35 protein-coding genes, 3 rRNA genes and 1 pseudogene (2 of these 39 only partly in view) are annotated in these 57,671 nt (G+C 58.8%); 10 read left to right on the top strand and 29 right to left on the bottom strand.

The window, feature by feature from the left end; all coding sequences use genetic code 11:
- The 11 genes from AC3ISI_RS00755 to AC3ISI_RS00705 form a co-directional block, all read right to left on the bottom strand.
- A protein-coding gene (locus AC3ISI_RS00755; RefSeq protein WP_489335031.1) for a YdgA family protein crosses the window boundary here: on the bottom strand, nt 1-954 show its 5' portion. The gene continues 555 nt to the left of window position 1, outside the view; 954 of the gene's 1,509 nt are visible here — the first part of the coding sequence; it begins with the start codon at nt 952-954; its stop codon lies beyond the left edge, outside the window.
- 244 nt (nt 955-1,198) lie between these two features.
- Nucleotides 1,199-1,834: an NADH:ubiquinone oxidoreductase subunit N gene (locus AC3ISI_RS00750; RefSeq protein ID WP_489335030.1), complete on the bottom strand. Its 636-nt coding sequence runs from the start codon at nt 1,832-1,834 to the stop codon at nt 1,199-1,201.
- 82 nt (nt 1,835-1,916) lie between these two features.
- Nucleotides 1,917-3,365: an efflux transporter outer membrane subunit gene (locus AC3ISI_RS00745; RefSeq protein ID WP_489335029.1), complete on the bottom strand. Its 1,449-nt coding sequence runs from the start codon at nt 3,363-3,365 to the stop codon at nt 1,917-1,919.
- Nucleotides 3,362-4,249 (bottom strand): efflux RND transporter periplasmic adaptor subunit, encoded by an 888-nt coding sequence (locus tag AC3ISI_RS00740; protein WP_489335028.1) that lies wholly within the window; start codon nt 4,247-4,249, stop codon nt 3,362-3,364. The genes AC3ISI_RS00745 and AC3ISI_RS00740 overlap by 4 nt, the downstream gene beginning before the upstream one ends.
- Entirely contained in the window at nt 4,246-4,455 is a 210-nt protein-coding gene (locus tag AC3ISI_RS00735; protein WP_007946223.1) for a DUF1656 domain-containing protein, read from the bottom strand. Before AC3ISI_RS00735 ends, AC3ISI_RS00740 begins: the two co-directional genes overlap by 4 nt.
- A complete protein-coding gene (locus AC3ISI_RS00730; protein ID WP_489335027.1) occupies nt 4,452-6,524 on the bottom strand; it encodes an FUSC family protein in 2,073 nt (690 codons plus the stop codon). The genes AC3ISI_RS00735 and AC3ISI_RS00730 overlap by 4 nt, the downstream gene beginning before the upstream one ends.
- The gene (locus AC3ISI_RS00725) at nt 6,521-6,949 is read right to left on the bottom strand and encodes a MarR family winged helix-turn-helix transcriptional regulator (RefSeq protein ID WP_477791342.1); all 429 of its coding nucleotides are present in this window, start codon (nt 6,947-6,949) and stop codon (nt 6,521-6,523) included. The genes AC3ISI_RS00730 and AC3ISI_RS00725 overlap by 4 nt, the downstream gene beginning before the upstream one ends.
- 201 nt (nt 6,950-7,150) lie before the next feature.
- On the bottom strand, nt 7,151-7,432 hold the full coding sequence (locus tag AC3ISI_RS00720; RefSeq protein ID WP_489335026.1) for a type II toxin-antitoxin system RelE family toxin: 282 nt from the start codon (nt 7,430-7,432) through the stop codon (nt 7,151-7,153).
- On the bottom strand, nt 7,422-7,667 hold the full coding sequence (locus AC3ISI_RS00715; protein ID WP_150782726.1) for a type II toxin-antitoxin system Phd/YefM family antitoxin: 246 nt from the start codon (nt 7,665-7,667) through the stop codon (nt 7,422-7,424). Before AC3ISI_RS00715 ends, AC3ISI_RS00720 begins: the two co-directional genes overlap by 11 nt.
- Before the next feature lie 84 nt (nt 7,668-7,751).
- Nucleotides 7,752-7,997: a DUF2789 domain-containing protein gene (locus tag AC3ISI_RS00710; protein WP_489335025.1), complete on the bottom strand. Its 246-nt coding sequence runs from the start codon at nt 7,995-7,997 to the stop codon at nt 7,752-7,754.
- Nucleotides 7,998-8,113: 116 nt separating this feature from the next.
- A complete protein-coding gene (locus AC3ISI_RS00705; protein ID WP_310272054.1) occupies nt 8,114-8,575 on the bottom strand; it encodes an aminoacyl-tRNA deacylase in 462 nt (153 codons plus the stop codon).
- Nucleotides 8,576-8,773: 198 nt separating this feature from the next.
- On the opposite strand from AC3ISI_RS00705, the gene AC3ISI_RS00700 reads away from it, so the two are divergent.
- Entirely contained in the window at nt 8,774-9,307 is a 534-nt protein-coding gene (locus AC3ISI_RS00700; RefSeq protein WP_489335024.1) for an NfeD family protein, read from the top strand.
- Nucleotides 9,308-9,309: 2 nt separating this feature from the next.
- On the top strand, nt 9,310-10,068 hold the full coding sequence (locus tag AC3ISI_RS00695) for a slipin family protein (protein WP_489335023.1): 759 nt from the start codon (nt 9,310-9,312) through the stop codon (nt 10,066-10,068).
- Between the two features lie 29 nt (nt 10,069-10,097).
- On the opposite strand, the gene AC3ISI_RS00690 is transcribed toward AC3ISI_RS00695, so the two are convergent.
- On the bottom strand, nt 10,098-11,669 hold the full coding sequence (locus AC3ISI_RS00690; RefSeq protein WP_489335022.1) for a glycosyltransferase family 39 protein: 1,572 nt from the start codon (nt 11,667-11,669) through the stop codon (nt 10,098-10,100).
- A gap of 336 nt (nt 11,670-12,005) precedes the next feature.
- On the opposite strand from AC3ISI_RS00690, the gene AC3ISI_RS00685 reads away from it, so the two are divergent.
- Complete coding sequence (locus tag AC3ISI_RS00685; RefSeq protein WP_489335021.1) at nt 12,006-12,662, top strand: NYN domain-containing protein; 657 nt, start codon at nt 12,006-12,008, stop codon at nt 12,660-12,662.
- On the opposite strand, the gene AC3ISI_RS00680 is transcribed toward AC3ISI_RS00685, so the two are convergent.
- The 11 genes and pseudogenes from AC3ISI_RS00680 to AC3ISI_RS00630 form a co-directional block, all read right to left on the bottom strand.
- A complete protein-coding gene (locus AC3ISI_RS00680; protein WP_489335020.1) occupies nt 12,643-14,229 on the bottom strand; it encodes an efflux transporter outer membrane subunit in 1,587 nt (528 codons plus the stop codon). The two genes, AC3ISI_RS00685 and AC3ISI_RS00680, sit on opposite strands and share 20 nt — an antisense overlap.
- Nucleotides 14,226-15,290, bottom strand: coding sequence for an HlyD family secretion protein (locus tag AC3ISI_RS00675; protein ID WP_489335019.1), 1,065 nt, complete (start codon nt 15,288-15,290; stop codon nt 14,226-14,228). The genes AC3ISI_RS00680 and AC3ISI_RS00675 overlap by 4 nt, the downstream gene beginning before the upstream one ends.
- Before the next feature lie 26 nt (nt 15,291-15,316).
- Complete coding sequence (locus AC3ISI_RS00670) at nt 15,317-16,852, bottom strand: MFS transporter (protein WP_489335018.1); 1,536 nt, start codon at nt 16,850-16,852, stop codon at nt 15,317-15,319.
- Nucleotides 16,853-17,068: 216 nt separating this feature from the next.
- Nucleotides 17,069-17,989, bottom strand: a complete 921-nt coding sequence (locus tag AC3ISI_RS00665) for a LysR family transcriptional regulator (RefSeq protein WP_489335016.1) — start codon at nt 17,987-17,989, stop codon at nt 17,069-17,071.
- 205 nt (nt 17,990-18,194) lie between these two features.
- Nucleotides 18,195-19,061, bottom strand: coding sequence for an ABC transporter permease (locus tag AC3ISI_RS00660; RefSeq protein WP_489335015.1), 867 nt, complete (start codon nt 19,059-19,061; stop codon nt 18,195-18,197).
- Nucleotides 19,062-19,081: 20 nt separating this feature from the next.
- Nucleotides 19,082-19,942, bottom strand: coding sequence for an ABC transporter ATP-binding protein (locus AC3ISI_RS00655; RefSeq protein WP_489335014.1), 861 nt, complete (start codon nt 19,940-19,942; stop codon nt 19,082-19,084).
- A 5-nt stretch (nt 19,943-19,947) separates the two neighbouring features.
- Nucleotides 19,948-20,973, bottom strand: a complete 1,026-nt coding sequence (locus AC3ISI_RS00650; RefSeq protein WP_489337603.1) for an ABC transporter substrate-binding protein — start codon at nt 20,971-20,973, stop codon at nt 19,948-19,950.
- Between the two features lie 17 nt (nt 20,974-20,990).
- Nucleotides 20,991-21,893 carry a TauD/TfdA dioxygenase family protein gene (locus tag AC3ISI_RS00645; RefSeq protein WP_489335013.1) on the bottom strand — a complete coding sequence of 301 codons (903 nt, stop codon included), beginning with the start codon at nt 21,891-21,893 and terminating at the stop codon, nt 20,991-20,993.
- Between the two features lie 305 nt (nt 21,894-22,198).
- Nucleotides 22,199-23,566, bottom strand: a complete 1,368-nt coding sequence (locus AC3ISI_RS00640; protein WP_489335012.1) for an HlyD family type I secretion periplasmic adaptor subunit — start codon at nt 23,564-23,566, stop codon at nt 22,199-22,201.
- Nucleotides 23,556-25,712, bottom strand: coding sequence for a type I secretion system permease/ATPase (locus tag AC3ISI_RS00635; RefSeq protein WP_489335011.1), 2,157 nt, complete (start codon nt 25,710-25,712; stop codon nt 23,556-23,558). Before AC3ISI_RS00635 ends, AC3ISI_RS00640 begins: the two co-directional genes overlap by 11 nt.
- Nucleotides 25,713-25,750: 38 nt before the next feature.
- Nucleotides 25,751-26,011 (bottom strand): annotated as a pseudogene (locus tag AC3ISI_RS00630) (TolC family outer membrane protein); the annotation flags it as partial.
- Nucleotides 26,012-26,591: 580 nt separating this feature from the next.
- Here AC3ISI_RS00630 and AC3ISI_RS00625 point away from each other — a divergent pair.
- Nucleotides 26,592-44,261, top strand: coding sequence for a retention module-containing protein (locus tag AC3ISI_RS00625; RefSeq protein WP_489335010.1), 17,670 nt, complete (start codon nt 26,592-26,594; stop codon nt 44,259-44,261).
- Nucleotides 44,262-44,409: 148 nt separating this feature from the next.
- The gene (locus AC3ISI_RS00620) at nt 44,410-44,748 is read left to right on the top strand and encodes a tryptophan synthase subunit beta (protein WP_489335009.1); all 339 of its coding nucleotides are present in this window, start codon (nt 44,410-44,412) and stop codon (nt 44,746-44,748) included.
- A 164-nt stretch (nt 44,749-44,912) separates the two neighbouring features.
- Here the strand turns inward: AC3ISI_RS00620 and AC3ISI_RS00615 are convergent, their stop codons facing one another.
- From AC3ISI_RS00615 to lapG, 3 genes are all read right to left on the bottom strand, one after another.
- Nucleotides 44,913-45,188, bottom strand: a complete 276-nt coding sequence (locus AC3ISI_RS00615) for a DUF6124 family protein (RefSeq protein ID WP_489335008.1) — start codon at nt 45,186-45,188, stop codon at nt 44,913-44,915.
- Between the two features lie 464 nt (nt 45,189-45,652).
- The gene (gene lapD, locus AC3ISI_RS00610; protein WP_489335007.1) at nt 45,653-47,599 is read right to left on the bottom strand and encodes a cyclic di-GMP receptor LapD; all 1,947 of its coding nucleotides are present in this window, start codon (nt 47,597-47,599) and stop codon (nt 45,653-45,655) included.
- Between the two features lie 14 nt (nt 47,600-47,613).
- Nucleotides 47,614-48,306, bottom strand: a complete 693-nt coding sequence (lapG, locus tag AC3ISI_RS00605; protein ID WP_489335006.1) for a cysteine protease LapG — start codon at nt 48,304-48,306, stop codon at nt 47,614-47,616.
- Between the two features lie 218 nt (nt 48,307-48,524).
- Here lapG and AC3ISI_RS00600 point away from each other — a divergent pair, with 218 nt between their 5' ends.
- The 5 genes from AC3ISI_RS00600 (at nt 48,525) to AC3ISI_RS00580 (ending at nt 55,537) form a co-directional block, all read left to right on the top strand.
- A complete protein-coding gene (locus tag AC3ISI_RS00600) occupies nt 48,525-49,235 on the top strand; it encodes a GntR family transcriptional regulator (RefSeq protein WP_489335005.1) in 711 nt (236 codons plus the stop codon).
- Nucleotides 49,236-49,918: 683 nt separating this feature from the next.
- Nucleotides 49,919-50,695 (top strand): DUF3050 domain-containing protein, encoded by a 777-nt coding sequence (locus AC3ISI_RS00595; protein WP_489335004.1) that lies wholly within the window; start codon nt 49,919-49,921, stop codon nt 50,693-50,695.
- On the top strand, nt 50,692-51,621 hold the full coding sequence (locus AC3ISI_RS00590) for a diiron oxygenase (RefSeq protein WP_489335003.1): 930 nt from the start codon (nt 50,692-50,694) through the stop codon (nt 51,619-51,621). The genes AC3ISI_RS00595 and AC3ISI_RS00590 overlap by 4 nt, the downstream gene beginning before the upstream one ends.
- Before the next feature lie 14 nt (nt 51,622-51,635).
- Nucleotides 51,636-55,046: an amino acid adenylation domain-containing protein gene (locus AC3ISI_RS00585; RefSeq protein WP_489335002.1), complete on the top strand. Its 3,411-nt coding sequence runs from the start codon at nt 51,636-51,638 to the stop codon at nt 55,044-55,046.
- 23 nt (nt 55,047-55,069) lie between these two features.
- On the top strand, nt 55,070-55,537 hold the full coding sequence (locus tag AC3ISI_RS00580) for an SRPBCC family protein (RefSeq protein ID WP_489335000.1): 468 nt from the start codon (nt 55,070-55,072) through the stop codon (nt 55,535-55,537).
- A 70-nt stretch (nt 55,538-55,607) separates the two neighbouring features.
- Here the strand turns inward: AC3ISI_RS00580 and rrf (AC3ISI_RS00575) are convergent.
- From rrf (AC3ISI_RS00575) to AC3ISI_RS00565, 3 genes are all read right to left on the bottom strand, one after another.
- Nucleotides 55,608-55,723, bottom strand: a 5S ribosomal RNA gene (gene rrf, locus AC3ISI_RS00575).
- 108 nt (nt 55,724-55,831) lie between these two features.
- Nucleotides 55,832-55,947, bottom strand: a 5S ribosomal RNA gene (gene rrf, locus AC3ISI_RS00570).
- Between the two features lie 148 nt (nt 55,948-56,095).
- Nucleotides 56,096-57,671, bottom strand: a 23S ribosomal RNA gene (locus tag AC3ISI_RS00565); it runs 1,316 nt beyond the window's last position.

The following is a 57,671-nucleotide window of genomic DNA, read 5'->3' as shown; positions in this document are numbered from 1 at the left end:
CAGTTTGGTCTGGTAAATCTGCATCAGCGACATGGTCGCCGGGATGTCGAGGTTTTTCAGGCTCACGGCCATTTGCGCAGCGCCGACAGCTTTGCCGTTCATCGACACTTCACCCACCTTGTAATCGGCACGCCCCGAAGCGCTGGTGCCCGATTCCTGGGTCAGGTTCTTCATTTCAAATTTCTTGAGGCCCAGCACCGATTGCTTGGCACCAAAGGTAGTTTTGCTGTCCGTCAGCTCAAGGGTGTTCTCGCCGGTATAGTAGCCGTAGGTACTTTTTACCAGGTTGCTGGCCAGGGTCAGGCCATTGATCTCAAGTTTCACCGGGGTTTGATCTTCAGCCACGGTGCTCAGCGTCAGGCTGTTCATGTAGCCGTTGGCTTTGACTTTCTGGGCTTGAGCGCTGGCGGCGACGTCGAGGTTCAAACCAGAGAAATTCAGGGTGGATTTTTCATCCAGCACGACGTCCAGCGGTTGCAATTCGAGGGTGCCGCTGGTGGAGTTGTCGTAACCAATATTGACCACGCCGGTGAGCGGGGATTTGCCTTTGGCGGCGGTAAACCACTTTTCGGTGAGCGAGGTGCGTTCCAGTTCGTAGTGACTGGTGGCCATGACCGGCAACCACTTGAAAGAGACCAGGCGCGAGAACGGCAGCGGACCGTGTTCGATGTGGTCGGCGAACAGCAATTCAACCGGGGTTTCACCAAACATCTCGCCTTCGCCTTTGAGGCGGTAGTGCGCAGTGCTGCTGAACACATGACGCTCAAGCGACACCAACTCCAGCGATGCCGTGCCATTGGAACCGACCAGCGCGGCATTCAGCTCTTTGTTGGCGTCGGCGATCGAGGTGTTCAACACACCTTCGATTTTGGTCCCGGTGTACCAGGCACCACCCGCACTGATTGCACCGATGGCTACGACGATTCCAAGAAGCACGCCTGCTGATTTATTCATGAATGACCCAGTCAATGTCCGTTGGTTGAAGGTGTCGTCTTCCCTGACCCCGTGACGGGTTACGGCTCGACTCCGCTGAAAGTGAGGTGGAGATTAGCATTGAGCGCCATCATAGCGCCCTATTGATGTGTCCAATTTCATTAGGCCAGATCAGGCTCGCTCCCACATGGGTCTGTGATCTACACATAACCATAGATGTGGGAGCGAGCCTGCTCGCGATGGCGTCAGTCCAACCAACACACATTCAGGAGTACTGAACTTCCATCTCATCCAATTGATGATCAAAGCTCTTGAGCCGCGCAGTCCACGTATACACCAGCACCTCAAAATCCCGGTTGATCACCGCACCGCCTGTCACTTCCGAACTCGGGTCACAGACGTCCAGTTGATAGCGTTCCCGCGCCATCTTGGTGGCGACATCCGAGAGTTCGCGGGCATTGTTGAGCCAATGCCAGCCCTCCTCGAATACCTGCTTATCCAGGGCCAGACATTGTTTCTTCAAGGTATCGAGGCTTTTTTCCAGCGGTGTGCCGGTGAGCTCGCCCATGACTTCCTGAAACGTCCGTCCCGGCTGCCAGTAGCTGCCCCAGAAATATTGGTCAAACACCGTTTCGACACGACGCAACGCCACCTTGGTGTCCCAAATCAGCACCAGGGTCTTGCCTTGTTCGAGTTGTCTTTTTTTGATGCGCTGGCCCTGGACTGAAGACCAGGCCACCACCACGATTGCCATTGCTGCAATCAGCGCACTGGCGCTGTCGAGAAACACCAGCGCCTTATCGATCTGGTGGGCCAGCATGATGCCGTAGAAATAGGTGGCCGACAGCAAAACCAATGCCGCAATAGCGCACCAAAAGCCAGGAGCATAAGGGTTTTTCATTATTTTTAATCCCCATGACCAACGCGAACTTGATCGATGAAGTCGACTCGCGACTCCATCAAATCAAAGCATAGCAACGGCCTCAGGGTTTGCTGGTGTTCGTGCCTTGCGTTCGTCCGCTTTCCCAGCCGCCGCCCAGTGCGAGGAACAAATCGATCTGGCTGGCGGCAACCTGGGTGTTGGCGGCGGCCAGTTGCGCCGTGACATCAGTGTAGGTGCGGGTTGCTTGCAGGTCCGCCAGGAATGATTCGCGCCCGGCCTGGAAGAAACGATGCGTCTGGTCCGCTGCCAGTTTTGCCGATTGCTCGGCGTCTGCCAGGGCGTCACGGCGTTGCAACAACGCGGCGTACTGGGCCAGGCTGGTCTGGGTTTCGCGAATGGCGTTGAGCACCACCCCATCGAAATGCGCCAGCGTCGCCTGGGTCACCGCTTCGGCTTCGCGGATGCGTGCCCGGGCGCCGTTGGTCGGCACGTTCCAGGTCAGCGACGGACCGAAGCCCCAACGGTTGGTGGACGGGTCGCCGAGATCGTCGAGGATACCGACGGTGCCGATGGTCGCGCCGATGCTGATGTTCGGGTACAGCTCACCCGTGGCGACGCCAATCCCGGCCGTCGCCGTTGCCAGCCGGCGCTCGGCCTGCCGCACATCGGGACGACGCTTGAGCAATGCGGCGCCATCGCCCACCGGAATCAATTGCGCGATTTTCGGCAGCTCGTCGCAGGTGGCGGTGCCGGCCGGCAGTTGATCCACTGGCTTGGCCAGCAACATCGACAGGCGATACAGCCCGGCCTGACGCGAGGCCTCATAGCGCGGCATGTCGGCGCGCAGGGATTTGAACTGGGTTTGCGAACGGGTGACCTGGGTCTCATCGCCACGCCCCGCATCGCGCAGGCGCTGGATCAGTGTGGTGCTCTGGGCCTGCAGGTCGAGGGAGTGCAGGGCAATCTCCCGCTCCTCATTGGCCGCGCACACTTGGGTGTAGGCTCGGACCACGTCGGCCACCACGGTGATGCGAGCCGTATCGGCAGCTGCCTGCGTCGCATCGGCGTTGGCCTTGGCCGCTTCGATGCCGCGCTGCAACGTGCCGAACAGATCGAACTGGTACGACGCGCTGACGCCGATATCACCGACATTGGCCACCGGCACTTTTTCCGGAATCAGGAACGCTTGGCCAGACTCCTGCAATCGCTGGGCGCCCATCTTCACACCGCCGCTCCAGCCACCCGCCGCTTCTGCCTCATCGACCTGAGCGCGGGACCGCGAAAGACTGGCCGCCGCAACCCGCAAATCGGTATTGGACGCCATGGCCTGTTGCACCAACTGGTCGAGTCGCGGGTCCTTGTACAGGCGCCACCAATCGGCCGGCACCGGTGCGGACACCACCGTTTTGCCGTCGACCGCCAGATCGCCCTGCAAATCGGGTCGATGGACAGCCGCTTCGTCGGGCAAATGGTAATCCGGGCCAACGACCTGACAGGCCGACAGCAGCAAACCTAATCCGGCAACCGCCAAACCCGACGCCTTGCTCATTTCGCCGGCTCCTGCAGTTGATCGTCGAGGATCGACACAGTCGCGGTGCGCCCGGCGATCATGCGGAAGTCCGCCGGCACATCGTCAAAGACGATCCGCACCGGAATCCGCTGTGCCAGGCGCACCCAGCTGAATGCCGGATTGACGTTGGGCAGCAGGTTGTTGCCGATGGTGCGGTCGCGGTCTTCGATGCCGGCGACGATGCTTTCCACATGACCACGTAGCCGCGCGCGGTCGCCGATCACGCGGATGTCGACGCTTTGGCCGACATGAATGCCGTTCAGTTTGGTTTCTTCGAAATAGCCGTCGATGTGGAATGAATTGCTGTCGACCACCGACAACACCGGCCGCCCGGCGGTGACGAACTCCTGCGCCCGCGGTGCACGGTCGTTGACGTAGCCGTCGACCGGGCTGCGGATGGTCGAACGATCAAGGTTCAGTTGAGCGCTGTCCACCGCCACTTGGGCTTCCATCAACGCCACTTCGGCGCGAGCCACCCGGGACTGACTTTCTTCCAGTTGCTCGCCTGGCACCAGATTGCCGAGCCCACGGTTACGCTTGGCTTCGCGTTGTGCCTGAGCCAGGGTTTCCTGACGGTCGGCCACCGCCGCCTTGGCCTGGCGCAGGGCCAGTTTGAAACGGTCCTGATCGATGCTGAACAACACCTGGCCGCGTTTCACCCACTGGTTGTCACGCACGTCCACTTGCTGAATCAAGCCAGAGACGTCAGGGGCGATTTGCACGATGTCGGCACGGATGTGCCCGTCGCGGGTCCACGGCGCAAACATGTAGTACATCACCATGCGCCAGACCACGACGATGGCGAAGGTCACGATCAACAGGGTCAGTACCACGCGCCCCAGGGTCAAAAAAGGTTTTTTCATGTCATCAGGTATCGACTGAGTGAGTCCACGGCGCCGAGCAGCAAAGCGTAGAGAGCCACGTTGAACAATGCCCGGTGCCAGACCAGACGGTAAAAGTGCAGGCGCATCAGCAACCCATGCACCAGCAGGTACAACACATACGTAATACCCATTAGTACCAACAGCGTGGGCAGAAACACCCCGCTCAGATCCACATCACCGATCATAAAGGCGCTCCATCGATTCCATGGGGCAGCGGTTCTTCGAGTTCGCCCGAGCTGACGAATTCCACGCCGGGCAATAGCGCCAGACGCAGGCCACTCAGGGCATGCAGTAAATTCAGACGTGCGTCCTCTTCGCACTCCATATCCAGCGCACGCCGGGTGCGGTCGAGGGTCATCAGCAACGGACCCGGTGCTGGCAGTCGCTCACCCACCTTCAGGCAGTCCTTGAAATACTCACCGACCTCCGCCACCACTTGCTGCAGCAACGCTTGCGGTGCGCCGACTACGCGCGGGGTGTAAGCCAGCAGGTCGAGCAGGTTCAGCGCCACACGCACTTCTCGTAGCGCGATGCCGGTGTCCTGGCCGGTCATGGCCAGGCGCGGCAAGTGCTGCATCAAACGATCAAGCACTTGTATGCCCAACTGCCGGTGTTCGGCCAAGGTGGCCGGTTCGGTGAGGCTGACAATGTCGCGCCAACTGAAACGGGTCAGCCGCTTGGCCGCCAGTTCCGCACCAAACGGTCGGGCGATCAGGGTCCAGACGAAGGCAAACAACAACCCGATGGGGCCGGCCAGGTTGGAATTGGCAAAACTGAGGAAATCCGCGTCGTAGGCTCCCTGAATACTGATAAAGGACGAGGTGTTGACGAGGGTCAGCAGCATGCCCAGGTAAAACTGCGGCTTGACTGTCAGGGTGCCGATGCAGATAAAAGGCACGGCAAACGCCAGCACCAGCATCGGGAAGTCATGCAGATTGGGCAGCACTAGAAACAGGTACAGGCTGGCGAGCAGCACAGACATCGCGGTCCAGAAAAAGAACCGGTAAATCTGCGGTGCCGGGTCATCCATCGAGGCAAAAAAGCTGCACGCTACGGCGGCCAGAATCACTGCGGAGCCGCCGTCGGTCCAGCCGAGCAGAATCCACAGGACCGAGGCGACGATGATCGCGGTGACCGTCGAAGCCGCCGAGTAAAGCATCAGCCCACGGTCGAGAAACGGCGATAGGCGACCGAGGCGCCAGTGGCGATACACGGCGCGCCAACTATCCCGACTTTCGCACTGGATGGCGTATTGCAGGCTGCGGCAGTCTTGCCACACGTCGACCCACTCACTGAGGCGATACAACGCATTGGAGAACAGCAGCTGTTTGCGATCGTTCAGTGCTTCGGCGGACGGTTGCAGGGCTTTAAGCTGGTCTTTCAGTGCCTGCCAGCGAGCGAGGTCGGCGTCTTTGTGTTGGAGCCATTCGGTGGTGGCCGCCAGCAACGGTGCAAACTTCTCTACCAGCTCGGGCGTGCGCCGCTCAAGGGCATACAGCGCATCGTCGAGGGCGTCGATCACCGGCAACAGATGAATCATCCGCCCACGCAGTTCTTTGGTGTTGCGCACGGTTTGCCGATGCGCGCCCTCGTGCGGCAACTGGCCGATCATTAACTCCAGAGTATTGAAGGTCGCCACCATGGCGGAACGCAGCGCGCTGACTTCATCAGGTTGCACCTGCCGGCTGAGGAAACGCAGGCTGTAAGTCGAGGCATCGGTAAACCATTTGCTCACCGCGTCGTTAAACACCGGCGCCAGACGTCGAGGCCAGAACATGGCGCCGACCACGGCAGCCACGGCGATACCGAGGAAAATTTCCTCAGTCCGCGCTTCCGCGACATCCCATACCCCCAACGGGTTGTTCACCACCGGCAGGGCGATCAGCGGCAAAGTGTAACCGGCCAGCATCAAGGCGTAGTTGTTGGCTGTGCGCAGGTGCAAGGACAGGAACAGCAAAATCCCGGTCCATAGCGCGATGACCACCACCAATACGTAAGGACTCTGGACAAACATGGGCACGAACAGAACTGCAGCCGCCGCCCCGATAAAGGTGCCGACTGCGCGGTAGAGCGCCTTGGAACTGGTAGGCCCGACAAAGGGACTGGAAACTATGTAGACCGTGGCCATCGCCCAATACGGACGCGGCATTTGCATGAGCAGGGCGATGTACAACGCGATCATCGAGGCAGCAAAGGTGCGCACACCGTAGAACCAGTCCCGAGCCGCGGGCATTCCGGTGAAAAATCCTTTCAAGGGTTGACCACCGACGGCGCATTTGCCGCTTCAAAGGCTCTCAATACCCGTAGCGTAGCTTCCAGATCGCTTTGGTCGATGCCTTCGAGCACTTCATGACGCAATCGCACCAGCTCGATTTCGACCGCCTGCACCAGTTCGCGACCGGTTTCGGTCAGGCTCAGGCACTTGGCGCGCCGGTCATGGGCATCTTCGGTGCGGCAAACATAACCCGAATGACACAGCTGATCGAGTAAACGCACCAAGGACGGACTCTCCATGCCCGCAGCCTGCGCCACCGTCACCTGCCGCACGCCCTCACCCAGGCGCCCGATCATCAACAACGGGACGGCGCAGGCTTCGGAGATTCCATAGTTGACCAGCGTGGTCTGGCAGATCTTCCGCCAATGCCGGGCGGCCACCACCATGGAGCTGCTGATGTTCATCTGGAGAGCGTCGAGGGTTTTCGGCACGAGGGACAACACACACTGTTAGTTTGCTAACTAACAATATGGCATTTGGAGGGACAGGTGGTCAAGTTTTGAAACAAATTGGCGAGATTGCCGACCCATCCATTCGATTAGGAGATCGCAGTGATATGCCGCCGTGTGAGCGCATGCGGCAGAAATCAAAAAATTGTCCGGTCGTTAGCGTTGTTTGGCTCGGTCGTAAACTTCACTACGCTCTCGCTTTCCGACTGCCACAACAGATACAACTACACGCTCTTCTATAACCTGATACACCAGCCTGTACCCTGCTGACTTCAACTTGATTTTGTAGCAGTCAGGCATTCCGTGCAGCGAATCGGAAGGGATCCGGGGCAATTCAAGTCTCTGCGCCAGTTTCTTTTTGAATTGCTCGCGCAACGTATGCCCCAGTTTGTCCCACTCCTTGCGTGCGGACGGCAGGAATTCAAGCTTAAAGGTCATCCAGGTTTACCGGGACCGGCGTTTCATGACGGCGAGAGCGAACAATTTCGGCCAATTCAAGATCATCGAGCCGTTCCATCATGGCCTCGAAAACATCTGCAGGAACCATGTATCCCATCACTCGATTGTGATTGAGCACGGCAACGGGTCCACCATGGGCACCGCTCAAAACCGCAGATGGATTTTTCTTCAATTCAGACACACTGACAGCCATGTCGGCCAGAACATTTTGCATATATAAGACCTCAATTTAGGTCTTTATTCTGGTCTACTATTTCGCCTTGAGCAACTTGGAAAAATCATAATATTTGCTTCCCTCTTATACTCCCCGCCCTTTCCTCAACAACACATCCAACTGATCCACCACCTCCGCCCAATCCGCATCATCGAGAATATCGTCACGCAAAAACTGCGCCTGGCTTTTACTCCAGAAAAAAGCATCCGCAAGGTGCAATTCGGGCTTGAGCGGTGAGTGGGTGGCGATGAATTTATCGATGCTTTCGGCGTCATCCTCCAGACCGAGTTGCTTGAACAGGTTGGGCAGGGTGTGGGTTGGGGATTCCATGTCGGGCTCCTTGAGAAATGAAAAATCAATCTCGAGCAGGCTCACTCCCACATGAACACTTGAGTACCTGTGGGCGCGAGCCTGCTCGCGATGGCGGCAACATGACAACACAAAACTCACTGACTCAATTCCCGCACCTCGGCATGCGGCACCATTTTCAAAAACTGCGGCATGTCCATGTGCAGCAGATTGGTATGGTTACCAGCTTCCAGATAGATGTCTTTCTGCCGGGTAACCAGCGGGTCGATGACCACGTCCAGCCCATAGGCTTCGCCCAAGGCCGGCACGGCCCCGCGCTCGCAATCATCGAACAGGTGCGGCAGATTGCTTTCCCGCGAGACCTGCCATTCGCCACTGCTGCGGACTTTGCTCAGGTCCAGGTGACGGCTGGCAGGGAGCACGGCCATCAAGTAATGACCGTGGTGATCGTCGAGGATGACCGACTTGGCCACCCGTTCGGCAGGGACACCCGCGAGCCGCGCCGTTTCAAGGCTGCTGGCCGAATGGGGGTGGGTGACGATGTCATATTCGCAGTGAGCCGTTTCCAGGCTTCTCTGCACGGTTCTTGCCATACGCATGATGCACCTCGGTGTCCGCACCCGTGACGTGGGGACGATGGTTAACACTTTTCTTCGTACTGAAAGTCTAGGTCTGCCGGCACATTCCGGCGGGAAATCCGCCCATCGGATGCCGTCGAAAAGTGAGCAGAATTCAGATACGCCGTGGCTCAACTAAACTGTATACAGAGCCACCTAATGACTCTCGCGGAGGGTCAAGTGAATACTCGTTGCTGTGTCGTAGCGCTGCTGTTGGCGTTGAGCGGATCGGTGTTTGCAGCCGATACCGTTGTGCTGCTGATGCCAAACCCTATCGGGATCTGGTTGATCACATTCGGCATCGCCTTTCTGATCGCCGAGGCCGCGCTGCCCAATTACGGCGTGATCGGTTTGGGTGGCATTGTGATGTTCGTGATCGGCGCGGTGATTCTGACCAACACCGAGATGCCTGTTCCCTTGATGATCGGCCTCGGGCTGGTGAGTGCCCTGCTGCTGGTTTTCCTGCTGATCCGCGCCCTGAAAACCCGACCGCGCCGCACTGTCAGCGGCGATGCCGGATTGCTGGGCAGCGTGACACCTGTCTTGTCGTTACTGCCTGGCAATGCCTGTAACGGCTGGGTGCATTTGCAAGGAGAGCGCTGGCAAGTTTCAAGCTCGACACCGCTGCAGCCGGGGCAACATGTCCGGGTGGTGGCGCGAAATGGGTTACTGTTGCAAGTGGCCGCGGCTGACGCGGCGCCGGTGGGAGAATAGTCATGGGCCTGCAAGTAGGTTTCGCCGCGCTGCTGCTGTTACTGATTGCACTGGCGGGGTCGACCTTTCGCATCCTGCGCGAATACGAGCGCGGCGTGGTGTTCCAACTGGGACGCTTCTGGCAGGTCAAGGGCCCCGGTTTGATCCTGCTGATCCCGGTGGTCCAGCAAATGGTTCGCGTCGATCTGCGAACCATCGTCCTCGATGTGCCACCGCAAGACGTCATCACCCGCGACAACGTCTCGGTCAAAGTCAATGCGGTGCTGTACTTCCGTGTGCTTGATCCGCAGAAGGCGATCATCCAGGTTGAAGACTTTCTCGCGGCCACCAGCCAGTTGGCCCAGACCACGCTGCGAGCGGTGCTTGGTAAACATGAACTCGACGAACTGCTGGCCGAACGCGAGCGGTTAAACATCGACATCCAGCAAGTGCTCGACGCCCAGACCGACGCCTGGGGCATCAAGGTGGCCAACGTCGAGATCAAACATGTGGACCTCAATGAATCGATGGTCCGCGCCATCGCCAAACAAGCTGAAGCCGAACGGGAGCGCCGGGCCAAGGTGATCCACGCCGAAGGTGAATTGCAGGCCTCGGAAAAACTCATGCAGGCTGCGGAAATGCTCGGTCGCCAGCCGGGGGCCATGCAGCTGCGTTACATGCAGACGCTGAGTTCGATCGCCGGCGACAAGAGTTCGACCATCGTCTTCCCGCTGCCGATTGAATTGCTCAAGGGGATGGCGGATTTGTCGTCGAAGTCGTGAACATTCGCAACAGCATCACGCCGACCCTTTTAATGCCGCACAAACAAGCGCGCGTTAACCCATCCTGCCCGCGATTCGTCAACGTTCTGCCAGCCCGAAGGTAGCGGCGTGAACTCGTCCGGCCCACCGACGGTGCCGATCAGCCACACCCGGCCAGTGCCTTTGGGCAAGCTGTCGAGGCGGTCCAGATAAATGTCCTGGGTGACCAGCGTACCGAAACCATAGTCGTTTGGCCGGCTCGACCCGCCATTGGCTAGCGGCGGGGTGTACAGCAGCGGCTCGGTAGCAGCGCGGTTGTAATAGATGTAAGGAAGGTACCAAAGCATGTCGCTGGTGACGATCCGGTCGCCAGCAACAAAATGCCGGTTAACGTAGTCGACCATCACATTGATTTGATTGCCGGGATCGACCGAGGCGTTGTTCTTCAATCCGACCAGTTCGACGCCGACAAACAGCACCAGCACGGTCAGCGCCAGCACTCGCAAGCCTGAATACAGGCGATCGACGGCCAGTGCGACAATCATCGGCAACCCTAGTGCATAGGCCGTCAGATAGCGCTCGATGAACACCGGCGAGATAAAAGACACGCCGAACACCAACAGTATCGGCAACGCCGTGTAGATTATCAGCAGCACACTGCCGCGAATGACGCTGCGGTCCCGCGCCAGCGCCACGCCAGTAATACCCAGCAACGCCAGCGGCAGCGCGATAAAAATCAGCGTCGGCAGGTTTTCACCATCGTCCTGTGTCAGCAACGACCAGATCATCGACGGCAACGAGCTAATCGTGACCGGTAACTCCCACCCCACATCGCCATTGGCTTTGAGCTGATCCATGTGCTGGATTAAATCGATCAGGTTCGGCACCCACGGCAGGTACAGCAACACGATTGCCACGTTCGCCAGCCACCAGCCGGGGCGCTGAATACTACGTAAACGATAGCCTGGAAGCACACGAATCAGCCCCAGATACAGCCAGTGGCACAGCACGCACAGGGCAGTGAAGTAATGCGTGTAGAACGCCGCGCTCATCAGCAGTACATAGGCCACCAAATAGTGCGTGCGACGGGGATGCCTGACCCAGTAAACCAGCGCAATCGTGGCACCGATCAGCCACAGGCCCAGTAGCGAATACATCCGCACTTCCTGGCTGTAACGCACCGCCGTCGGTAGCAACGCCAGCAAAAAACCGGCCAATAACGCGGCACGCCGAGTGGCGATCAGGTCCATCAACCAGACGCCGAGCCACACCGTGGCGATTCCGGGCAGAGCGCTGAGGCAGCGGATCGAGAAAATACCGTCGCCGAATAGCTCGATCCAGCCGTGCAGCAGCACGAAATACAGTGGAGGGTGTACATCACGGGCGGCATGCACCCATATTTCAGCCACCGAGTAGTGGCTCATCAGCAGGCTCGACCCTTCGTCGCCCCAGACGGCCGCGGCCGTCAGATCGTAGAAACGCACCAAAGCCGCCAACGCCAGAATCGGCAACAGCCAGTGTTCCTGCGCCCACCGCAGCCAACGCTGCACCACCGCCCAACCACCGGGCACTGCGTGCGGATCCTGGGTGCCCCCAAGTGATGTTTCTCTGCGCGCTTCCATTGCCTCCCCCCGCAACTGGCTCAAGATCACGAAGCTTATGGATCACTGTAAGGCGGTGCAGGTTCGTCGTCGATGCTGGCTTTACGACCAGCGACATCGGCGACCGTATCCCCTGACGGTCGAGTGGGGGCTAAAACGCGTGGGAATGCATGAGTAGAGCGTTAATCAATCTACGGATTGACGCCCGTGCCGCACCCGACTTACGGTCCCTCCACTGAACCCCGTACGCAGAGATTAAATTCACTGGCAGTTGGGGTGAAGAAACCGACCTATGCCGGTTTTTTCGTTTCTGAGGTATGAGTTTTTGCGAACTGCTTTTTTGTTGATGGCTACAACGTGTTCTATGGATTACTCGCGGGTAGACCGTATAAATGGCTTAATCTCCAAGGCTTGCTGGCCCAGATCGCGTACATCGAGAATCCGCAGAACTCGATCATCTCCGTTGATTACTTCACCTCATCCGTCAAACCAGAACTTGCTACTCGCGGCAGAGCCTCCAAAGAAGCTCAAGACACCTATGTGCGCGCGTTAAAGACGACCAATGTTGCCGTTCACTATGGTCGCCATAAACTTGAGCCCGCTAAAGCCCCTCGTTTTATTGACAGAAAAATCGGCGCATCTCGCCAGGACAAAGTGGACATCTGGAAGCTTGAAGAGAAAGAAACAGATGTCCACATTGCAATTAGCATGTATCGCACGGCAGCAAGGCAGACCAAACTCCATATCCATGACCAAATCGAACAGCTGGTGCTGGTATCCAGTGATACAGACATGACTCCAGCCCTGAGAGCAATCCGAGAAGATTTCCCTGATATGAAAGTCGGGGTCATTCTTCCCCACCGGGCTGAGTTAAACCGTCCTTCGCCAGGTTCTTTAAAAGAACACTCACACTGGATGCGACGAGTCGTTACGGAAGAAGAGCTGCAAAAGCATCAATTTCCGAACCGGGTGCCGACGCACAAGGCGCCCGCCATCAAGCCGGATTATTGGTAGCGTCGCTTGCCACCGGATACACCGACTCCCATCCCCCGCCCAATGCCTTGTACAACCCGACCATCGCCAGCGATACCCCGGTCGAACTCTCCACCCACTGTTCCTGAGTCGCCAATAACGCACCTTGCACCGTGAGCACATTGACGAAGTCCACCACGCCTTCCGTGTATTGCTGCTGCGCAGTGCGCAGGGCGATCTGGTTTTGGCGTACGGCTTCGGCGAGGCTGTCGCGACGCAGTTGACGGGCGTTGTAGGCGGTCAGTTGATCGTCGATTTCATGCCAGGCGCGCAACACTGTTTGCTGGTAGGCGATGGCGGCCTCCTGCTGCTGGGCTTCGCGCAAGTTCAGCACGCCGCGCAGACGACCGCCGTCGAACAGCGGCAAGCTGAATTGCGGGCCGATGCCGAACGAACGTGAGCCCCACGAACCAAAATCGCTGAGTTGCATGGCTTGTGAGCCCACGTTGCCTGACAGAGTGATCCGCGGGTAGAAGTCACCCTTGGCCACGCCGATACTCGCCGTCGCGGCATGCAGATGCGCTTCAGCCTGGCGGATATCAGGGCGGCGTTCGGCCAGTTGCGACGGCAGGCCGATAGCGACCTGCCGCGGGGTTTGCGGCACGGGCGCGTCTGTGGATAACTCGGCGTACAGCGCTTGCGGCGTATCGCCCATCAGCAGGCTCAACGCGTTGATCAGTTGCGACTGCCGCTGCTCCAGCTCGGGCAGACGCGATTCGATGGCGGCGACTTGAGCGGCGGCTTCGGCGACATCGAGGTCGGTGGCAACGCCGTCGGCCAGGCGCAGTTGCGAGAGTTTCAAGCTGTGGCGGGCGACATCGAGGTTCTGCTCGGTGACGGCTTGAGTGCTTTGCACGCCGCGCAGCTGAATGTAATCCTGAGCGGTTTCTGCGAGCACCGACAGCAATACCCCCCGACGATCATTTTCGGCCACTTCAAGCGTGGCGTCGGCGGCTTCGGTTTCGCGGCGCACGCGCCCCCAGAAATCCAGCTCCCAGGACGCGGAGAAACCGGCGTCCCACAGGTTGAATGCCGAGTCACCGTTATGTCCCGATGGGTCGTTCAAGCCTTCTGCGCTGTAACGTTTGCGTCCATAGCTGCCAGCGGCCGCCGTGCTGGGGTAACGATTGGCGGTGATCACCTGGCGCGCAGCGCGGCTTTGCTGCAAGCGGCTGCTGGCGAGTTTCAGGTCGAGGTTGTCGGTCAGGGCGCGTTGGCTCAGGCCCGAGAGTATCGGATCGTGGAACACGTCCCACCAGCGCTCCTCGATCGTTGCGGTGACGACTTGGCTGGCAGCGGCTTTTGACGGTTTTGACCATTCGGTGATTTGCGGGGCCTGTGGTTTGTAAAAGTCCGGGCCAACGGTGCAGGCTGAAAGGCCTGTCACCAATAGTGCGCCGAGAACTGCGCAAGGCCATCGGCCTCTTCGCGAGCAGGCTCGCTCCCGCAAGGGATCTCCTTTTGGGCAGAGATTGTGTGCATTGAGCCGATTCAATGTGGGAGCGAGCCTGCTCGCGATGATGCCTGCCCGGGCAACTAACATCTTCATCGCTGAGTCACCTCATGCGACACCGCGCTTGCAGTATCAATACTCGCCTCCACCGACATCCCCACTCGCAACCGCGAGGTCAGTGCCTGGCCCGGTTCCAGGACTATTTTCACCGGGATCCGCTGTACAACTTTGGTGAAGTTGCCCGTGGCGTTGTCCGGTTTGATCGAGGCGAACGTTACCCCCGTCGCCGGGGCGATGCTCTCGACGCGACCGTTCAGGGCTTCACCGCCGAGGCTGTCGACCCGCACTTGCACGTTCTGCCCCGGCTGAACGTTGGTCAGTTGAGTTTCTTGAAAGTTGGCGACCACGTAAGCCTGTGCCAGCGGCACCACGGCCAGAATCTTGCTGCCCGGCGTCACATAGGCGCCGACTCGCACGGCGCGCTCGCCGACCATGCCGTCCTGTGGCGCAACAATGCGCGTGTAAGACAGCTCGTAACTGGCAATTGCCAGAGCAGCTTGGGCACGTTTCAGTCCACCTTCGGCGGCGTCGCATTGGGCTGTCAGGATGTCCGTTTGCTTGCGTTCCGCCGCCAGCACCGCCGTTGCATTGGCCAACCGCGCGCTGGCTTGATCAATACGTGTGCGCGCTTGCTGAGCATTTTGCACCGTGCCTGCCCCGACACCCGCCAAGTGGTTGTAGCGGTTCAACTCCTGCTCGGCGAAGGCCATTTCAGCCTTCGCAGATACTACCGAGGCTTGAGCCTGAGCGATCACTGAAACCTGGCGTTCAAGGGTCGCCCGGGCATTTTGCAGCTGTGCTCTCGCCACCAAGGTTTCGGCATCAGCCGCTTGGGCCGCGGCTCGCAGATCACGATCATCGATCAACGCCAGCAACTGCCCAGCCTTGACCTGCTGGTTGTCTTCCACCAGCACGTCCTTGATAAATCCGGCCACGCGCGGGACCACCAGCGTGAAGTCCGCAGAGACAAAGGCATCATTGGTTTTTTGCTGCGTGCGCTGACCGAAGAGACTTGGCACCAGCAGATAAATCAGCACACCGACTGCCACCACGGCGGCGATACCGACAACCACTTTTTGCTTTGTTTGAATCGTCATAAAAACCTTCTGTTTCAGTGAAGCGATCAAGTCGGCGCACGCGGTGGATAAACCCGCGTCGGCAGCCAGAAAATCAGCAGGATCAACGCCAGTGCGACGCCCGCCATGCACAGATAAAGATCGGAAGAAGTCAGCACCACGGCTTGCTCATGCAGCCGATGAGCGAGACCTGCGCTGTCGCTGTCGGCCAGTGGCGAATTACCGAGGTTGTCCACCAACATGGTTGAGTGGAAGTGCAACCTGGAAGTGGTCAACGCCTCAATGACGCCGGTGGCGAGCACCGCGGACAGGCCTTTCACCGTGTTGAACCAGGCCGAAGCAAACGGTCCTTCCAGGGGCGAAATGCTGCCGGTCGCGAGCATCAGCAGTGGCAGCACTGCCATCGGCTGAGCGAAAATTTGCAGCCATTGCAGTCCGTAGAAATCGTCGCGAATCCACGCCGACGTCAGCAGTGAACCGCCAATGCAGGACAGCACCAACATGCTCAAGCCGATACCCAGCACCCAGCGGCAATCAACCCATCGCAGGTTGCACAACGCCGCCACCAACGGCAGCGCAATCAACTGCGGCAACGCCGCCAACAGCGTGATTGGCGCAGTCTGGATGGGGCGATAACCCTGAACCTGCGCCAGATAAGCGGACGGAATGATGATCACCGCCAGCAACACCACCAGCACCCCGGCCAAAGTGAGCAAGGCGAAGGACAAGTTGCGGATGCCGAGCATCTGCATCTTGAAAAACGGTATCGGTTGCGACCATTCATTGATCAGGAACAGCACCATCAGCAACAAGCCGCCGCCGAGCAATCCGCAAATCAGGCTCGACTCGAACCAGTCCAGCCGATTGCCCTGCAAGATGCCGATCACCAGCATGCAGATCGCCGGAAATCCCAGCAGCAGACCGCGCCAGTTGAAGTGTTTGAAGCGCTCCAGGCGCAGCGGGTCTTGGGGCAAACCATAGGCCACCGCTCCCAGAGCCAGCAGACACGGCACGATGATTTGCCAAAACGTCCATTGCCAACCGACATACTCGGTCCACAACCCGGCCAAGGGCGTGCCGAGCCCAGGGCCGAAGGTGGCAGTCAGGGCATAACCGGCCAAGCCATAGAGCTTCACAGTGGCCGGCAAGAATCGCAGCGCTACGGTCATCAACATCGGCGGCAACGCGCCGCCCGCCAGACCTTGCAATGTGCGCAGCACCAGCAGGCTTTCGTAGTTCGGGGCGAACGGACTCAACGCGCCTAACAGCGTGAAGACGCTGATGGCGTAGAGGGTGAAGCGGCGCAACGAAAACGTCACCGAACACCATGGCGCAAACGCCATGGCCGCCACTGAGGTCGCTGTGTAACTGGCGACCAGCCAGGTGCCTTCGTCGTAGCCGATGGACAACGCGCCGCGAATGTCCGCCAAGGCAACCTTGGTCACCATCTCGTTCAGGCCCGAGGCCAGCACCGCCAACAACACGCCCACCAGACCGATGATGATCCGCGGGCCGAAAACCGGTGGTGCGACAACGGCTGGAGGGGTCGCGGCGAACGGTGCCGCGACCGTGAGGGAAGTCATTACGGAATGCTCCGGGGTTTGAGTACCGGGGCATTTTAAAAAGGGGGTGACCTGACGAAAACTGACTTATCGACAGGTTATAAATGCGCTAGACGCAACAATACAAAAAACCTTGTGGGAGCCTGCTCGCGATGGCGGTGGGTCAGTCAACATTTGCATTGACTGGTCTACCGCTATCGCGAGCAGGCTCGCTCCCACAGGGGATTGGGGATTACTTCAGGTAGGTTGTGCTGCTAGCCACGTCTCATCGCAGCAGGTTTTGAGGGTTTCACGCAGCCAGCGGTGAGCCGGGTCATTGTCAAACCTGGGGTGCCAGGCCTGGGTCAGCATGAGGGTGGGCAGCGGAATCGGCAGCGTAAACGAGCGCAATTTCAAACCCAGGCGCCGCACACTTAACAACGCTTCTTTTGGCACCGGCAGAATCAGATTGGAATCCGGCAGCGCGAACATTGCCGCATGAAAGCTTGGCGCAATCAACGCCACCCGCCGCTCCAGCCCCAAAGCGTTGAGCGCCGTATCGATCGGCCCGCGAGCAATACCTCGGCGCGACATGCTGATATGAGAAAACCCGGCGTAGCGCTCAGCGGTAATCTCGTCATCGAACAGTGGGTGATCCTCGCGCACCAGACCGACGAAGTGCGTTGAGAACAGGTTTTGTACCTTCACTTCCGGCATGACGGGACGATTGTTACTCACACTTAAATCGATCCGCCCTTCGCGCAGCGCTTCATCATCGCCATCGCCTTCCGGCACAAAACGCAATTCACAATGCGGTGCTTGGCGTTCCATCGTGTCAAAAAGCTTGCCGCCATAGACGCCGACAAAAAAGTCATTGGCGCGGATGCTGAACCGCCGGCGTAGCGAACCGAGGTCTACCACATCGGCCGAGCGAAATAGCAGCGCGGCTTGCTCGACCACATCGCGCACCTGCTCACGTAACTCGAGAGCCTTGGGCGTCGGCACCAATCCACGACCGGCACGCACCAGGATCGGGTCGCCTATGGCCTCGCGAATGCGCGTCAGCGTTCGGCTCATGGCCGCCGGGCTGAGGTTCATCCGCCGTGCAGCGCCGACCACACTGCCTTCGTCGAGTAAAGCGTCGAGGGCGACCAACAGGTTCATGTCCGGGAGTTGCATGCTAAGCACTCATGGCTGATCTGGATTGACTCAGGCGCAATCCTAGCAAACATCCTCCATTTGATGTGTTGGCTCTGGACTGGCCCCATCGCGAGCCGGCTCGCTCCAACAAGGGTTTTGTGTGGTTCACAAAATTAGCGGTCAATGAAGATTCAATGTGGGAGTGAGCCTGCTCACGATGGCGTCAAACCAGACACCGCAAATCTTACCGCTGCATCCCCCACCGCTTCACCGTCACCCGCTCCAGCGTGTCAAACACCAGGTTCTCCACCAGCAACCCGATCAGTATCACCACCGCCAACCCGGCAAACACCTTGTCGGTGTACAGCTCATTGCGGTTCTGAAAGATGTACCAGCCCAACCCACCCTTGCCACTGGTCGCGCCAAACACCAGTTCCGCGGCGATCAACGTACGCCAGGCGAAGGCCCAGCCGATTTTCAACCCGGCAAGAATCGACGGCAACGCGGCCGGGATCAGGATAAACAGTACGAACCGCATGCCCTTGAGGCCATAGTTGCGTCCGGCCATGCGCAGGGTTTCCGAGACTCCGAGAAACCCGGCATAGGTGTTCAAGGCCAAGGCCCAAAGCACCGAATGCACCAGCACAAAAATCAGGCTGTTCTGCCCCAGGCCGAACCACAACAGTGCCAAAGGCAACAACGCAATCGCCGGCAGCGGGTTGAACATCGAGGTCAATGTGCTCAACAGGTCGCGACCAAACTGGGTCGACACCGCCAACGTGGTCAGGGCAAATGCCAGGACGATGCCGATCAGGTATCCCTTGAGCAACACCACCAACGAAATCCACACCTTGCCCAGCAATTCTCCACTGAGCAGACCATCGTAGAGTGCGCTGGCGGTTTGCAAAAAACTTGGTAGCAGCAGATCGTTGTTCTGAACACGGGCAACCACTTCCCACAGCACCGCCAGCAAAATCAGGATCAGGCTTTTACGAATCCAGCCTTGTTGCCAGAGGCGCTGACCAAGCGGCAGTTCACGCTCCAGCGGTACGCTGGTCAGCGGCTTTAAAACAGTTTCGAACTCTTCACGCACAGATGATAAATGGCTCATCGGGCAAACCTCTCAATGGCTCAATAAGCGATGCGAATATCGGAGAAATCCAGCTCACGCTCGGTTTCCGGAGATTGACCTTCATCAAACAACAGCCGATGAACCCGTCGCGCCGACTCCTGAAATGCAACGCCACCGAGGCTGTGCAAATCGTATTGATGGCTGTGCACTTCTGCCCGTACCCGGCCCGGATGCGGCGACAACAGCAGAATGCGATTGCCCACCACTAACGCCTCTTCGATGGAGTGCGTGACAAACAGCAGCGTGAAACGCACCTCTTCCCACAGCAACAGTAATTCTTCCTGCATCTTGCGGCGGGTCAGCGCATCGAGTGCGGCGAAGGGTTCGTCCATGAGGAGGATTTTCGGTTGCATCGCCAAGGCACGAGCGATAGCGACTCGAGCTTTCATGCCACCGGACAAGGTATGCGGATAAGCATCGGCAAACGCCGCCAGCCCCACCTTCTCCAGATAGTGCAGCGCCCGCTCTTCAGCCTCTTTGCGCTTGAGTGATTTGGACGCCAGCAGCGGAAACATGACGTTCTGTTTGACGGTTTTCCACGGGGGCAGTTGATCGAACTCCTGGAACACCACGATGCGGTCCGGTCCCGGTGCATGCACGGTTTGTCCCTGAAGACGGATCTCGCCTTCACAAGGCTGAATGAACCCGGCAACCGCCTTGAGCAACGTCGATTTACCGCAACCGGACGGGCCGAGCAGCACAAAGCGGTCGGCCGGATCGATTTCAAAACTGACTTGATGGGTCGCTCGCACCACACGCTGCGGCGTGCGGTATTCGAGGCTGACATTGTCGACCGACAGCAGCGCTTGGGCTACCGCGTTCGATTTGCTGACCGTGTGGCCTTGCAAAGGGGCGTTCATGACGATCAGCTCCCTTGCAGCGGTTTGGTGTCCTGGAAGAAGTAATCCTTCCACGAATCCGGTTTGTTTTTGATCGCGCCAACGCGGTATAGAAATTCAGCCAGTGGATAAGTATTTTTTGGCGTGATGCTGAATTCGAACTGCGGGTTGTCGATAATTTTCAGCAACGCCGCGCGGTCAATTTTTGCGTTGGTAACGCGGATGTAAGTGTCGGCGGCGGCACCTTTATCGTTCTGCGCAAATTCAGCCGCTTCGGTCAGCGCCGCAATAAACGCCTTATAGGTTTTCGGGTTCTCGTCACGGAATTTCTCGGTCGCAAACAGCACCGTTGGCGAGTTCGGGCCGAGCACGTCGTACGAGTTCAACACCACATGGACGTTGGGGTTGGCCAGCTCCTGATCCTGGAACGGCGGGTTGGAGAAGTGCCCGGACAACTCAGTACCACCGGCCACCAACGCAGCCGTGGCGTCCGGGTGCGGAACGGCGATGGTGTACTTGTCCAGGCGATTGAATTCCTTGTCGCCCCACTGCTTGGCGGCCGCGTATTGCAGGAAACGCGACTGCACGGAAACCCCAACTGCCGGCACCGCGATGCGGTCCTTTTCGGTGAAGTCGGCGATGGTTTTGACCTTTGGGTTGTTGCTCACCAGGTAGTAAGGGAAGTTGCCGAGAGACGCCACGGCTTTGACGTTCTGCTTGCCGTGGGTGCGATCCCAGATCGTCAGCAACGGGCCGACGCCAGCGCCAGCGATATCAATCGAACCGGAGAGCAGCGCATCGTTGACCGCCGCGCCACCGGACAGCTGAGTCCAGTCGACCTTGATGTCGATGCCTTCCTGCTTGCCATACTTCTCGATCAGGTTCTGATCGCGCACCACGTTGAGCAACAGGTAAACAATGCCGAACTGTTCGGCGATGCGAATTTCACCTTCGGCCTGGGCCACGGTCGGCGCCACCAGGCTGCCGGCGATCAAGCTGAAACCCAGGCCGATGGCGGCCGCCAGCGGTGCAAATGGAAGACGTTTGGAAATGAGACTTCTCCGACAAATCAAAACGGCGCGTCGCCCTGAATGGTGGTGCGAAACAGCTTGCGGCGCAGATGGCTTGAGGATCCGGCGGCGAGGTGAATCAGCGAGCGGTTGTCCCAGAACACCAGGTCATGGGGCTGCCATTGATGGCGGTAAATGTTTTGCGGCAGCACGCTGTGGGCATAGAGCTCATCAAGCAGTTGCTTGCTCTCGTCTTCCGGCAAACCGACGATGCGCGTGGTAAAGCCTTCGCTGACGAACAACGCCTTGCGCCCGTTTTCCGGGTGCGTGCGCACGATCGGATGAATCACTTCGGCGACTTGAGCGAGCTGCTCCGGCGTCAGGGTCGGGCGCCAGTTGCCTTCGAATTTGGTCTCGCTGTAACGCGCGGTGTAGGAGTGCGCGGCAGATCGGCCTTCGACTGCTTTGCGCAACGCGTCGGGCAAGTTGTCCCAGGCCTTGTGCATGTCGGCGAATAAGGTGTCGCCGCCTTCGGACGGCAATTCCTGAGCGTGCAGCATCGAGCCCAGGCTCGGCAGCTCTTTATAGGAAAGGTCGGAGTGCCAGAACTTGCCGGCATCACCGAGGCCGATGGATTGGCCGTTTTCGATGATGTTGGAAACGATGAGGATTTCCGGGTGGCCGGCCAGCAGGAATTGCTTGAGCACGTGGATCTGCAACACACCGAATCGACGGCTGAAGGCAATCTGCTGCTCGGGGGTAATGCGCTGGTCGCGGAACACCACGACGTGATGATCAAGGTGCGCGCGATGGATGCGGGCGAAGTCCTGGTCATTGATCGGGAGAGACAGGTCGAGGCCAATGATTTCGGCACCGACGGCGCGGCTGAAGGGGCGGATATCGAAGATTTGAGGCGCGATGCTTTGAGAGACATTCGCTGAAGACAAAGAGACGGCTGACATAAAAATCACTCCCACGCACGGCACGCTCAAAGGCGCGCGCGTCGATCAAGAAACTCACGGAGGTCCCGTGTTGGTTCGTGTCGTGCGGCGCGCCGATTGGTCGGCAGGTACGCAGTAGAGTGACTTTATAGGTATAAGAATTTAAATTTAAATACCGTTAGCGAATAACGATATGGCTTTTAGGGATGTGGCGTTTTTGAGGCCGCCATCGCGAGCAAGCTCGCTCCCACAGGGGTTTTGTGATCGACACAAATCCAATGTGGGAGCGAGCCTGCTCGTGAGAGGCCATCAGCCGCAGCCGAGAACTATCGCTCGTGCAGCGCCTCAGCCCGCGCCCGAATAATCGGCTTGAGCAAATAGCTGAGTACAGACTTTTTGCCGGTGATGATATCCACCGACGCCACCATCCCCGGAATGATCAACAATGGCTTTTCATCCGTCCCCAAGTGGCTGCGATCAGTGCGCAGCTTGATGATGTAGTACGTGGTCTTCTTGTCGTCATCGGTGATGGTGTCCGCGCCGATCTGTTCAAGCTTGGCCTTCAACCCACCATAGATGGTGTAGTCGTAGGCGGTGAACTTCACCGTCGCCTCTTGCCCCGGATGCAGGAAGGCGATGTCTTGCGGGCGAACTTTCGCTTCGACCAGCAAGGTGTCGTCCAGCGGCACGATTTCCACCAGGTCGCTGCCCGGCTGAATTACGCCGCCAATGGTGTTCACCAGCAACTTGTTGACGATACCGCGTACCGGCGATGTCACCAGCGTCCGGCTGACCCGGTCTTCCAGCGCTTTACCGGTGGCCTGAGCCTTGTTCAGATCGGTGCGCGCTTCGTTCAGTTGGGTCAACGCTTCGCTGCGGAATTTGCCGCGCGTCTCGTCGATCTTGCGCTGCACTTCCTTGATCGCCGATTCCGCCCGAGGGATCGCCAGCGTCGTGGCATCCAGTTGCCCGCGTGTTTCGACTTCGGCCCGCCGGAGTCGCAGCACTTCAACCGGCGACACCGCGCCCTGGGCCACGAGCGGCTCGGACATGTTGATTTCCTGGCGCTGCATACTCAGTTGCTGGCGATACTGCGACTGCTTGGAGGTGAACTCACGCAGCTCTTGCTGACGCTGAATCAACTGCTCCTGCAAACCACCGATTTCATCGTGCAATTGCTGACGACGGCTGGTGTACAGCGACTCTTCGCTGGCCGCCTGGATGGGCACGGCCTTGAGCACATCCGCCGGGAAATTCAGCGGACGGTCGTCGACTTCCGCGCTCAAGCGCTCAACCCGCAGCAGCATGGACAACCGATCAGCTTCAGTTTCGCCAACGTTGGAGGCGAAGCGCGTATCGTCCAGGCGAATCAGCGGCGCACCGGCCTCAACGATCTGCCCTTCTTTTACGAACAGTTCAGAGACGATACCGCCTTCAAGGTTCTGGATTTTCTGGATCTTGGACGACGGAATCGCCTTGCCGTCGCCCTTGGTGACTTCGTCGATTATGGCGAAGTTGGCCCAAAGCATCAGAAACACGAAGAACCCGATGATCGCCCAGATCGTCAACCGCACCACACGCGGGGCGTCTTCGATGAGGGCTTTGTTGACCTCGGGCAGTGGCTGGCCATGCAGCGAATCGGAGCCTTTGAAGTAACGACCGATCGCATTCTTGAAACCCGACTTAAGCAACACTGATCTGCCCCTTTTTCAACGCTTCCATCACGACGGCTTTCGGGCCATCGGCAAGAATTTGTCCACGGTCGATGACGATCAAGCGATCCACCAACGACAACAGCGAAGCCCGGTGCGTGACCAGCACCACGGTCTTGCTTTCAATCATGGCCGCGAGGCGCTGTTTGAGGCGTTCTTCACCGGTGTTGTCCATGGCGCTAGTCGGTTCGTCGAGCAGCAAAATAGGCGGATCGAGCAGCAATGCCCGGGCCAGCGCGACGTTCTGGCGCTGACCGCCAGACAGGTTCTGTCCGCGCTCACCGACTTGCAGCTCATAACCTTGCGGGTGCAGACGGGCGAATTCATGCACACCGGCCAGTTCGGCGGCTTGCAAGACCAGTTCGTCTTCGACATAACGTGCGCCCGACACCAGGTTATCGCGAAGCGTGCCCGCCAGCAGCTGGATGTCCTGCGCCACGTAGCCGATGTTGTGGCGCAATTCGCTCACGTCGATCTGACGGATGTCGACGCCATCCACCAACAGCGCGCCATCGTCCGGCTGGTACAGCCCCACCACCAGTTTGGCCAGGGAGCTCTTGCCTGAGCCGCTGCGACCGATGATGCCGATCTTCTCGCCCGGTTTGATGGTCAGGTTGATGTTCTTCAGCGCCAGGTTCTGCTGGCCCGGGTAAGTGAAGTTCATCTGCCGGCATTCGATGGCGCCTTGCAGCACCTTGCGGCTCAGCGGGCGCTCTTCGAAATTGCGCTCTTGCGGCAACTCCATCATTTGATCGACCGAGGTCATGGTCACCCGCGCTTGCTGGTAACGCGTCAGCAGGCCGGAGAGCGAAGCCAGCGGACTGAGGGCGCGACCGCTGAGCATATAGCAAGCAATCAGACCGCCCATGCTCAGGTTACCGGCGATAATCTGGTACACGCCGAAGACGATCATGATGACCCCGGCCAATTGCTGGATCAGCAGGGTGATGTTCATCGACAGGCCGGAAAGCATTTTCACCCGCAGTTCGAGGCGGCTGAGGGTGCCGATGGTTTGTTCCCACTGATACTGGCGTTCGCTTTCAGCGTTGTTGACCTTCACCGCGTCGAGGCCGGCGAGGGTTTCGATCAGGCTCGACTGGCGCTCGGCGCCCAGGGCCATGGTTCGTTCCATGGTCGCTACCAGCGGCTTTTGCAGTGCGTAGCCGATCAGCAAGGCAATCGGGAACGCCAGCACCGGAATCCACACCAGGTGCCCGCCGAGAATCGCGATGACCATGAAGATCAGCAGCGTAAACGGCAGATCGATCAAGCTGGTTAGCGTCAGCGAAGCGAGGAAGTCGCGCAGGCTCTGAAACTCATGGATGTTCTGTGCGAAGCTACCGACCCGGGCCGGGCGGTACTTCATGGCCATGCCGACGATGCGCTCGAACAATGTGGCGGAGATAATCAGGTCGGTTTTCTTGCCGGCCAGGTCCAGGCACAGACTGCGCAGGCTCTTGAGGATCAGGTCGAACAGGTAAGCACCGGTAATGCCAATGGCCAATACCCACAGGGTCGATTCGGCCTGGTTCGGCACGACGCGGTCGTAGACGTTCATTACGAACAGCGGCGCAGCCATGGCGATGATGTTGATCAGGAAACTGGCGGCGATGGCATCGGCATAGAGCCAGCGCGAACGCTTGAGGGTATCGCGGAACCACGAGCGCGCGCGCGGGATCAGCGTGCCGTGGTTGACGTCGAATTTATGCTGGGGTTGAGCGAAAAACGCTTTGCCGGTGTAGTCATCGGCGAGCAAGTCGCGACTGACGACACTTTCGCCGCCATCGCTTTCGCTCAGCAGCACGCGAGCCTGGTCGTCACCCAGCCAGCCGAGCAGGACCGCACTGCGACCATCCTTGAGCAACAACAGTGCCGGCATCGCAATTGCCGGGATCTGCTCAAGCTTGCGTTGCAGCACCCGACCCTGCAGACCGGCACGAGCAGCTGCACGAGGCAGCAATTCAACACTCAGGCGTTGTTTGGGCAACGGCAGGCCGGTGGTCAGCATCGCGGCGCTGGCCGGCTTCTGATGCAATGTGCAAAGGGCTAGCAGGCCATCCAGTAACGGATCGTCATGCAGCGTGCGTGGATCATGGATGAGTTGGACCCGACTGACTTCTGATTCCACGCTCGACACTCTTGGCTAACGGTAAAAAGGGAGGACTCAATCATCCCGGGGAGCTGAACTTGTGACTTCACGTCGTTTTGCACAACGCAGGACACCGGTGCGACCACTCCCTGGCGCTTGAGCAACTCGCTCATGGTCGCCTTGATTCGGTATTGAGTAAATAACTGAATGTTTTTGATCTCGGCCAAACAACAAGAAGCGTTAAACAGTTTGTTTTCGCTGTCGAGCAAGGTGGGCACGCCGAGACTGAACTGTTTCTAAAATGCGGTGCGCACGCCGGTGTTGCGATCGACATATTGTTAAGCGGCCTTCACGACCATAACCGCCCGGCAGATCTGCTTGGGGAAGGGATCCACTTTTGGCCGCTTTTAACCGATAATCCGCGGCCAATCGACTATTAATACTTGCCTGGATTTCCGGATGGACCTCCAGTGCCTGGTGTATTGCCTGCATAAGGCTCTGTTCCTGAACAAAACTGTCCGCACTGGCGCAGGTTGAAGACTTGAACAGTTGCTGATGAATGGTTCGAATTCTCCAGGGCTTCTTGTCCTGAATCACTTCAGAACGTACCACTGCATTGGATAATAACCACCCAAAATACCGTACGTCGGAAAGTAGAAAGTTTGAGCTGGACCACGCTAGGCAAGACAGCTCGTTACCTAAATATCAATGTGACATTACTGGGGCGAGTGTTTAGGATGACAACTGCAAGGTCAATAGTTTGGCATATAGTTAATAGCGGAAAAATATAGACAATTTATTGACGAATAATAGCGTCAAACTTGCGTCTACTCTGCTTACAAAGTACGACCTGACTGAGCAGGGCAAGTGCCCCAAGTCTATGGAAGTCAACTGAACGCATCACCCGGAGAGTCTTCAATGAGCAGTGTTGTTGCCATCGTCAAAAGCATTGTCGGTCAAGTTTTCGCGGTGTCCCCAGAGGGCGTCCGTCGTGTACTCGTTGAAGGCGATCGGCTGCTGGTCGGCGATCAGGTAGACACTGGCGCGGCGGGTGCCGTCACGCTCGAACTGGCTGACGGCCGGACCCTGGACCTGGGCCGCGACACCCAATGGAGCGGCAGCGCTCCGGATTCCAGCAGCGGCCTGGCAGAAGCCACAGCACAGGCTGCGCCATCGGTTGAAGAACTGCAGCAAGCCATCGTTGCCGGCGCCGACCCGACCAAAGACCTTGAAGCCACCGCGGCCGGCCCTACGGCTGCCGGCACGGGCGGCGCGGCAGGTGGCGGCCACAGCTTCGTGATGCTGGATGCAACTGCTGGCCGGGTGGACGCGACCGTTGGTTTCCCGACAGCGGGCTTTGGCACCACTGCATTGGCGGCACAGAACACTCTCGGCGGGCAAACTGCCGACACCAACCCGAACCTGCAACGGGAGTCGACCCTGAGCCTGAGCGCTACGCCGACCATCACCGAAGCCGGCGGCGTATTGGTTTACACCGCGACCCTGACCCAGGCACCGCTGACGGACCTGAACATCACCTTGTCCAACGGCTCGGTGATCGTGATCCAGGCCGGCCAACTGACCGGCACCGTCAGCGTGCCGTTGGCACCGAACGACACCGTTTATAACGACCCGACCCAAATCGATGTGACCGTCACCGGCACCACGGGCGGCAACGGTATCATCGTCACCCCGCCGACGACCCCGGCCGTGACTCAGGTCACCGACACAGTCGACACCACCACGGTAACGCTGACCGCCGGCGCCAGCGTTACCGAAGGCGGCGTGATTACGTACACCGCGACGCTGACCAATCCGGCTCAGACCCCGGTGACCGTGACCTTGAGCAATGGCTCGGTCATTACCATCGATGCGGGCAACACCACCGGCACCGTTAACGTTCCGACCGCCGCTAACGATGTCTATAACAACGGCAGCACCGTCACCACGACCATTACCGGTGCCACCGGCGGCAACTTTGAAAATCTGGTGCCAAACACTACGCCAGCAGTGACCACCATTACTGATTCGGTCGACAACACTGGCCTGAGTCTCACCGCCACCGGCAGCGTTGTCGAAGGCGGCCAGATCACTTACACCGCCACCCTGACCAACCCGGCCGGCACACCGATGACCGTGACCTTGAGCAATGGCTCGGTCATTACCATTGAAGCGGGCAAGACCACCGGCAGCGTCAGCGTCGACACCGCAAACAATGACGTCTACAACAACGGCAGCACCGTCAGTACCACCATCACCGGCACTACCGGCGGCAACTTTGAACAGTTGACCCCGAGCACCCAGCCGGCGCTGACCACCATCACTGATTCGGTCGACAACACCGGGCTGAGCCTCTCCGCCACTGGCAGTGTCGTCGAAGGCGGCCAGATCACTTACACCGCCACCCTGACCAACCCGGCCGGCACACCGATGACCGTGACCTTGAGCAATGGCTCGGTCATTACTATCGACGCCGGTAAAACCACTGGCAGCGTCATCGTCGACACCCCGGCCAATGACGTCTACCAGAACGGCAGCACCGTCAGCACCACCATCACCGGCACCACCGGCGGCAATTTCGAACAATTGACCCCGAGCACCGAACCGGCGCTAACGACGATCACCGATTCGGTCGATAGCACTGGTCTGACGCTCACCGCGACCGGGACTGTGGTTGAAGGTGGTCAGATCACCTACACGGCAACCCTGACCAACCCGGCCGGCACGCCGATGACCGTGACCTTGAGCAATGGCTCGGTCATTACCATTGAAGCGGGCAAGACCACCGGCAGCGTCAGCGTCGACACCCCGGCCAATGACGTCTACCAGAACGGCAGCACCGTCAGCACCACCATCACCGGCACCACCGGCGGCAATTTCGAACAATTGACCCCGAGCACCGAACCGGCGCTAACGACGATCACCGATTCGGTCGATAGCACTGGTCTGACGCTCACCGCGACCGGGACTGTGGTTGAAGGTGGTCAGATCACCTACACGGCAACCCTGACCAACCCGGCCGGCACGCCGATGACCGTGACCTTGAGCAATGGCTCGGTCATTACCATCGACGCCGGTAAAACCACCGGCAGCGTCATCGTCGACACACCTGCCAATGACGTCTACAAGAACGGCAGCACCGTCAGCACCACCATCACCGGCACCACCGGCGGCAATTTCGAACAATTGACCCCGAGCACCGAACCGGCGCTGACGACGATCACCGATTCGGTCGACAACACTGGCCTGAGTCTCACCGCCACCGGCAGTGTCGTCGAAGGCGGCCAGATTACTTACACCGCCACCCTGACCAACCCGGCCGGCACGCCGATGACCGTGACCTTGAGCAATGGCTCGGTCATTACCATCGAGGCGGGCAAAACCACTGGCAGCGTCATCGTCGACACCCCGGCCAATGACGTCTACCAGAACGGCAGCACCGTCAGCACCACCATCACCGGCACCACCGGCGGCAATTTCGAACAATTGACCCCGAGCACCGCACCGGCGCTGACGACGATCACCGATTCGACCGACAAGACCCACCTGACCCTCAGCGCCGACAAGTCGGTACTCGAAGGCTCGCATATCACCTACACCGCGACCCTGACCAACGCCGCGCAAAACCCTGTGACCGTCAAGCTGAGCAACGGCGAGACCATCACCATTGCCGCGGGTCAAACCATTGGCTCGGTGACCATCGCGGCGCCTGCCGATGACGTCTATAAGGACGCCGGCAAACTCACCGTGAAGATGACCGACGCCAGCGGCGGCAACTTCGAAAAACTCGTTGTCAGCAACGCATCCGTGACCACCCACGTCAAGGACACCATCGACGCGACGTCGCTGTCTCTGTCGGCCAGCCATACCGTCAGCGAAGGTGGCCAGATCACCTACACCGCCACCTTGAGCAATCCGACAGACACAGCCATGACCGTGCAGTTGAGCAACGGCGCGGTGATCCAAATTGCCAAGGGTGCTTACAGCGGTTCGGTCGACTTCGCGGCACCGGCTGACACGCCGTATATCGACGCTGGCAAAGTCCAGGCGACGATCACCGGCCACAACGGTGGCAACTTCGAAAAAGTCGCTGTCGATCACTCGCCGGCGGTCACCACCGTCACCGATACGGCAGACACCACCGGCCTGAGCCTGAGCGCCACCCATTCGGTTGCCGAAGGCGGTTCGATCGTCTACACCGCGACGCTGACCAATGCCGCTGGCACCGCCATGACCGTGACGCTGAATAACGGTGCGGTGATCCAGATTGCCAAGGGTGCTCTGACCGGTTCGGTGAATTTCGCCGCACCGTCAGATGACGTCTACAAAGACGCTGGCAAGGTGGAAGCCCATATCACCAAGACCACCGGCGGCAACTTCGAGGACCTGGTCGCCGACAAGACACCAGCTGTCACCAAAGTAACCGACACCATCGACACCAGCACCGTGTCCCTGACTGCCACAGCCAGCACGGTCGAAGGCGGCACCGTGGTTTACACCGCATCCGTCGATGCCCCAGTGACCGGTTCGCCAGTCGTGGTGACCTTGTCAAACGGCCAGACCATCACCATTCCGGTCGGCGAGAACAGCGCCTATGTGAACTTCACCGCCCCCAATGACGCTCTGGCTGGCGGCGCTACGCTGAGCGTAAAAATCGACGGCACCACGGGTGGCAACTACGAACACCTGGTGGCCGATCAAACACCAGCAGTCACTTCGGTGACCGACGTCAATGACACCACCACCATCAGCCTGAGCGCTACAGATTCGGTGGCTGAAGGCGGTTCGATTGTCTACACCGCAACGTTGACCAATGCTGCCGGCACCCCGGTCACCGTGAACCTGTCGAACGGCGCGGTGATCACCATTGCCGCCGGCGCCACAGTTGGCTCCGTGAGCGTCAAGGCGCCTGCCGATGACGTCTACAAAGATGCCGGCAAAGTTGAAGCGACCATCAAGGACGCGAGCGGCGGGAACTTCGAAAACCTGGTAACCAATCCTGCGGCGGCGGTCACTGAGGTGACTGACACGATCAATACGTCGACGGTCAGCCTGACCGCATCGTCGACCGCAGCCGAAGGCGGCAACGTGGTCTACACCGCGTCCGTGACCGCACCGGTCACTGGCCAGAATGTGGTCGTCACCTTGGCCAATGGTGAAAAAATCACCATCGCCGTCGGCGAAAGCAGTGCCTCGATCACCGTCAAAGCCCCGAACGATGTGCTGGTCGGCCACGAGCCACTGACCAACGCCATCAAGGATGTGGCCGGTGGTAACTACGAGAACCTGATCGCCGACAAAACCCCGACCTCGACCGCCATCAGCGATACCGTGGACACCACCAAGGTGACCATGACCGCCAGCAACTATGTGGTCGAGGGCGGCACCATCACCTATACCGTCAACCTCAGCAATGCCGCCGGCACTGACATGACGGTCAAGTTGAGCAACGGCGAGAGCGTCGTGATCAAGGCTGGCGACAAGTCGGGTTTCATCACCATCCCGGCGCCAGCCGATGACGTCTACAAGGACGGCAGCAAAATCACCGTCGGTATCGCCAGCACCGACGGCGGTAACTTCGAAAAACTCGACGTCAGCAAAACCACGCACACAACGACAGTCAATGACACCATCGACACCACGACGCTGAAGCTCAGCGCAGACGTGAGCACCATCGGTGAAGGCGGCCAGATCACCTACACCGCCACGTTGAGCAACCCGGCCGACACGGCGATGACCGTGACGCTGAACAACGGCCTGGTGATCAACATCAAGGCCGGCGAGTCCAGCGGTTCGGCGCCGTACACCGTACCGAATGACGTTTACACCGGTGCACCAACCGTGCGTGCAGCAATCGCGGACAGCACCGGTGGCAACTTCGAAAAACTCGACACTGACCGCTCCGCCGTCATCACCAAAGTGACCGACACCGCCGACACCACCAGCCTGACCCTCAGCGCCAGCGATTCGGTGCACGAAGGCGCGCAAATCGTCTACACCGCGACCCTGTCCAATGCCGCAGGCAGCGACATGACCGTGAAGCTGAGCAACGGCGCGATCATCACCATCCTCAAAGATGCTATGACCGGCCACGTCAGCGTAGATGCACCGAAAGACGACGTGTACCTGGACGCCGGCAAAGTTACCGCCAGCATCGATCAGGTCACCGGCGGTAAATTTGAAAGCCTGGTGCCGGACAAGTCTCTGGTATCCACGAACATCACCGACACCCTCAACGACGTGGTGGCCAAACTGACGGTGGATCACTCCAGCGTCACCGAAGGCGGCCAGATCACCTACACCGTGACCCTGACCAACGCCGATGGCCTGCCGGTCGATAAACACGGTGCGCTGACGTTCACCCTCAGCGATGGCACCCAGATCAACATCGCGGCCAACCAAATCAGCGGCAGCACCGTGGTGACCACTACAGACGACCACTACGTTAACCAGCCGGTGACGGTGGTTAATCAACTGACTGGCGTCTCGGGTACCCACAACTACGAAAGCCTGGTACTGGGCACCGACAAGACCAGCGTCACCGTCATCGACAACGACCACGCGCCAGTGGCCGCCGGTGGCGCTGTCACTGGTATCGAAGATACGACCATCACCCTGAGCTGGAACGACTTCAAGGTCACCGATGTCGATAACGACAGCCCGCTCGGCATTACCATCACCCAGGTATCGGGCGGTGGCACCCTGCTGTTCAACGGCGTGCAAGTCACCTTGGGCCAAACCATCAGCCAGGCGGACATCGCGCTGGGCAAACTGACATTTGTGCCCGCTGCCAATGAATCGGGTGCCGACGGTTATGGCGGAACCGACATTGGTAACAAGGCAGCGGATTACGCGCAGATCCAGTTCAAACCTACCGACGGCTTCAATCAGGGCACTGAAGCGACCTTGAAAGTCGACATCACCCCGGTGGCGGATGCGCCAACACTGAACGTCGCCGGCAACGACGTAACGTCGACGGGCCTGATCAAAGAGGTCTGGACCGGCTTGTCCGGTTTGGGCACCAGCGGCAGCGGCGCGCCAACCGACACGTTGAAATCGGTGATCGATGCCGCCGGCACACCGAACAGCAGCAGCACCGTCAGCAACGTGCAATCCAATGGCGACATTGCCCAAGGCACCGCATCGAAAACCTCCGGCCTGATTTACCTCGAAGCCGGCAAGACTTACACCTTCAGCGGCACTGGCGATGACAGCCTGCTGGTGACCGTTGGTGGCAAGAACGTCGCAGCCACGACGTGGGGCGCGGGGGCCAACCTGAACGGTTCGTTCACCCCGAGCACCAGTGGCTACTACACGCTGGACATTTACCACCACAACCAGAACGGCCCGGGCAACTACGACGTCAACCTGTCGGTCAACGGCAGCCCGGCGATCGACCTGAGCAGCGCCGGCGTGCCGATCTATACCGGCGTGGCCGACCTTACCCATGCAGGCGTGACGGTTTCCGACCTGCACGGCAGCAATGGCGAAGGTTATTACGACGGCTACAAACTCAACGAAGGCGCGCAAGGTACCAGCGTTCATCTGTCCGCCATCAGCACGGCACTGACCGACACCGACGGCTCCGAACGTCTGCACGTGAAGATCAGCGGCATCCCGGCGGGCTCGGTACTCAGCGATGGTGCAGGCCACAGCTTCACCGCGACCGCGCACTCCGGCGAAGTCAACGTCACCCGCTGGGACCTCAGTTCCTTGATAGTGACCCCGCCTGCAAACTACACCGGCCAGTTCAACCTGACCGTGACCTCGACGTCCACCGAGACCCTCGGCGGTTCGGCGCCAAGTACCGCGACGATCCCGGTCACAATTTACCCGCCAGCCCCTATCAGCGAAGTGGTCGCGACCCTCACGGTGGATAAAACCACCGTGGCTGAAGGCGGCCAGATTACTTACACCGTGACCCTTTCCAACAAAGATGGCATCGCCATCAGCGGCCACGACGAGCTGACCTTTAAGCTGTCCGACGGCACCCTCATCAAAGTGCCGGCCAACGCAGCGTCTGGCTCGTTCACCATCACCGCCCCGGACGACATCCTGATTGGCGGACAGCCGACCATCGTCAACCAAATCGAAAGCGTCAGCGGTGCAGAAAACTTCAAACAACTGACCCTGACTCATGATTCGTTGAGCACCACTGTTACTGACGAAGCAGGTTCGGGTACCTCAATCGACAACCACGGCGACGAGGTCGGCATCACCATCGTCGGCAACGGCGCGGTGCTGGAAAACCAGGCGCCGAGCTTCACCATCAAGCTCGACAAGGCCCAGGATGTTCCCCTGACCGTGAAGCTGAGCGACGGCCAGTCGGTGACCTTCGCCGTGGGCGAAACGGAAAAAGTCCACACCCTGGCGCCGCAAGGCGATGACGTCTACATAGACCATGGCACCGTGGCGCTGGGCATCATCGGCGCAACTTCCGGTGGGACTGCGCTGGAAAATCTGGTGATTGGTAACCCGGCGTCGGTGGTCATTTCCGACACCACCAACGACGTCGTGGCCAAGCTGACGGTGGATAACTCCAGCGTCACCGAAGGGGGCCAGATCACCTACACCGTGACCCTGACCAACGCCGATGGCCTGCCGGTCGATAAACACGGTGCGCTGACGTTCACTCTCAGCGATGGCACCCAGGTCAACATCGCGGCCAACCAAATCAGCGGCAGCACCGTGGTGACCACTACAGACGACCACTACGTTAACCAGCCGGTGACAGTGGTTAATCAACTGACGGGCGTCACGGGTACCCACAACTACGAACACCTGGTCCTCGGCTCCGACGGGACCAGCGTCACCATCATCGACAACGACCACGCCCCAGTGGCCGCCGGCGGCGCTGTCACCGGTGTCGAAGATACGACCATCACGCTGAGCTGGAACGACTTCAAGGTCACCGACGTCGATAACGACAGCCCGCTCGGCATCACCATCACCGAGGTAACGACCCGGACACCGGGCCAGGAATCGGTCGGTGGCGTCCTGTTGTTCAACGGCGTGCAAGTCACTATCGGCCAGACCATCAGCCAGGCCGATATTGCCGCAGGCAAACTGACATTCCGCCCCGCCCTCAACGAATCGGGTGTGGACGCTTACGGCGGTTCGGGCATCGGCAACAAGGCGGCGGATTACGCCCAGATCAAGTTCAAGCCTACCGACGGTTTCAACCAGGGCACTGAAGCGACGCTGAAAATCGACATCACGCCGGTGTCTGATACGCCAACGCTGAATATCGCCGACAACAACGTAACCTCGACGGGCTTGATCAAGGAAGTCTGGACCGGCCTGGCCGGCCTGGGCACCAGCGGCAGCGGCGCGCCAACCGACACGCTGAAATCGGTGATCGATGCTGCCGATAAATCGAGCGGCAGCAGCAGTATCGTTGACAACGTGCAATCCAATGGCGACATAGCCCAAGGCACCGCGTCGAAAACTTCCGGTCTGATTTACCTCGAAGCCGGCAAGACCTACACCTTCAGCGGCACCGGCGATGACAGCCTGCTGGTGACCGTTGGTGGCAAGAACGTCGCAGCCACGACGTGGGGCGCGGGGGCCAACCTGAACGGTTCGTTCACCCCGAGCACCAGTGGCTACTACACGCTGGACATCTACCACCACAACCAGAACGGCCCGGGCAACTACGACGTCAACCTGTCGGTCAACGGCAGCCCGGCGATCGACCTGAGCAGCGCTGGCGTGCCGTTGTACACCGGCGTGGCGGATCTGGCCGCTTCCGGCGTGACAGTTTCCGACCTGCACGGCAGCAATGGCGAAGGCTACTACGATGGCTACAAACTCAATGAAGGTGCCGAAGACACCAGCATTCAGCTGTCCGCGATCAACGCGGCACTGACCGACACCGACGGTTCCGAAAGCCTGAGCGTGAAAATCAGCGGCATCCCGGCAGGCTCGGTACTCACCGATGGCGCGCCGGGCCACACTTTCACCATGACCGGCACCGGGACCTTCGGCGAAGCCGACGTCACAGGTTGGAACCTGGCCACGCTCAAGCTGACACCGCCGACGAACTTCAATGGCGACATCAACCTGACCGTAACGGCCACCGCCCAAGACGGCAATGCTGCACCCGCCAGCACCTCGGTGCCATTGGTGGTACACGTCACCCCGGTCGATGACCCGAGCGTCCTGATCCTGGATACCAACACTGTCGCTGAAGACCACGTGGCCACCGGCAACGTGCTGAGCAACGACCACGATGTCGATAACGTCCTGAGCGTCTCCAGCTTCAGCGTGAATGGGGTCAGCGGCAGCTTCACGGCGGGCCAGACCGCAACCATTACCGGTGTCGGAACGCTGATCATCGCCAGCAACGGCGCCTACACCTTTACCCCGGTGGAAAACTACAACGGCACCGTGCCGACCGTTACCTACACCACTAACACTGGTTCCACCAGCACGCTGAACATCACCGTCACGCCAGTCAACGACGCACCGACTGTCCATTCCACTTCCGCCAGCGGTGATGAAGATCATTTGATCGCCGTGCAGCTCAGTGGCAGTGACATCGACGGCAGCGTCGACCACTTCAGCCTGACCAGCCTGCCAGCCCATGGCAGTTTTTACGCTGACGCCGCCGGAACCATTGCGTTGACCACCAGCAGTGTGATCTCCGCAACCGCCAACGGCGCAACGGTGTACTTCAAACCCACCGCCGATTGGAGTGGCACCACCCAGTTCACCTACAACGCGACCGACAACGAAGGCATGCCTTCCGCGTCTCCGGCGACCGGTGAAATCGTCGTCACCCCCGTAACCGATACTCCAAGCCTGTCACTGACCGGTGGAGGGATAGTCGTCTCGACTGACCTCCAGGAAGTAGCGCTGAACGGCGCCTATGGCGACGTTGATGTCAGCAAGCTCGGCAACGGCGCATGGCACACCGACAACAGCGGTGGCATGGTCGAAATCGGCAAGGCCAGCGTCTACGGTGCCGGCGGCGATAACCAGGTCATCGAACTGGAACGTAATGCTGGCGATGCGAGCAACCTCTACACCACGATCGATGCCAAGGGCGGCACCACCTATAACGTGTCGTTCGACTATGCACCGCGTGCAGGTGTGGATAACTCGCTCATCAATGTGTACTGGGGCGAGAAACTCATTGGCACCCTGAACACCTCGACCACCGGCATGCAGCACTACAGCTTCGACGTTCCGGTCACTGCCGATGGCAATCAGAAGCTCGAGTTCCGCGCCGGGGACAGCAACAGCCTGGGCGGCGTGCTGGACAACATCAACGTCACTCAGGTGCTCAACTCAGGCCTTGAAGACAACGCGATCCTGTTGTCGACCATCCAGGCCCACACCAACGACGCCGATGGCTCGGAAACACTCACTACTATCACACTGGGCGACTTTCCGACGGGTTCCAGTCTCACCGATGGCACCCACACCTTCAACGCTGTCGAGGGCTCGACCTCGGTGGACCTCACAGGTTGGAATCTGTCCACGCTCAAGCTGACACCGCCGACGAACTTCAATGGCGACATCACCCTGACCGTAACCGCCACCGCCAAAGACGGCGATGCTCCAAGCGCCAGCACCTCGCTGCCACTGGTGGTGCACGTTACTCCCGTCGATGACGCAAGCGTGCTGCAGGCGGACAAGATCACCGTCGACGAAGACCACGCGGCCACCGGCAACGTGCTGACCAACGACCACGATGTGGATAACGTCCTGAGCGTAGCCAAGTTCACGGTTGGCGGTACCGAGTACACCGCTGGCGCCCCGGCGACCATCGCGAACGTCGGCACGTTGACTCTCGGTGCCAACGGCGACTACACCTTTACCCCGGTGGAGAACTGGAACGGCACCGTGCCGACCGTCACCTACACCACCAACACCGGTTCCACCAGCACCCTGAACATCAGCATCACCCCGGTCGATGACCCGAGCGTGTTGACGGCAGACACCAAGTCTGTCGAAGAAGATCACGTTGCCACCGGCAACGTACTGACCAACGACCACGATGTGGATAACATCCTGAGCGTAACCAAATTCACGGTTGGCGGTACCGAGTACGCCGCTGGCGCCCCGGCGACCATCGCAAACGTCGGCACGTTGACTCTCGGTGCCAACGGCAACTACACCTTTACCCCGGTGGAGAACTACAACGGCACCGTGCCGACCGTCACCTACACCACCAACACCGGCTCCACCAGCACGCTGAATATCAGCGTCACCCCGGTCGATGACCCGAGCGTGTTGACGGCAGACACCAAGTCTGTCGAAGAAGATCACGTTGCCACCGGCAACGTACTGACCAACGACCACGATGTGGATAACATCCTGAGCGTAACCAAATTCACGGTTGGCGGTACCGAGTACGCCGCAGGCGCCCCGGCGACCATCGCAAACGTCGGCACGCTCACTCTCGGTGCCAACGGCGACTACACCTTTACCCCGGTGGAGAACTACAACGGCGCCGTGCCGACCGTCACCTACACCACCAACACCGGTTCCACCAGCACGCTGAATATCAGCGTCACCCCGGTCGATGACCCGAGCGTCCTCGGCGCGGACACCAAGACTGTCGAGGAAGACCACGCGGCCACTGGCAACGTGCTTGGCAATGACAGCGATGTCGACAACATCCTGAGCGTGACGTCCTTTACCGTCGCCGGCAAAAATGACAACTTCACCGCCGGCCGAACCGTCAACATCGAGCACGTTGGCTCGCTGACCCTCAACGCCAACGGCAACTACACCTTCACCCCGGTGGAGAACTGGAACGGCACCGTGCCGACCGTCACCTACACCACCAACACCGGTTCCACCAGCACCCTGAATATCAGCGTCACCCCGGTCGATGACCCGAGCGTCCTCGGCGCAGACACCAAGACTGTCGAGGAAGACCACGCGGCCACCGGCAACGTACTGACCAACGACCACGATGTGGATAACATCCTGAGCGTAACCAAGTTCACGGTTGGCGGTACCGAGTACGCCGCTGGCGCCCCGGCGACCATCGCAAACGTCGGCACGCTCACTCTCGGTGCCAACGGCGACTACACCTTTACCCCGGTGGAGAACTACAACGGCACCGTGCCGACCGTCACCTACACCACCAACACCGGCTCCACCAGCACGCTGAATATCAGCGTCACCCCGGTCGATGACCCGAGCGTCCTCGGCGCAGACACCAAGACTGTCGAGGAAGACCACGCGGCCACCGGCAACGTACTGACCAACGACCACGATGTGGATAACATCCTGAGCGTAACCAAGTTCACGGTTGGCGGTACCGAGTACGCCGCTGGCGCCCCGGCGACCATCGCAAACGTCGGCACGCTCACTCTCGGTGCCAACGGCGACTACACCTTTACCCCGGTGGAGAACTACAACGGCACCGTGCCGACCGTCACCTACACCACCAACACCGGCTCCACCAGCACGCTGAATATCAGCGTCACCCCGGTCGATGACCCGAGCGTGTTGACGGCAGACACCAAGTCTGTCGAAGAAGATCACGTTGCCACCGGCAACGTACTGACCAACGACCACGATGTGGATAACATCCTGAGCGTAACCAAATTCACGGTTGGCGGTACCGAGTACGCCGCTGGCGCCCCGGCGACCATCGCAAACGTCGGCACGCTCACTCTCGGTGCCAACGGCGACTACACCTTTACCCCGGTGGAGAACTGGAACGGCGCCGTGCCGACCGTCACCTACACCACCAACACCGGTTCCACCAGCACGCTGAATATCAGCGTCACCCCGGTCGATGACCCGAGCGTCCTCGGCGCGGACACCAAGACTGTCGAGGAAGACCACGCGGCCACTGGCAACGTGCTTGGCAATGACAGCGATGTCGACAACATCCTGAGCGTGACGTCCTTTACCGTCGCCGGCAAAAATGACAACTTCACCGCCGGCCGAACCGTCAACATCGAGCACGTTGGCTCGCTGACCCTCAACGCCAACGGCAACTACACCTTCACCCCGGTGGAGAACTGGAACGGCACCGTGCCGACCGTCACCTACACCACCAACACCGGCTCCACCAGCACGCTGAATATCAGCGTCACCCCGGTCGATGACCCGAGCGTGTTGACGGCAGACACCAAGTCTGTCGAAGAAGATCACGTTGCCACCGGCAACGTACTGACCAACGACCACGATGTGGATAACATCCTGAGCGTAACCAAATTCACGGTTGGCGGTACCGAGTACGCCGCTGGCGCCCCGGCGACCATCGCAAACGTCGGCACGCTCACTCTCGGTGCCAACGGCGACTACACCTTTACCCCGGTGGAGAACTACAACGGCGCCGTGCCGACCGTCACCTACACCACCAACACCGGTTCCACCAGCACCCTGAATATCAGCGTCACCCCGGTCGATGACCCGAGCGTCCTCGGCGCAGACACCAAGACTGTCGAGGAAGACCACGCGGCCACCGGCAACGTACTGACCAACGACCACGATGTGGATAACATCCTGAGCGTAACCAAGTTCACGGTTGGCGGTACCGAGTACGCCGCTGGCGCCCCGGCGACCATCGCAAACGTCGGCACGCTCACTCTCGGTGCCAACGGCGACTACACCTTTACCCCGGTGGAGAACTACAACGGCACCGTGCCGACCGTCACCTACACCACCAACACCGGTTCCACCAGCACGCTGAATATCAGCGTCACCCCGGTCGATGACCCGAGCGTGCTGACCGCGGATACCAACACTGTCGCTGAAGACCACGCGGCCACCGGCAACGTGCTGACCAACGACCACGATGTCGATAATGTCCTGAGCGTCTCCAGCTTCAGTGTGAATGGGGTCAACGGCAGCTTCACGGCGGGCCAGACCGCAACCATTACCGGTGTCGGCACGCTGATCATCGCCAGCAACGGCGCCTACACCTTTACCCCGGTAGAGAACTACAACGGCACCGTGCCGACCGTCACCTACACCACCAACACCGGTTCCACCAGCACGCTGAATATCAGCGTCACCCCGGTCGATGACCCGAGCGTGCTGACCGCGGATACCAACACTGTCGCTGAAGACCACGCGGCCACCGGCAATGTGCTGACCAACGACCACGATGTCGATAATGTCCTGAGCGTCTCCAGCTTCAGTGTGAATGGGGTCAACGGCAGCTTCACGGCGGGCCAGACCGCAACCATTACCGGTGTCGGCACGCTGATCATCGCCAGCAACGGCGACTACACCTTCACCCCGGTGGAGAACTACAACGGCGCCGTGCCGACCGTCACCTACACCACCAACACCGGTTCCACCAGCACCCTGAACATCAGCATCACCCCGGTCGATGACCCGAGCGTGCTGACTGCGGATACCAACACTGTCGCTGAAGACCACGCGGCCACCGGCAACGTGCTGACCAACGACCACGATGTCGATAATGTACTGAGCGTTTCCAGCTTCAGCGTGAATGGGGTCAACGGCAGCTTCACGGCAGGCCAGACGGCAACCATTACCGGTGTCGGCACGCTGATCATCGCCAGCAACGGCGCCTACACCTTCACCCCGGTGGAGAACTACAACGGCGCCGTGCCGACCGTCACCTACACCACCAACACCGGCTCCACCAGCACGCTGAATATCAGCGTCACCCCGGTCAACGACGCACCGACCGCCGCACCGGTTAACGTCACCGGTACCGAAGACACCCCGCTGATCCTCGGCTGGTCGACCTTCGGCGTCAGCGATGTCGACAGCCCCGCCACCAGCCTCGGTGTAAAAATCACCGGCCTGCCGGGCGACGGCAAGTTGCAGTACCTGAACGGCTCGACCTGGACCGACCTGACGCCTAACCAGATCATCACCAAGACTGACATCGACGCGGGCAAGTTACGCTTCATGCCAGACACCAATGAGTCTGGCGCCAACGGTAACCCCAGCGGCATGGGCGACCAAAAGGCGGATTACGCACAGATCCAGTTCCAGCCAACCGACGGCGCACTGCTGGGCAATACCGGCACAATAAAAATCGACATCACCCCGGTGGCTGATGCACCAACGTTGAACGTCGCCAGCAACGCCGTAACCTCGACGGGCTTGATCAAAGAAGTCTGGACCGGCCTGGCCGGACTCGGCACCAATGGTAACGGCGCGCCAACTGACACGCTGAAATCGGTGATCGATGCCGCCGGCAAAGCGAACTCCAGCAGCACCGTCGGCAACGTGCAATCCAGTGGCGATATTGCCGCCGGCACAGCGTCGAAAACTTCCGGCCTGATTTACCTCGAAGCCGGCAAGACTTACAGCTTCAGCGGTACCGGCGATGACAGCCTGCTGGTGACCATTGGCGGCAAAACCGTGGCCAGTGCGTTGTGGGGGAATGGCGGGGCGATCACGGGGACGGGCTTCGTACCGACTACCAGTGGCTACTACACCATCGACATCTACCACCACAACCAAAGTGGTCCGGGCAGCTATGACGTCAACCTGTCGGTCAACGGCGGTACAGCGGTCGACCTGAGCAGCACCGGTGTGCCGCTGTACACCGGCGTGGCGGATCTGGCCGCTTCCGGCGTGACTGTTTCCGATCTGCATGGCACCAATGGCGAAGGCTACTACGACGGCTACAAACTCAACACGGGCGCCGAAGGCACCAGCGTTCATCTGTCTGCAATCACCACCGTAAGGACAGACGTCGACGGCTCCGAAAGCCTGAGCGTGAAGATCAGCGGCATTCCGGCGGGCTCGGTGCTCACCGACGGCGCTGGCCACACCTTCACCGCCACCGCGACGTCCGGCGAAGCCAATGTCACCGACTGGACCCTCAGTTCCCTGACTGTGACCCCGCCTGCGTATTACAACGGCCAGTTCAATCTGACCGTGACCTCGACCTCCACCGAATCGCTCGGTGGTGGTTCGGCGGCCAGCGTCGCAACGATTCCCGTCACGGTTTACCCGGCGGTTTACAACGCCGTAACCGCAACATCCGGTGCTGACAACATCACCGGCACCGACGGCAACGACATCGTCATCGCCGACATTGGCGGCCTGACCGTGGTGCCGGGCACCAACTACAACATCGCCTTCATGGTCGATAGCTCAAGCAGCATGAGCAAAACCTCGGTCGACGCCGCCAGAGACTCGCTGACGTCGGTGTTCAACACCCTCAAGCAGAGCATTGGCGGTAGTTCCGGCACCGTGAACATCTTCCTGGTGGACTTCGATACTCAGGTCAACAAGTCGATGTCGGTCAACTTGAAGGATCCGGGCGCACTGGCCGCGCTCAAGACTGTTCTGGATTCGATGTCGTCCGGTGGGGTGACCAACTACGAAGACGTGTTCAAAACCACGGCCAACTGGTTCAAGAGCGCTGACGCCTTGGCCAACACCGGTGCGAAGAACCTCACGTACTTCATTACTGACGGCCAGCCGAACTATTATCAGAAGAACGAACAGACCAACCCGACGCTGTACGACAACGTGAAGCTCGATGACGTGGTGAAAACCAGCAATTACCAGCCGGGGGATACCTTTTCCAAGACTATCGACAGTACTCATACCCTGAGCATCGACAGTTCCGGTGATGTGACGCTGTACACCTTAAACGGCTCCAAGAACTGGAAATCCAGCGACCTGGGAACCATACACGCTCAGGGCGACGGTACTTACGAGTTGTCTTCCCTGACAGGCAGCGGCAGTGATCAGACGATTGTCGATAACTCCACTTCCAGTTTTGCGCTGCTGAGCAATGTGTCCAACGTCGAAGCCATTGGCCTGAACAAAGGCGTCACCCTAGCCGACTTGAGCCCGTACGACTCGAACCATACGCCGCAAACCAACATCGATCCGAAAGACCTGGCCAACTCGATCGTCGGTCATACCGAAGCGACAATGCCAGGTTCCGACACGGTCAATGGCGGTGATGGCAATGACATCCTGTTCGGCGATCTGGTCAGCTTCAACGGCATTGCCGGCGAGGGTTATCAGGCGATGCAGGCGTTTGTCGCCCAGCAAACCGGCGTGGACGTCAGCAAAGTCACCACCAGCAACGTGCACCAGTTCATCACTGAGCACTACAACGTGTTCGACGTGTCTGGCGCTCACGATGGTGGCGATATGCTGCTGGGTGGTGCTGGCAACGACATCATCTTCGGACAGGGCGGTGACGATAAACTCTACGGCGAAAGCGGCAACGACATCCTGCTCGGCGGCACTGGCAATGACTTGCTGGACGGTGGTGCCGGTAACGACATCCTCATGGGTGGCTCTGGCAACGACACACTGATCGGCGGCTTGGGTGGCGACACCTTCGTCTGGAAAGCAGGCGATACCGGCAGCGACGTGATCAAGGACTTCAATGCCAATGAAGGCGACCGCATCGACCTGCGCGATCTGTTGCAGGGCGAGACCGGCAGCACCATCGACAACTTCCTGAAAATCACCACGGCAGGCGGCGTTTCGTCCCTGGAAGTCAACTCTGCCGGCAAGTTCAACAGCACCGACGCAGCTGCGGCCAAGGCGGATGTGACGATCAAGCTGGAAGGTAACAACTGGTCCACCGCCAACCTGCATAACCTGATTGCCGGTAGCGATCCGACCATCAAGGTTGACCACAACAACAGCTGATCAAACGAAAAACGGCCGCCCTTTTGGGGCGGCCGTCACGTTTGTGCCTTTCTCCACGGTGACGATTTCGTCGCCGCACCGCATACTCGCGTTCAGTTGGCCTATGCTGCTGACAGCATGACGCTGGTTCATATCTGAGGGATGCTCAATGTTTTACGTGCAACGCGATGCGCAAGGCCAGTTAGTGCGCGTGGAAGCCGCGGCCTACGCCGAAGCCACGGAAACACTGCCGGCCGACCACCATGAAATCCAGGCCTGGTATGCCAACGAAGTAGTGGAAACCAGCCTCAAACAGCTCAAGCAGAGCGACCTGGAAATGATCCGGGTACTCGACGACTTGATCCAGGTACTGACCAGCAAAGGCGTGATCCGCGTCACCGACCTGCCGCCTGCGGCACAAGCCAAGCTGATGGACCGCAACCAGGCCCGTGAAGCGTTGGGCGGGTTGAGCCAGTTGATTGATGATGAAGAGACGGGGTTGATCTAACTCTAACTCCCCACCTTTTTTGGTGTTCGTACTGACGCCATCGGGAGCAGGCTCGCTCCCACATTGAATCTTCGTTGTTCACACAAGCTGTGTTCACTGAAGATCTCCTGTGGGAGCGAGCCTGCTCGCGATGGCGGACTTCAACCCACCACAAAACCATCCTGCTAAATCTTGACTGAACCCTCCGCCAACTCTGGCAACTCAAGATGATCCAGCGCCCGCTCCACCATCAAATGAACCCCGTCGGCCATTCGGCTAAGCGCCAGCGCGACGCAGCGGCGTGAGCCTTCTACATCGTCAGCCAGGTCGGCAGCGATGGCGCTGATGGAGCGCAGGTCTTCGGAGGCGTTGGCCAGGAGGGCTTCGGTGGGGATGTCGGGGGAGACGGTGAAGAGGCGGCCTCTGCGGGGAGAAGGCGGATTTGGGGTTACTTTGAACATGGCGTGGTCTCAATGATTACAAAGAGGCTGACCCGGTTCGCTTGCACGCGAATAAGGTGGCAGCTATGTGCGGGGTGCAAGACCGAGTAACCACGCCCTAAACCTCGGCAGACCCGAAGGTCTCCCGCACACAGCCGCCATAAAGCGATCGCAACAAGCATGAAAAATGCCTGTTGAACGGCCAGAGGCAGTGTTTGGATGTGGTTTCTACCCGGACTTGCACGTCCGTGTCACTGATTATTCAGTGACAAGGCCAGACTAGACCTGCGCTTTACCCGGAACAAGTTCACCAAAACCGACGCAACTCGAAGGAAATCTCCTAGGAATTTGCCTTCAGATTTTCCGGTGACTGCACTGACGCCATCGCGAGCAAGCTCGGCTCCTACAGGGGGTTTGGTCGTTCACACAGGCTGTGTTCACTGAAGATCTACTGTGCGAGCTTGCCCACGATGGCGTCATCCGACTCACCGCCAAGGCTTGGGCTCACCAAACAACTGCCCCTGAACCCCATATAGCCCCATCTCGCGAATCACCGACAACTCCCCTTCAGTCTCGACCCGCTCGGCAATCAGAGGCAAATCGATGCTGTGCGCCGCGCGCTGGATCGCCTCGATGAACAGGCGCTTATCGCTCTCTTGATCAATCGCCCGAATGTAACCGCCATCGATTTTCAGGTACGCCAGCCCCAGCCTCGCCAGGTTGCCAATCATGCTGAAACGCCCGCCAAAGCGTTGCAAGCTCAGGGAGAAGCCGAGCTCTCGCAGACGCCGCGTCAGCTCTTCCAGCATCGCTTGCTCCGGCAGCTGCTCCTCGCCGATTTCCAATGTTAGACGTGGCCCCAGATTGGAGTTCGCGCGCAAAATCTCGAAAATTTTATTCAGTGCCTGCGGATCCCCCAGCGTCGCCGATGACAGATTCAGCGCCAACGATTCTTCGTGGCCCGCCATCTGCTCAAGCACCAACTCCAGCATCAGCCGATCCAGCCGCGCGGTCCAGCCAAAACGCTCCAGCCACGGCAGGAAGCGCCCGGCAGGAATGGTCTGCCCCTGCTCGTCGACCAGGCGCGACAGCACTTTGTAATGCAGCACCAGTTGCGTGTCCTGGCTGGCCACGACCGGTTGGAAATACAGCTGGAACCGCCGCTGACTCAACGCTTGGTCCAGCAAGTTGTTCCATGCATGATGGTCATCGCCGACGCTGGCCGACGCACTGTGATCCAGGCACGCCCAACTCGGCTCGCCCTGGCTTTCGGCCTGAGCCAGCGCCTGGTCGCCCAGCCCGAGCACCGCCTGCGGTGAGTCGCCATGAACAAACGGTGCCAGCCCGATCGAAGCCACCGAGGCCACGTCGGTGGCGCCCGTTGCATGCAGACTAGCCAAGGCAATGTCGAGGTTCTGCGCCAGATGCAATGCTTCTTCGCGCACCAGCCCCGGCGCCAGCACGGCGAACTCACCGCCGCGAATCCGCGTGACGAGGTTCTGGGTTTCCGGGTACTTGGCACACTCGCGGGACAACTGCTCGCCCACCGCTTTCAACAACTGGTCAGTGCGCTGACCACCCAACCGTTGGTTCAAACCGGCCAGGTCCTTGACCCGCAACAACAGCAGATAACCGGAACTGGCTTGCTCCGGATTGCTCACCCGGGCGTTCAATTGCATTTCGAAATAACGACGATTGGCGAGCCCGGTGAGGTTGTCCTGATAAGACTCGACCCGCAGTTTTTCACTGCGTTCGGCCTGTTCCTGGAACAACGCCTTGAGCTTCTCGACCATCTGGTTCATGGCCTGCACCACGCGACGCAGTTCGGGAGTGCGCGGCAGTTCCGGCAGGCTGAGAAATTCGCGGCGGGCGATGGCGTGGGATTGCTTGACCATGTAATCCAGCGGCCTCAACTGCCGACGCAATAACAGCGCCCCCAGTACCGCGCTCACGGCGCCGCAAACCAATAACCAGCCGAGACTGCCCAACGCGCTCTGCCACAGCTTGGCCAGCGCAAACATCGGGTGGCTGACCACCTCGACCCGCGCCGCTTGCTCCCAACCACGACTGACAATCGCATCACCACCCGCGGCTTCAAGACCAATCATTTTGACGAACCAGTCTGGCACGTTGTTGACCGCTGGAATTGCGCTGCGCTCGACGATGGTGTTGTCATTGCTCAGGTCGACCACGCGGATGCTTGAGTAGTAACCGCTGTCGAAAATCGAACTGACCAGCAGCTCGACCATCGCCGGGTCGTCGATGTTCGGCGTCAGGGACAGCGCCAGCGCCGTCGCGGCGTCTTGGGCGTGTGAGCGCAACTGGTTGACGTACTGGGTGCGCGAGCTTTCCAGACTGACCATGAAGCTGCCGGTGAAGGCGACCACCAGGAACAGACAGATAGCGATCAACAGCTGTTTGAACAAAGACATCTGAGCGCGTGCTCCTAGTTTGTCGTTTCGACCGGGAAACCTTCGGCCTGCATTTTCTTCAACACGTCCTGCCAGCGGGAAAGACGTTTGGTGTCACCGACCTTTTTGTTGCCCTTGGCGCCCGGCAAATACAAACCTTCTGCATTGAAAGAGTAGACCGGTAACAGATCGGTTCGTTGACTGGCCGGTTTTATCTCGTTGATCAGGCTGTCGAGCACCAGTGGCATCGCCTCGGGGCTTGAATAGTAGGTCAACACCATGTGCGCCCGGTTCTGACGCAAGGCCTTGACGTAGGTGATGCGCAGCTTGTCACTGGACACGCCGAGGTGGCGCAGGCTGAAATACTTGGCAATCGCATAGTCTTCGCAATCGCCAGCGCCCTTCCACAGCGCTTCGATGGGCGTTTCCCAATAGTCGACTTCGTGCCACAGGTCGATGTCCTCGACGTAGCGCACCTGATTGTTGAAGAACAGGTTGACCACTTTGAGCTGTTCCAGCTCACTGAGCTGCTTCTGCGTGGCCAGCAAATGCTGCCAGGCGTCAATCCGCTGCTGCCCTTCACCCAACGGGCCGTACAAAGCCTGAGCACGACGGCTGATCAGCGAAAAGTCCCAATCGGCCTGCAAACCACCCAGCATGACGCCAGTCAGTAGCAGAGCGCAGCACAGCCAGCGCAAAATCCGTGGGATTGCGAAACGTACCGCCAATGCGAGGCATCCAGGTCAGGCGAATGGAATTCGACCGATGGTGCAGGTTAGCCCGGCAAAAGACAATGGCACGATGCAATCACGGGTGACGCGCTAAACTTTGTATTGTGAATGACATGAAAAGATGACGATTGAGAACCTGACCTGTTTGACAAGCTCCGTTGCAGTCACTAGTGTCCATTTGGATCCAAATATTTCCGTCGAATAGGGTGCGAGTAGTGCCACAAAAGACCAGCCCTCTCAGTAGTATCAAGGTCAGCGGGCCGATTCCCGCTCACCTCGCACGTTCGGTGATCGAAGAAACGCTGCGCTCGGCAATTCTCGATGGGCGCATCCCTTGCGGCACCGCGTTGCGGCAACAGGATTTGGCCGATTTGTTCGGCGTCAGCCGCATGCCCGTGCGCGAAGCCTTGCGCCAGCTCGAAGCCCAGGCGCTGCTCAACGTTGTCGCCCATAAAGGCGCCGTCGTCGCACCGCTCGTGTCGGGTGATGCCGTGGAAACCTATGCACTGCGGATTCTGTTGGAGTCTGAAGCGCTGCGACTCTCCATTCCATTACTTGAGAAAGCAGACATTGAGCAGGCTGCCCGTCATATCGATGACATGGAAACAGAGAGCGATTACACGGAAATTGGACGGCTCAATCGCCTGTTCCATATGTCGCTGTACAGCAAGGCGCCAAACCGTCGATTGTTGAATCTGGTCGAAGAAGGGTTGAACGAAGAGGAACGTTTCCTGCGCTTCAATCTGGAAGCGATGGGCCTGGGCAAACTGTCCCAGGATGATCATCGAGCGTTGTTACTGGCCGTGGAAGACCGCGACATCGAGCGTGCGATAAAGATGCTCGAGAATCACCTCAACCGAGGTGTCGAAGTCATTACACGCTACCTCGCCAGCTCTGAAGCGCTTAACAAGAAAATCTCCCGGTAGACCGTGCCAGCAAACCTGAACGAGCAAGTATTACTGCTCGTTTTCGCTTGTCGCGACGGCGGCAAGCCCCCCCTCTAAAGCCTTGTCCTCGATTTCTCCCTCCCAAGCCCAACAATTGCACCGAGAAGTGACGTTTCGGTGATAGCCGCTGCCGCAATTTACGCTCACTCTTGGACTGCCAATAACGAATGAGCGGGCGACGCTACGCACCTGCGCAGCAGTTCCCCGCAACAAGAACCTAAGGAAGGAGTCTTGTCACGGGAAAGGAAGAACCGGCGTTGGTCCCTGCCAACTTCCACCCCTAAAACCACGTCAATGATTCAACTATGAAAGTTGCTTCGAGTGAGGCATTCACTCTTCATTTCAATTCTGACCCTCATGAGTCGGAAGGAGCAATTACACCTAAATAAAACTTCAAACTAAAGTTTTATTGGAACTTATCGCACCTGAAAAACATGCACGTTAACTTAATTAAAAAATGACTTGCCTGCAACTTTACTCGTGTATTAGTTTTTCTCCGCCGCACTGAGTGCCGGCCCGCTAGCCTTGACCTGCGGACTCACACCCACCCACACAGATCAATTAGCTTGAGGTACTTGCTCGCCCACAGAAATCTTTAAACGACGGACACTTATTGATCGCAACTTCCTGAATGACACTTCACCTAACTTATAGGCCCGCCCATGAAAAACAATAAAGACCGCCTCATCCAGAAAAAAGCCGAACTTAGTGCACACCCGATTTTCTCTGAAATACATTCGCTGTCGGTACTTCAACGCTTCATGGAAACCCATGTATTTGCCGTGTGGGATTTCATGTCACTGACCAAGCGCCTGCAACAGGAATTGACCTGCGTTCAACTGCCCTGGCTGCCACCACGAGACCCGCAGTCCGCGCGTCTGATCAACGAAATCGTGCTGGGTGAAGAGTCCGATGATCGTCCGGCTCAGGGCCATTACAGCCATTTTGAGTTGTATCTGGATGCGATGCGCGAAGTCGGTGCCAGCACCGTCGCTGTGGAGCGCTTTGTAGCGTTGCAACAGGAGGGCGTGAGTTTCGACATCGCGTTGCAAAGCGTGGAAGTCGATCCGGCAGCTGCGCAGTTCGTACGCCAGACCTTGCACACGGCATTGCATGCACCCGGACACAGCGTTGCCGCGGCGTTTTTGCATGGTCGTGAGAGCGTGATTCCGAAGATGTTCCAGCGAATTCTCGACGACTGGGGGATCGGCATTGAACAAGCGCCGACCTTCCGTTACTACCTGGAGCGTCACATCGAAGTCGACTCCGAAGACCACGGCCCGGCCGCAGAAAAGCTCCTCGCGCGGCTGATCGATGGTAACCCACAGCGCGAAGAGGACGTCTACGCCAGCGCCATTGCCGCCGTCGAAAGCCGCATCGCCCTGTGGGACGGCCTACGCCTGAGCATGGGCGAACCCATGCCTGAGGTGAGCGCATGAACGGGGCTGACTACCAATCCTTCGCCGACGCCTGGGAGAGCCGCGCGACCATCCGCACTCGCCCACGGCGGATGCTGGAACACGACGACAAGTTGATCTATCCCTTGAGCCGCCAACCGCTGGTGCTGTGCGAAACCTTCCTGCGCGAGTGCCCCGAGCAACGGGACTTCGCGCTGGTGCAGACGCTCTACAAGTTCATCAACGACGTGGTGATTTTCGAAACCGAGATCGTCGACAAGACTGCGCGCAGCATCGCCAAGAATCGCTTCGCCATGACCTTCCCGTTTGCCTGCCGTTACGACGCCATGACGGTGGTCGTGGACGAGGATTACCACGCGTTGGTGGCCATGGACTTCATGCAGCAGACCATCGCCATGACCGGTATCACACCGATCGTATTACCCGACGAAATCGAGCTCAGTCGAGCCATCCCGGCGGCCGTGGCGCTCGCGTCGGAACACCTGCGCAGCGCGGTCGAATTGATCTGCGTGGCCATTGCCGAAAACACTGTTACCGGTGATGTCGCGGCGTTCGCCAAGGACGACACAGTCAAGCAGTCGATCAAAGGGCTGATGGCGGATCACCTGCTGGACGAAGGTCGCCATTCCGGCTTCTGGGCGCGCCTCGTGCGCATCTACTGGCACACCGCGAATGAAGACGATCGCCATTGCATCGCGCAGATTCTTCCGGTGTTCATCCGTCATTACCTGACCAACGATATTCAGAAATCCTTCGACTTCCGGTTGATCGAGTCTTTGCAGATCAGCGAGGCGGCACGTCAGTCACTCAAGTGCGAAGTCGCGGGGCTGGCCTTCCCGATCAATCGCCACCACCCGCTGGTCACCAACATCGTGCGGTTTTTTCGCAACAGCTCACTGCTCGATTCACCGTGCGTGCAAGACGCGCTTAGCGATTACCTGGATTAACAAGGAGTACATCCATGAGACGTCTCGACATTTTGCTCATTGGGCAAAGCCAGGCCTTGACCGACCTGGCGCTGGAGCTTGAACAACACGGTCATTCGCTGGTGCGGTTCGACACGCTCAATGAGCAGCCGTCGTTTGATTTGCTGATCGACGATGCAAGTCTGCTGTTTGCCGGCTTTAGCTCAACGCCGCGACTGACGCTGCAACTGGGTATCGGTGGATCGGAGGCTGGCGGTTTGCCGTCGCTGAATGTGTTATGCACCTACAACTCGGCACTGTTAACGCGCGTATCAATCGCCGAGGAACCTTCCGGCAACGGCCAGGCATTGCGCCTGCGAGCGGTGGCAGAGTTGGTGGATCACGTTGCGCTGCTGGTCAGCCGCTTTTCCCGGGATTCAGCGTATTTTCTGCACGCTCAACCGGCAGCGCCTGCTCACTTTGAGCGGGTGGAAAATCTGTTGTGGCTCGAACACCTGGCCTTCGTCCATCAGCTCAACTTCACCGATCAACCCGGGCTGCTGACACTGGGCCAGATCCCGATGATCGAGCGCCTAGAACAACGCCTTCTTCAATCCGCCGAACGCCCCGCACTGACCATCGACGGTACGACGTTGAGCTATCGGCAACTGCATGCCCATAGCCGCGCTATCCAACAGCAATTACAGCCGCTGCTTGATAAGCATCAGGGACCGTTGGTGGTCGGGATCTGCCTGCCGAAATGCGGCGCGCTATATGCGGGGATTCTGGCGATTCTTGGCAGCGGTGCCGTGTATTTGCCGCTGGAGCCGAGCCACCCGCTGCAACGTCAGCAGTACATTCTTTCAAATGCCGGGGCTGTGCTGTTGCTGCATGACGGCCAGCATCCACTCGCTGACGACATGCCGGGACTGGACATCAGCCGCATCGACGTCGACGACGTGGACCTCCAACAGCCTTTGATGCGCCAGCGGCCCGATCTTGATGCGCCGTGCATGGCGCTCTATACCTCGGGCACCACCGGGCACCCCAAAGGCGTGTTGCTCAGTCAGGCCAATCTGGCGCACTTCACCGCGTGGTACGCCGACTACGTGCAGATCGCCGAACAGAGTCGTGTGTTGCAGTTTTCGTCGTTGAGTTTTGACTCGTCGCTGATCGACATTTTCCCGACCCTGCTTCAGGGCGCCGAGCTGATCGTGCCCAGTGACGATCAACGTCGCGATCCCTTGCAACTGGTTGAGCTGATCCGCCACCGCCAGCTCAGCCACGCGTTTTTGCCACCGGCACTGTTGAGCATTCTGCCGCTGGAGCAGTTGCAGGGTCTGGATCATGTGATGACCGGCGGCGACGTTTGCGAACCCTATGTGATCGAGCAAATGTCTCGGCAAGGGAAGCTCTACAACCTTTACGGCCCGACCGAGGCCACGGTGCTGATTACTGCGCGACAATTGCATACTGGCGACAACAATCGAACCCTCGGCGCACCGATTGCCAACAGCCAGGTGCTGATTCTCGATGAAAATTTTCAACCGGTGGCCAACCAAACCGTCGGTGAGTTGTACATCGTCGGACCGGGTGTGTGCCTGGGGTATTTGAACAATCCACAGCAGACCGCCGAACGCTATCTGAACCTGAGTGTTCCAGGCCGCCAACGCCTGCGCGCCTACCGAACCGGCGACATGGCGAAGTGGACCCGCGACGGCGTCGAGCTGTGTGGCCGGCGAGATCACCAAGTGAAGATTCGGGGCTTCCGAGTGGAACCGGAAGAGATTGAACGCTGCCTGCGCGACAGCCAGTTATATCGCCAAGTGGCGGTGGTCATCGACAGCCAGCGGCGCATTCTGGCGTTCCTCGCGCAGCCTCAGGAAGACCGGCTCGGCACCGCTCGCGAAGCCTTGAAGGCTCACGCGCTGCGGTTTTTGCCCGACTACATGCAGCCGGTTGCCTGGACCGAACTGCAAAGCATGCCCTTCGCCAGCAATGGCAAAGTCGACCGTAAAGCACTGCTTGCAATGCCTGTCAGTGTCCTGGGAAACACTACTCGGCGCGTACCCACCAGTGCCGATGAGGCACTGCTTCTGGCGATTTGGGCAGAGTTACTGGAGCTGCCGGCCAGTGACATTTCTACCGACGAAAGCTTCTTCAACCTCGGTGGTCACTCGATTCTGTTGTCGCGTATGTTGCTGCGATTGCGGGAGGAGTTTGGTCGCAGTATCTCGATCAACCGTTTCATCGAGTTACCGACGATTGCCAAGTTGGCGACCTTGGTGCGCGGCTCCGGCACTGAAGAAGTGCTGAGCGAAAAGGCCTTGGCCGATGCCTTTCGTGAGCTGGATATTCAGCCATTGCCCATTAGCCAAATGGGCGATGTGCACAAGGTGATCGTGACTGGCGCCAACAGTTTTGTCGGCGTGCACATTGTTGAGGCACTACTGGGTTGGGGTGCCACTGAAGTCGCATGCCTGGTGCGCGATGGTGGTGGGCAATCGGCGGCTGAACGCTTTGCTCATGCATTGCGCGAGAACCGTCTGGAACATCTCGACCTGAGTCGGGTGCAGGTGTATGCCGCGGACATCACTCGTCCGTCTCTGGGGCTGTGTCCCGAGGTTTACCAGCGCCTGGACCAGGAGTTCGGCGCACTGGTGCACAACGCTGCCAACGTCAATCACGTACTCGATTACGAGTCGCTGGCGCGGGACAACGTCGAACCAATTTTCGAGTGCCTCAGGTTGTGTGAAGGGCGCAGCAAGAAGGTTTTCAACTTCGTCTCGACGCTCTCGGCGTCCAGCACGATGACTGCCGATGGTCGGGTGCTGGAATTGCCCGCTGCGCAGACACCGCCGATCTATATCAAGAATGGCTACAACCTTTCCAAGTGGGTCGGCGAACGGATTCTTGAACGGGCGCGCGAGCGTGGGGTGCGGGTCAATCTCTATCGCCCGGGCAACATCAGTTTCAACAGCCTCACGGGTGTCTGTCAGCCACACAAAAACCGTTTGATGCTGATGCTCAAAGGCTCGATCCAGCTCGGCCAGGTACCGCAGTTCGCGCTGAATTTCGACCTGATGCCGGTGGACTTTCTCGCCCGGTTCATCGCCTTCCATGCCAGCCGCTATCAGCCTGAAAAAGCAGTGTTCAACCTGCACAACCCCGAACCCCTGAGCTGGGATGACTACGTGGTGTCCTTTCGCGAGGCTGGGCGGGAATTCTCCATGGTCAGCGTCGCTGACTGGCAACAGCAACTGGACCGGGTTGACAGTGACAACGCGCTGTTCGGCGTGCTCGGTTTTTACCTCAACGGCTTCGAGGAAGACATCGGCGATATCTCGATGATCGGCCACGACAACGCCCAGGCCGGCGTGCGACAGATGGGCGCGCATTACCCGGAAAAAACCCCGGCGCTGCTGCGTCGTGGCTGCGACTACCTGAAAGAAATCAACTTCATCTGACCCAACCGAAACGGAGCAAAACCATGAGCACTCTGCAACCCGATACCCTGATTAAAAATCCTCAAGGCTGCCACGTCGAGTCGTCTGTGGAAGTACCGGCCGATGCGGCGAAAGTCTGGGCAATCGCCGGCAACTTCGCCGGCTTCGATCAGTTCATCCCGGCGCTGTCGCATATCGAAATGACGGGCGAAGGCGTATCGTCCCTGCGAAAAAAATTCTTTAAGGACGGCAACTTGGTGGTTGAACAGCTCAATTCACGGGACGACCACGCGTTGAACATGACCTGGACCACGATCTACAACACGTTAGGCGTGGCCAATTTGTGGGCGGCCATGAGCGTTGAGCCGCTGGGCGTAGGTAAGTCCCGTGCGACTTGGACCATCATCGCCGAACCAGCACAGGGGGGCGTTGAAGCCTTGCCGGGGTTCAAGGATTTTGTGCAGGGGTTTGCCGATGATGCGATGAACAATGTGTTGAAGCTGTTTGCGTAAGGATTCGTTTTTGCAGCTTAAAACGACAAAACCCCTGTCTGCGTTAGCAGACAGGGGTTTCGGAATTCAATCTTGACGATGACCTACTCTCACATGGGGAAACCCCACACTACCATCGGCGATGCATCGTTTCACTGCTGAGTTCGGGATGGGATCAGGTGGTTCCAATGCTCTATGGTCGTCAAGAAATTCTGTGACCAGCCCGTTACAGCCGTAACGTGCCAGCAAAAAACGGTGACTTCTACTAAAACAAAACCCCTACCTGCATACGCAGATAGGGGTTTCGGAATTTAATCTTGACGATGACCTACTCTCACATGGGGAAACCCCACACTACCATCGGCGATGCATCGTTTCACTGCTGAGTTCGGGATGGGATCAGGTGGTTCCAATGCTCTATGGTCGTCAAGAAATTCGGTAGCCAGTTCGTGCTCTCTTGCGAGATCACGCTCCAGCGAATGGGTATGCAATAGATTTGTGCGTTGCTTTCGAACTTTCGGTTCTTTCGTCTTCACACACCGCAATCTGGCCTTTCGACGCAAATTGCTTGGGTGTTATATGGTCAAGCCTCACGGGCAATTAGTATTGGTTAGCTCAACGCCTCACAGCGCTTACACACCCAACCTATCAACGTCGTAGTCTTCGACGGCCCTTCAGGGGACTCAAGGTCCCAGTGAGATCTCATCTTGAGGCTAGTTTCCCGCTTAGATGCTTTCAGCGGTTATCTATTCCGAACATAGCTACCCGGCAATGCCACTGGCGTGACAACCGGAACACCAGAGGTTCGTCCACTCCGGTCCTCTCGTACTAGGAGCAGCCCCTCTCAAATCTCAAACGTCCACGGCAGATAGGGACCGAACTGTCTCACGACGTTCTAAACCCAGCTCGCGTACCACTTTAAATGGCGAACAGCCATACCCTTGGGACCGGCTTCAGCCCCAGGATGTGATGAGCCGACATCGAGGTGCCAAACACCGCCGTCGATATGAACTCTTGGGCGGTATCAGCCTGTTATCCCCGGAGTACCTTTTATCCGTTGAGCGATGGCCCTTCCATACAGAACCACCGGATCACTAAGACCTACTTTCGTACCTGCTCGACGTGTCTGTCTCGCAGTCAAGCGCGCTTTTGCCTTTATACTCTACGACCGATTTCCGACCGGTCTGAGCGCACCTTCGTACTCCTCCGTTACTCTTTAGGAGGAGACCGCCCCAGTCAAACTACCCACCATACACTGTCCTCGATCCGGATAACGGACCTGAGTTAGAACCTCAAAGTTGCCAGGGTGGTATTTCAAGGTTGGCTCCACGCGAACTGGCGTCCACGCTTCAAAGCCTCCCACCTATCCTACACAAGCAAATTCAAAGTCCAGTGCAAAGCTATAGTAAAGGTTCACGGGGTCTTTCCGTCTAGCCGCGGATACACTGCATCTTCACAGCGATTTCAATTTCACTGAGTCTCGGGTGGAGACAGCGCCGCCATCGTTACGCCATTCGTGCAGGTCGGAACTTACCCGACAAGGAATTTCGCTACCTTAGGACCGTTATAGTTACGGCCGCCGTTTACCGGGGCTTCGATCAAGAGCTTCGCGTTAGCTAACCCCATCAATTAACCTTCCGGCACCGGGCAGGCGTCACACCCTATACGTCCACTTTCGTGTTTGCAGAGTGCTGTGTTTTTAATAAACAGTCGCAGCGGCCTGGTATCTTCGACCGGCATGGGCTTACGCAGTAAATGCTTCACCCTCACCGGCGCACCTTCTCCCGAAGTTACGGTGCCATTTTGCCTAGTTCCTTCACCCGAGTTCTCTCAAGCGCCTTGGTATTCTCTACCCAACCACCTGTGTCGGTTTGGGGTACGGTTCCTGGTTACCTGAAGCTTAGAAGCTTTTCTTGGAAGCATGGCATCAACCACTTCGTGTTCTAAAAGAACACTCGTCATCAGCTCTCGGCCTTAGAATCCCGGATTTACCTAAGATTCCAGCCTACCACCTTAAACTTGGACAACCAACGCCAAGCTGGCCTAGCCTTCTCCGTCCCTCCATCGCAATAACCAGAAGTACAGGAATATTAACCTGTTTTCCATCGACTACGCTTTTCAGCCTCGCCTTAGGGACCGACTAACCCTGCGTCGA

The sequence above is a fragment of the Pseudomonas sp. GL_139_B genome (assembly GCF_057834475.1).
The sequence above is the reverse complement of the archived record's forward strand: the minus strand, read 5'-3'. Positions and strand labels throughout refer to the sequence as shown.

Coding starts and splice junctions, on each gene's coding strand:
- AC3ISI_RS00750 (WP_489335030.1), bottom strand. CDS start 1,834: ATGAAAAACCCTTATGCTCCTGGCTTTTGGTGCGCTATTGCGGCATTG.
- AC3ISI_RS00745 (WP_489335029.1), bottom strand. CDS start 3,365: ATGAGCAAGGCGTCGGGTTTGGCGGTTGCCGGATTAGGTTTGCTGCTG.
- AC3ISI_RS00740 (WP_489335028.1), bottom strand. CDS start 4,249: ATGAAAAAACCTTTTTTGACCCTGGGGCGCGTGGTACTGACCCTGTTG.
- AC3ISI_RS00735 (WP_007946223.1), bottom strand. CDS start 4,455: ATGATCGGTGATGTGGATCTGAGCGGGGTGTTTCTGCCCACGCTGTTG.
- AC3ISI_RS00725 (WP_477791342.1), bottom strand. CDS start 6,949: ATGAACATCAGCAGCTCCATGGTGGTGGCCGCCCGGCATTGGCGGAAG.
- AC3ISI_RS00720 (WP_489335026.1), bottom strand. CDS start 7,432: ATGACCTTTAAGCTTGAATTCCTGCCGTCCGCACGCAAGGAGTGGGAC.
- AC3ISI_RS00715 (WP_150782726.1), bottom strand. CDS start 7,667: ATGCAAAATGTTCTGGCCGACATGGCTGTCAGTGTGTCTGAATTGAAG.
- AC3ISI_RS00710 (WP_489335025.1), bottom strand. CDS start 7,997: ATGGAATCCCCAACCCACACCCTGCCCAACCTGTTCAAGCAACTCGGT.
- AC3ISI_RS00705 (WP_310272054.1), bottom strand. CDS start 8,575: ATGCGTATGGCAAGAACCGTGCAGAGAAGCCTGGAAACGGCTCACTGC.
- AC3ISI_RS00695 (WP_489335023.1), top strand. CDS start 9,310: ATGGGCCTGCAAGTAGGTTTCGCCGCGCTGCTGCTGTTACTGATTGCA.
- AC3ISI_RS00690 (WP_489335022.1), bottom strand. CDS start 11,669: ATGGAAGCGCGCAGAGAAACATCACTTGGGGGCACCCAGGATCCGCAC.
- AC3ISI_RS00680 (WP_489335020.1), bottom strand. CDS start 14,229: ATGAAGATGTTAGTTGCCCGGGCAGGCATCATCGCGAGCAGGCTCGCT.
- AC3ISI_RS00675 (WP_489335019.1), bottom strand. CDS start 15,290: ATGACGATTCAAACAAAGCAAAAAGTGGTTGTCGGTATCGCCGCCGTG.
- AC3ISI_RS00670 (WP_489335018.1), bottom strand. CDS start 16,852: ATGACTTCCCTCACGGTCGCGGCACCGTTCGCCGCGACCCCTCCAGCC.
- AC3ISI_RS00665 (WP_489335016.1), bottom strand. CDS start 17,989: ATGCAACTCCCGGACATGAACCTGTTGGTCGCCCTCGACGCTTTACTC.
- AC3ISI_RS00660 (WP_489335015.1), bottom strand. CDS start 19,061: ATGAGCCATTTATCATCTGTGCGTGAAGAGTTCGAAACTGTTTTAAAG.
- AC3ISI_RS00655 (WP_489335014.1), bottom strand. CDS start 19,942: ATGAACGCCCCTTTGCAAGGCCACACGGTCAGCAAATCGAACGCGGTA.
- AC3ISI_RS00645 (WP_489335013.1), bottom strand. CDS start 21,893: ATGTCAGCCGTCTCTTTGTCTTCAGCGAATGTCTCTCAAAGCATCGCG.
- AC3ISI_RS00625 (WP_489335010.1), top strand. CDS start 26,592: ATGAGCAGTGTTGTTGCCATCGTCAAAAGCATTGTCGGTCAAGTTTTC.
- AC3ISI_RS00620 (WP_489335009.1), top strand. CDS start 44,410: ATGTTTTACGTGCAACGCGATGCGCAAGGCCAGTTAGTGCGCGTGGAA.
- AC3ISI_RS00615 (WP_489335008.1), bottom strand. CDS start 45,188: ATGTTCAAAGTAACCCCAAATCCGCCTTCTCCCCGCAGAGGCCGCCTC.
- lapD (WP_489335007.1), bottom strand. CDS start 47,599: ATGTCTTTGTTCAAACAGCTGTTGATCGCTATCTGTCTGTTCCTGGTG.
- AC3ISI_RS00595 (WP_489335004.1), top strand. CDS start 49,919: ATGAAAAACAATAAAGACCGCCTCATCCAGAAAAAAGCCGAACTTAGT.
- AC3ISI_RS00590 (WP_489335003.1), top strand. CDS start 50,692: ATGAACGGGGCTGACTACCAATCCTTCGCCGACGCCTGGGAGAGCCGC.
- AC3ISI_RS00585 (WP_489335002.1), top strand. CDS start 51,636: ATGAGACGTCTCGACATTTTGCTCATTGGGCAAAGCCAGGCCTTGACC.
- AC3ISI_RS00580 (WP_489335000.1), top strand. CDS start 55,070: ATGAGCACTCTGCAACCCGATACCCTGATTAAAAATCCTCAAGGCTGC.